The 54,112-nt window shown below is 63.2% G+C and carries 61 protein-coding genes, 1 tRNA gene and 1 pseudogene (2 of these 63 cut by a window edge); 30 read left to right on the top strand and 33 right to left on the bottom strand.

Going from position 1 to position 54,112, the window contains the following annotated elements; translation table 11 throughout:
* A protein-coding gene (locus tag JQ609_RS07950; protein ID WP_409411170.1) for a polysaccharide deacetylase family protein crosses the window boundary here: on the bottom strand, window positions 1-15 show its 5' end (the start). 1,038 nt of this gene lie to the left of the window's left edge; only the first 15 of its 1,053 coding nucleotides appear in the window; it begins with the start codon at window positions 13-15; its stop codon lies beyond the left edge, outside the window.
* Window positions 16-143: 128 nt separating this feature from the next.
* On the opposite strand from JQ609_RS07950, the gene JQ609_RS07945 reads away from it, so the two are divergent.
* Window positions 144-1,337, top strand: a complete 1,194-nt coding sequence (locus JQ609_RS07945) for a GNAT family N-acetyltransferase (protein WP_212272899.1) — start codon at window positions 144-146, stop codon at window positions 1,335-1,337.
* 855 nt (window positions 1,338-2,192) lie between these two features.
* On the opposite strand, the gene JQ609_RS07940 is transcribed toward JQ609_RS07945, so the two are convergent.
* Window positions 2,193-4,505, bottom strand: coding sequence for an exopolysaccharide transport family protein (locus JQ609_RS07940; protein ID WP_212272897.1), 2,313 nt, complete (start codon window positions 4,503-4,505; stop codon window positions 2,193-2,195).
* Between the two features lie 217 nt (window positions 4,506-4,722).
* On the opposite strand from JQ609_RS07940, the gene JQ609_RS07935 reads away from it, so the two are divergent.
* From JQ609_RS07935 to JQ609_RS07920, 4 genes are all read left to right on the top strand, one after another.
* Window positions 4,723-5,322, top strand: a complete 600-nt coding sequence (locus JQ609_RS07935; RefSeq protein ID WP_212272895.1) for a polysaccharide biosynthesis/export family protein — start codon at window positions 4,723-4,725, stop codon at window positions 5,320-5,322.
* Between the two features lie 2 nt (window positions 5,323-5,324).
* Entirely contained in the window at window positions 5,325-6,458 is a 1,134-nt protein-coding gene (locus JQ609_RS07930; RefSeq protein WP_212272893.1) for a glycosyltransferase family 4 protein, read from the top strand.
* 162 nt (window positions 6,459-6,620) lie between these two features.
* A complete protein-coding gene (locus JQ609_RS07925; protein ID WP_212272892.1) occupies window positions 6,621-8,150 on the top strand; it encodes an undecaprenyl-phosphate glucose phosphotransferase in 1,530 nt (509 codons plus the stop codon).
* A gap of 149 nt (window positions 8,151-8,299) precedes the next feature.
* A complete protein-coding gene (locus JQ609_RS07920; protein ID WP_212272891.1) occupies window positions 8,300-9,574 on the top strand; it encodes an O-antigen ligase in 1,275 nt (424 codons plus the stop codon).
* Here the strand turns inward: JQ609_RS07920 and JQ609_RS07915 are convergent.
* The 4 genes from JQ609_RS07915 to JQ609_RS07900 form a co-directional block, all read right to left on the bottom strand.
* On the bottom strand, window positions 9,546-9,791 hold the full coding sequence (locus JQ609_RS07915) for a hypothetical protein (protein ID WP_212272890.1): 246 nt from the start codon (window positions 9,789-9,791) through the stop codon (window positions 9,546-9,548). The two genes, JQ609_RS07920 and JQ609_RS07915, sit on opposite strands and share 29 nt — an antisense overlap.
* Before the next feature lie 138 nt (window positions 9,792-9,929).
* On the bottom strand, window positions 9,930-11,108 hold the full coding sequence (locus JQ609_RS07910; protein WP_212272889.1) for a trans-acting enoyl reductase family protein: 1,179 nt from the start codon (window positions 11,106-11,108) through the stop codon (window positions 9,930-9,932).
* A 58-nt stretch (window positions 11,109-11,166) separates the two neighbouring features.
* Window positions 11,167-11,952, bottom strand: coding sequence for a DUF169 domain-containing protein (locus JQ609_RS07905; protein ID WP_212272887.1), 786 nt, complete (start codon window positions 11,950-11,952; stop codon window positions 11,167-11,169).
* Between the two features lie 97 nt (window positions 11,953-12,049).
* Complete coding sequence (locus JQ609_RS07900) at window positions 12,050-12,856, bottom strand: YdcF family protein (protein ID WP_212272885.1); 807 nt, start codon at window positions 12,854-12,856, stop codon at window positions 12,050-12,052.
* Between the two features lie 162 nt (window positions 12,857-13,018).
* Here JQ609_RS07900 and JQ609_RS07895 point away from each other — a divergent pair, with 162 nt between their 5' ends.
* Window positions 13,019-13,960: an acetamidase/formamidase family protein gene (locus JQ609_RS07895; RefSeq protein ID WP_212272883.1), complete on the top strand. Its 942-nt coding sequence runs from the start codon at window positions 13,019-13,021 to the stop codon at window positions 13,958-13,960.
* An 18-nt stretch (window positions 13,961-13,978) separates the two neighbouring features.
* Here the strand turns inward: JQ609_RS07895 and JQ609_RS07890 are convergent, their stop codons facing one another.
* Window positions 13,979-14,326: a GrlR family regulatory protein gene (locus JQ609_RS07890; protein WP_249119698.1), complete on the bottom strand. Its 348-nt coding sequence runs from the start codon at window positions 14,324-14,326 to the stop codon at window positions 13,979-13,981.
* A gap of 292 nt (window positions 14,327-14,618) precedes the next feature.
* Here JQ609_RS07890 and JQ609_RS07885 point away from each other — a divergent pair, with 292 nt between their 5' ends.
* Window positions 14,619-14,819 carry a hypothetical protein gene (locus tag JQ609_RS07885; protein ID WP_212208154.1) on the top strand — a complete coding sequence of 67 codons (201 nt, stop codon included), beginning with the start codon at window positions 14,619-14,621 and terminating at the stop codon, window positions 14,817-14,819.
* Between the two features lie 82 nt (window positions 14,820-14,901).
* Window positions 14,902-15,372 carry a GcrA family cell cycle regulator gene (locus JQ609_RS07880; RefSeq protein WP_212272881.1) on the top strand — a complete coding sequence of 157 codons (471 nt, stop codon included), beginning with the start codon at window positions 14,902-14,904 and terminating at the stop codon, window positions 15,370-15,372.
* A 212-nt stretch (window positions 15,373-15,584) separates the two neighbouring features.
* Here the strand turns inward: JQ609_RS07880 and JQ609_RS07875 are convergent, their stop codons facing one another.
* The 3 genes from JQ609_RS07875 to JQ609_RS35495 all read right to left on the bottom strand — a co-directional run bounded on the left by JQ609_RS07875 (window position 15,585) and on the right by JQ609_RS35495 (window position 17,982).
* A complete protein-coding gene (locus JQ609_RS07875) occupies window positions 15,585-16,553 on the bottom strand; it encodes an SDR family oxidoreductase (RefSeq protein WP_212273163.1) in 969 nt (322 codons plus the stop codon).
* 156 nt (window positions 16,554-16,709) lie between these two features.
* Window positions 16,710-17,618, bottom strand: coding sequence for a dihydrodipicolinate synthase family protein (locus JQ609_RS07870; protein WP_212272879.1), 909 nt, complete (start codon window positions 17,616-17,618; stop codon window positions 16,710-16,712).
* Window positions 17,619-17,847: 229 nt separating this feature from the next.
* A complete protein-coding gene (locus JQ609_RS35495) occupies window positions 17,848-17,982 on the bottom strand; it encodes a hypothetical protein (protein ID WP_283813836.1) in 135 nt (44 codons plus the stop codon).
* Window positions 17,983-18,326: 344 nt separating this feature from the next.
* On the opposite strand from JQ609_RS35495, the gene JQ609_RS07865 reads away from it, so the two are divergent.
* On the top strand, window positions 18,327-18,533 hold the full coding sequence (locus JQ609_RS07865) for a hypothetical protein (RefSeq protein WP_212272877.1): 207 nt from the start codon (window positions 18,327-18,329) through the stop codon (window positions 18,531-18,533).
* A gap of 47 nt (window positions 18,534-18,580) precedes the next feature.
* On the opposite strand, the gene JQ609_RS07860 is transcribed toward JQ609_RS07865, so the two are convergent.
* Window positions 18,581-19,171: a cysteine hydrolase family protein gene (locus JQ609_RS07860; RefSeq protein WP_212273161.1), complete on the bottom strand. Its 591-nt coding sequence runs from the start codon at window positions 19,169-19,171 to the stop codon at window positions 18,581-18,583.
* Between the two features lie 265 nt (window positions 19,172-19,436).
* Here JQ609_RS07860 and JQ609_RS07855 point away from each other — a divergent pair, with 265 nt between their 5' ends.
* The 7 genes from JQ609_RS07855 (at window position 19,437) to JQ609_RS07825 (ending at window position 26,990) form a co-directional block, all read left to right on the top strand.
* Complete coding sequence (locus tag JQ609_RS07855; RefSeq protein WP_212272875.1) at window positions 19,437-19,688, top strand: hypothetical protein; 252 nt, start codon at window positions 19,437-19,439, stop codon at window positions 19,686-19,688.
* A gap of 279 nt (window positions 19,689-19,967) precedes the next feature.
* A complete protein-coding gene (locus JQ609_RS07850) occupies window positions 19,968-20,906 on the top strand; it encodes an ABC transporter permease (protein WP_212208160.1) in 939 nt (312 codons plus the stop codon).
* A complete protein-coding gene (locus JQ609_RS07845) occupies window positions 20,903-21,790 on the top strand; it encodes an ABC transporter permease (RefSeq protein ID WP_212272873.1) in 888 nt (295 codons plus the stop codon). Before JQ609_RS07850 ends, JQ609_RS07845 begins: the two co-directional genes overlap by 4 nt.
* Complete coding sequence (locus JQ609_RS07840) at window positions 21,787-23,349, top strand: ABC transporter substrate-binding protein (RefSeq protein WP_212272872.1); 1,563 nt, start codon at window positions 21,787-21,789, stop codon at window positions 23,347-23,349. Before JQ609_RS07845 ends, JQ609_RS07840 begins: the two co-directional genes overlap by 4 nt.
* A 19-nt stretch (window positions 23,350-23,368) precedes the next feature.
* Window positions 23,369-24,937, top strand: a complete 1,569-nt coding sequence (locus JQ609_RS07835) for an ABC transporter substrate-binding protein (protein ID WP_212272870.1) — start codon at window positions 23,369-23,371, stop codon at window positions 24,935-24,937.
* On the top strand, window positions 24,937-25,914 hold the full coding sequence (locus JQ609_RS07830) for an ABC transporter ATP-binding protein (RefSeq protein WP_212272868.1): 978 nt from the start codon (window positions 24,937-24,939) through the stop codon (window positions 25,912-25,914). The genes JQ609_RS07835 and JQ609_RS07830 overlap by 1 nt, the downstream gene beginning before the upstream one ends.
* Window positions 25,911-26,990 carry an ABC transporter ATP-binding protein gene (locus JQ609_RS07825; RefSeq protein ID WP_212208165.1) on the top strand — a complete coding sequence of 360 codons (1,080 nt, stop codon included), beginning with the start codon at window positions 25,911-25,913 and terminating at the stop codon, window positions 26,988-26,990. Before JQ609_RS07830 ends, JQ609_RS07825 begins: the two co-directional genes overlap by 4 nt.
* A gap of 29 nt (window positions 26,991-27,019) precedes the next feature.
* Here JQ609_RS07825 and JQ609_RS07820 read toward each other — a convergent pair whose 3' ends face one another.
* The gene (locus JQ609_RS07820) at window positions 27,020-27,184 is read right to left on the bottom strand and encodes a hypothetical protein (protein WP_212272867.1); all 165 of its coding nucleotides are present in this window, start codon (window positions 27,182-27,184) and stop codon (window positions 27,020-27,022) included.
* A gap of 150 nt (window positions 27,185-27,334) precedes the next feature.
* Here JQ609_RS07820 and JQ609_RS07815 point away from each other — a divergent pair, with 150 nt between their 5' ends.
* From JQ609_RS07815 to JQ609_RS07795, 5 genes are all read left to right on the top strand, one after another.
* The gene (locus tag JQ609_RS07815; RefSeq protein ID WP_212272865.1) at window positions 27,335-27,508 is read left to right on the top strand and encodes a hypothetical protein; all 174 of its coding nucleotides are present in this window, start codon (window positions 27,335-27,337) and stop codon (window positions 27,506-27,508) included.
* 219 nt (window positions 27,509-27,727) lie between these two features.
* Window positions 27,728-27,991, top strand: coding sequence for a GlsB/YeaQ/YmgE family stress response membrane protein (locus JQ609_RS07810; RefSeq protein ID WP_212272864.1), 264 nt, complete (start codon window positions 27,728-27,730; stop codon window positions 27,989-27,991).
* 315 nt (window positions 27,992-28,306) lie between these two features.
* Window positions 28,307-28,576, top strand: a complete 270-nt coding sequence (locus JQ609_RS07805) for a hypothetical protein (RefSeq protein WP_212208169.1) — start codon at window positions 28,307-28,309, stop codon at window positions 28,574-28,576.
* 173 nt (window positions 28,577-28,749) lie between these two features.
* Window positions 28,750-28,905, top strand: a complete 156-nt coding sequence (locus tag JQ609_RS07800) for a hypothetical protein (protein WP_212272862.1) — start codon at window positions 28,750-28,752, stop codon at window positions 28,903-28,905.
* A gap of 166 nt (window positions 28,906-29,071) precedes the next feature.
* Entirely contained in the window at window positions 29,072-29,224 is a 153-nt protein-coding gene (locus JQ609_RS07795) for a hypothetical protein (protein WP_212272861.1), read from the top strand.
* Between the two features lie 61 nt (window positions 29,225-29,285).
* Here JQ609_RS07795 and JQ609_RS07790 read toward each other — a convergent pair whose 3' ends face one another.
* Window positions 29,286-30,146 carry a type I restriction enzyme HsdR N-terminal domain-containing protein gene (locus JQ609_RS07790; RefSeq protein WP_212272859.1) on the bottom strand — a complete coding sequence of 287 codons (861 nt, stop codon included), beginning with the start codon at window positions 30,144-30,146 and terminating at the stop codon, window positions 29,286-29,288.
* A gap of 248 nt (window positions 30,147-30,394) precedes the next feature.
* On the opposite strand from JQ609_RS07790, the gene JQ609_RS07785 reads away from it, so the two are divergent.
* Window positions 30,395-30,472 (top strand) — tRNA-Pro (locus JQ609_RS07785).
* 185 nt (window positions 30,473-30,657) lie between these two features.
* On the opposite strand, the gene JQ609_RS07780 is transcribed toward JQ609_RS07785, so the two are convergent.
* The 6 genes from JQ609_RS07780 to JQ609_RS07755 form a co-directional block, all read right to left on the bottom strand.
* Window positions 30,658-31,227, bottom strand: a complete 570-nt coding sequence (locus JQ609_RS07780) for a MerR family transcriptional regulator (RefSeq protein WP_212208172.1) — start codon at window positions 31,225-31,227, stop codon at window positions 30,658-30,660.
* A 112-nt stretch (window positions 31,228-31,339) separates the two neighbouring features.
* Window positions 31,340-31,669 carry an integration host factor subunit alpha gene (locus JQ609_RS07775; RefSeq protein WP_192734233.1) on the bottom strand — a complete coding sequence of 110 codons (330 nt, stop codon included), beginning with the start codon at window positions 31,667-31,669 and terminating at the stop codon, window positions 31,340-31,342.
* A 130-nt stretch (window positions 31,670-31,799) separates the two neighbouring features.
* Window positions 31,800-32,777 carry a beta-ketoacyl-ACP synthase III gene (locus JQ609_RS07770; protein WP_212272857.1) on the bottom strand — a complete coding sequence of 326 codons (978 nt, stop codon included), beginning with the start codon at window positions 32,775-32,777 and terminating at the stop codon, window positions 31,800-31,802.
* Complete coding sequence (gene plsX, locus JQ609_RS07765; protein WP_212272856.1) at window positions 32,774-33,835, bottom strand: phosphate acyltransferase PlsX; 1,062 nt, start codon at window positions 33,833-33,835, stop codon at window positions 32,774-32,776. The genes JQ609_RS07770 and plsX overlap by 4 nt, the downstream gene beginning before the upstream one ends.
* Window positions 33,836-34,137: 302 nt before the next feature.
* The gene (locus tag JQ609_RS07760) at window positions 34,138-34,725 is read right to left on the bottom strand and encodes a DUF177 domain-containing protein (RefSeq protein WP_212272854.1); all 588 of its coding nucleotides are present in this window, start codon (window positions 34,723-34,725) and stop codon (window positions 34,138-34,140) included.
* Window positions 34,726-34,735: 10 nt separating this feature from the next.
* The gene (locus tag JQ609_RS07755; protein ID WP_212272853.1) at window positions 34,736-35,287 is read right to left on the bottom strand and encodes a ubiquinol-cytochrome C chaperone family protein; all 552 of its coding nucleotides are present in this window, start codon (window positions 35,285-35,287) and stop codon (window positions 34,736-34,738) included.
* A 152-nt stretch (window positions 35,288-35,439) separates the two neighbouring features.
* On the opposite strand from JQ609_RS07755, the gene JQ609_RS07750 reads away from it, so the two are divergent.
* Entirely contained in the window at window positions 35,440-35,925 is a 486-nt protein-coding gene (locus JQ609_RS07750; protein ID WP_212272852.1) for an outer membrane protein assembly factor BamE, read from the top strand.
* A gap of 179 nt (window positions 35,926-36,104) precedes the next feature.
* Window positions 36,105-37,109 (top strand): tripartite tricarboxylate transporter substrate binding protein, encoded by a 1,005-nt coding sequence (locus JQ609_RS07745; RefSeq protein ID WP_212272850.1) that lies wholly within the window; start codon window positions 36,105-36,107, stop codon window positions 37,107-37,109.
* Between the two features lie 227 nt (window positions 37,110-37,336).
* On the opposite strand, the gene JQ609_RS07740 is transcribed toward JQ609_RS07745, so the two are convergent.
* From JQ609_RS07740 to JQ609_RS07695, 10 genes are all read right to left on the bottom strand, one after another.
* On the bottom strand, window positions 37,337-39,457 hold the full coding sequence (locus JQ609_RS07740; protein ID WP_212272849.1) for a sodium-translocating pyrophosphatase: 2,121 nt from the start codon (window positions 39,455-39,457) through the stop codon (window positions 37,337-37,339).
* A gap of 454 nt (window positions 39,458-39,911) precedes the next feature.
* A complete protein-coding gene (locus JQ609_RS07735; protein ID WP_192733570.1) occupies window positions 39,912-40,121 on the bottom strand; it encodes a cold-shock protein in 210 nt (69 codons plus the stop codon).
* Between the two features lie 203 nt (window positions 40,122-40,324).
* Window positions 40,325-41,317, bottom strand: coding sequence for a thiamine-phosphate kinase (gene thiL / locus JQ609_RS07730; RefSeq protein ID WP_212272847.1), 993 nt, complete (start codon window positions 41,315-41,317; stop codon window positions 40,325-40,327).
* Window positions 41,310-41,807: a transcription antitermination factor NusB gene (gene nusB / locus JQ609_RS07725; RefSeq protein WP_212208180.1), complete on the bottom strand. Its 498-nt coding sequence runs from the start codon at window positions 41,805-41,807 to the stop codon at window positions 41,310-41,312. The genes thiL and nusB overlap by 8 nt, the downstream gene beginning before the upstream one ends.
* A 2-nt stretch (window positions 41,808-41,809) precedes the next feature.
* Window positions 41,810-42,301: a 6,7-dimethyl-8-ribityllumazine synthase gene (gene ribH, locus JQ609_RS07720; RefSeq protein WP_212272846.1), complete on the bottom strand. Its 492-nt coding sequence runs from the start codon at window positions 42,299-42,301 to the stop codon at window positions 41,810-41,812.
* Between the two features lie 142 nt (window positions 42,302-42,443).
* Complete coding sequence (locus JQ609_RS07715; protein ID WP_212208182.1) at window positions 42,444-43,052, bottom strand: riboflavin synthase; 609 nt, start codon at window positions 43,050-43,052, stop codon at window positions 42,444-42,446.
* Entirely contained in the window at window positions 43,053-44,204 is a 1,152-nt protein-coding gene (ribD, locus tag JQ609_RS07710; protein ID WP_212208183.1) for a bifunctional diaminohydroxyphosphoribosylaminopyrimidine deaminase/5-amino-6-(5-phosphoribosylamino)uracil reductase RibD, read from the bottom strand.
* A complete protein-coding gene (gene nrdR, locus JQ609_RS07705; protein WP_192733576.1) occupies window positions 44,201-44,683 on the bottom strand; it encodes a transcriptional regulator NrdR in 483 nt (160 codons plus the stop codon). The genes ribD and nrdR overlap by 4 nt, the downstream gene beginning before the upstream one ends.
* A 25-nt stretch (window positions 44,684-44,708) precedes the next feature.
* Entirely contained in the window at window positions 44,709-46,010 is a 1,302-nt protein-coding gene (gene glyA, locus JQ609_RS07700) for a serine hydroxymethyltransferase (protein ID WP_212208184.1), read from the bottom strand.
* Window positions 46,011-46,324: 314 nt separating this feature from the next.
* Window positions 46,325-46,951 carry a glutathione S-transferase family protein gene (locus JQ609_RS07695; protein WP_212272845.1) on the bottom strand — a complete coding sequence of 209 codons (627 nt, stop codon included), beginning with the start codon at window positions 46,949-46,951 and terminating at the stop codon, window positions 46,325-46,327.
* Between the two features lie 189 nt (window positions 46,952-47,140).
* On the opposite strand from JQ609_RS07695, the pseudogene JQ609_RS07690 reads away from it, so the two are divergent.
* Together JQ609_RS07690 and JQ609_RS07685 are read left to right on the top strand one after the other, a co-directional pair.
* Window positions 47,141-48,063: pseudogene (locus JQ609_RS07690) on the top strand (ketopantoate reductase family protein).
* A gap of 96 nt (window positions 48,064-48,159) precedes the next feature.
* Window positions 48,160-48,960: an HpcH/HpaI aldolase/citrate lyase family protein gene (locus JQ609_RS07685; protein WP_212272843.1), complete on the top strand. Its 801-nt coding sequence runs from the start codon at window positions 48,160-48,162 to the stop codon at window positions 48,958-48,960.
* A gap of 6 nt (window positions 48,961-48,966) precedes the next feature.
* Here JQ609_RS07685 and JQ609_RS07680 read toward each other — a convergent pair whose 3' ends face one another.
* Window positions 48,967-49,188, bottom strand: a complete 222-nt coding sequence (locus tag JQ609_RS07680) for a hypothetical protein (protein WP_192733582.1) — start codon at window positions 49,186-49,188, stop codon at window positions 48,967-48,969.
* Between the two features lie 17 nt (window positions 49,189-49,205).
* Window positions 49,206-49,433 carry a hypothetical protein gene (locus JQ609_RS07675; RefSeq protein ID WP_212000022.1) on the bottom strand — a complete coding sequence of 76 codons (228 nt, stop codon included), beginning with the start codon at window positions 49,431-49,433 and terminating at the stop codon, window positions 49,206-49,208.
* A gap of 177 nt (window positions 49,434-49,610) precedes the next feature.
* Between JQ609_RS07675 and JQ609_RS07670 the strand changes: the two genes are divergently transcribed.
* On the top strand, window positions 49,611-49,868 hold the full coding sequence (locus JQ609_RS07670; protein ID WP_212272841.1) for a hypothetical protein: 258 nt from the start codon (window positions 49,611-49,613) through the stop codon (window positions 49,866-49,868).
* 3 nt (window positions 49,869-49,871) lie between these two features.
* On the opposite strand, the gene ldtR is transcribed toward JQ609_RS07670, so the two are convergent.
* Together ldtR and JQ609_RS07660 are read right to left on the bottom strand one after the other, a co-directional pair.
* The gene (gene ldtR / locus JQ609_RS07665; RefSeq protein WP_192733585.1) at window positions 49,872-50,387 is read right to left on the bottom strand and encodes a transcriptional regulator LdtR; all 516 of its coding nucleotides are present in this window, start codon (window positions 50,385-50,387) and stop codon (window positions 49,872-49,874) included.
* 554 nt (window positions 50,388-50,941) lie between these two features.
* Window positions 50,942-51,424 carry a DUF6163 family protein gene (locus JQ609_RS07660; protein ID WP_192733586.1) on the bottom strand — a complete coding sequence of 161 codons (483 nt, stop codon included), beginning with the start codon at window positions 51,422-51,424 and terminating at the stop codon, window positions 50,942-50,944.
* Window positions 51,425-51,621: 197 nt separating this feature from the next.
* Between JQ609_RS07660 and hemB the strand changes: the two genes are divergently transcribed.
* The 3 genes from hemB to JQ609_RS07645 all read left to right on the top strand — a co-directional run.
* Entirely contained in the window at window positions 51,622-52,683 is a 1,062-nt protein-coding gene (gene hemB, locus JQ609_RS07655; protein ID WP_212272839.1) for a porphobilinogen synthase, read from the top strand.
* A gap of 239 nt (window positions 52,684-52,922) precedes the next feature.
* Window positions 52,923-53,474 carry an RDD family protein gene (locus tag JQ609_RS07650; protein WP_212208190.1) on the top strand — a complete coding sequence of 184 codons (552 nt, stop codon included), beginning with the start codon at window positions 52,923-52,925 and terminating at the stop codon, window positions 53,472-53,474.
* Between the two features lie 159 nt (window positions 53,475-53,633).
* Window positions 53,634-54,112, top strand: the 5' portion of a protein-coding gene (locus JQ609_RS07645; RefSeq protein WP_212208191.1) for an arginyltransferase. The gene runs 298 nt beyond the window's last position; 479 of the gene's 777 nt are visible here — the first part of the coding sequence; its start codon is at window positions 53,634-53,636; its stop codon lies off the right edge, out of view.

Below are 54,112 nucleotides of genomic sequence, written 5' to 3'. Positions count from 1 at the left end.
GACGTCCTGACCCAACGTCCCGTCCCCACATACGGCCGCGCGGTGCCCCGCCGCGCCTGCATTGTTATTACTCTTTGTTGACATTTCCCTGCGAAGGTGGCCAAAGCCGAAAATTGTAAACAATTTCCTATACAGGTTCTGCGATGACCATGGCTGCCGCGATTGAAAACGGAACGGCGGATACGCAAACCTGGTCGAAACCGGGGCGCATCGCCGGCATCGACATCATCCGCGATCTGGCCGGCGCCGAAGCGGTCTGGCGCGCTCTGGAAAACGCGCAGCAGCAATCCTCCACGCCCTTTCAGCGTTTCGACTTCGTCAGCGCCTGGCAGCGCAATGTCGGCGCGCGCGAAGGCCTCGTCCCCTTCATCGTGATCGCCTACGACGCGGAACGCCGGCCGCTGATGCTGCTGCCGCTCGCAGTCAGGCATGTCTACGGCGCGCGCTGCGCCAGCTTCATGGGCGGCAAGCACTCGACCTTCAACATGGCGCTGTGGGGCAAGGATTTTGCCGCGACCGCAACGAAGGCCGAAATCGAAGGCCTGATCGCGGCCATCGCGCAACGCGCCGAGGCCGACGTGCTGGCTCTGCACCAACAGCCCCTGCACTGGCGCGATCTGCCGAACCCGATCGCACTGCTGCCGCATCAACCCTCCGCCAACGACTGCCCGCTCCTGAAGATGGCGAGCGGTGCTGAGCCTACGACGCTGATCAGCAAGTCGTTCCGGCAGCGCCTGAAGGGCAAGGCGCGCAAGCTGCAGGCCCTGCCCGGCTATCGCTACTACGTCGCCAGCACCGACGCCGACATCACGCGGCTGCTCGACTGGTTCTTCCGCATCAAGCCGCTGCGGATGGCCGAGCAGAAACTGCCTGACGTGTTCGCCGAGCCCGGCATCGAGGATTTCATCCGCAGCGCCTGCGCGGCACAAGTGGCCGGCGGCAATCGCGTCATCGATATCCACGCGCTCGAATGCGACGAGGAAGTGATCGCGATCTTCACCGGCGTCGACGACGGCCATCGCTTCTCGATGATGTTCAACACCTACACGATGTCGGCCAATTCGAAATACAGCCCCGGCCTGATCCTGATGCGCGACATCATCGATCACTTCGCCGCTAAGGATTATCGCGCCTTCGATCTCGGCATCGGATCGGACGATTACAAGCGGCTGTTCTGCAAGGACGACGAGCCGATCTTCGACAGTTTCATCCCCCTGAGCCAGCGCGGCAAGCTCGCCGCGGGCGTCATGTCGGGCTTGAACCGCACCAAGCGCATAGTGAAGCATAATCCGGCCCTGCTCGATATGGCGCAGAAGCTGCGGAACGCGTTTAGCTGAGTCTGGGAACGCCACCAAACATCCAAATTGTCGTCCCGGCCTTGAGCCGGGACCCATACCGCGTGATCTCTCAATAGAAGCTCGGTAGCAGAGACCTTTCGCAAAACGTCTTCCTGTGGTTATGGGTCCCGGCTCAAGGCCGGGACGACGGTGGTGTTTGTTGCTGCACCATCATGCAAAACGCACCTTCGCATTCTCGCGACGCATTGCGCCCGAGTTGTTGATCAAACTTCCCACCCTCCAAACAGAGGGCGCAGGGAAGACCGGGTGCGCGCTGCACCCGCGGTCCCGTGTGCGGATTGTGCTAAGAAAGCTGCACACGAGCATACAGGGCAGCGGAGAACACCCGGCCTTCCCTGCGCAATGGCTTTACGGCTTATGACGCGCTCTCCCCGGTGAGACGGCCTCTATTGCCACCGTCGCCCCTCGGAAGCGTTAGCTCCCGCAGGACTTGACGCCGTTACGGGCGCCAGGACCACACGCTTTTCGCCGTACGCTTCAGCCGCGACCGTCAATCGCAACTGTTACGTCCATCGAAACCCGCCCCTCGTCGTGACGACGGCCGACGCCCCTCTGTGTGGGACGGGATAACGCAAACTCGTAGAGATGATTTGCCCGACGGCGAAAGCGAAATATTTTTTATTTCGGGGCTTGACATAATTTCTGACAATCGGAAGTGATTTGCCCGTCGTGTTACTTTGTCGCATGCTGGCCGCAAGATTACGCGTGCGCGCGAGGCGCCGCGGCCCGCCCGTAGGATGGGTAGAGCGAAGCGAAACCCATCAATTGCGATTGCGGAGAGATGATGGGTTTCGCTTCGCTCTACCCATCCTACATGCTTGAACTTTATCGCCCCTACGCCGCCACCACGCGCGGGGCTCGGTCGGCCACATCCGACGGCTGGCACGGCTTGCGCAGCATCGTGACGTCGGAGAAGCCGACGGCGCGGAGCTGGTCGCACATGATGCTGCGGGCGTCCGAATCCATCGACGCTTCGGGGACCACGACCGCGCGGGCATGCGCGGTCAACAGTTCCGCCGGCAGGTCGGAGGCGGCGCCGGCGTCGAGCAACACATGGTCGTAGACCCGCAGCAGCGCGTCGATCGCGAGCGTCAGCCGCGGCGACTGCAGCTGCGAGCGATCAAAGCCCGGGCGGCCGGCGCTGACGAGATGGACGCGCGACAGCCGGTCCCTGGTGATAATCTGCGCAAAGGTTGCTTCACCCTGCATCAGTTCGGCGAGCCCGGGGGCCGCCGGATCGACCGAGACCGCCGTCATCGCCAGCGAAGCCGCGGTCAGATCGACCACCACGATCTTGGCCTGCCGCGCCATCAGGCGCGCCAGCGTCAACGCGGTCAGCGTGATGCCTTCGCTCGACGCGGTGCCGAGAACCGTTACCTTGCGCGCCGCCTCACCCGCCTGGCCGAGCCGGTCGGCCAGTTGCTCGATTTCTTCGATTCCTGCCGCGAGCTCGGCACGAGGCTCGCTGAAGGCAGGCTTTGAGTCGTTCGTCACGGGATGTTCGGGTTCCGGTCCGAAATCATCATGAGGCTCGACATACGGTGCAGTCGGCGGCGCGGAGACGCGAGCCGGTTCTGCGGCTGAAGTCACAGCAGCGGGCACGGCTGCAGCGGCCGCGCGCGGCGCGGTCATGCGCAGCAGCTCGCCGGTCACGATCGCGCCTGAGGTCAGCAGCAAGGTTGCCAGCGTCGCGATCAGCACGATCGGGAGCTTCTTCGGATAGGCCGGCGTATTGGAAACGGTGGCGCGCGAGATGATCCGGCCATCCGCCGGCGCGGCGTCGATGTTTTCGCGGGCGGCGGCTTCGCGGTACTTTGCCAGATAGGATTCCAAGAGATCGCGCTGCGCCTTGGCTTCGCGCTCCAGCGCGCGCAGCTGCACGTCCTGGCCGTTGGACGCGGACGCCTGCTTCTTGACCAGCTCAAGTTCGTTTCTCAGGCTATCGACCCGGCCGCTGGCGAGGCGCGCGTCATTCTCCAGCGAGCGCGAGATCTTGCTCGCCTCCTCGCGCAGCTGCCGATCGAGATCGCCGAGCTGCGCCTTCAATTCCTTGATGCGGGGGTGACCGTCGAGCAGCGTTGACGACTGTTCGGCGAGCTGCGCGCGCAGCGTCACCCGCTGTTCGGACAGCCGGCGGATCAATTCGGAATTGAGGACCTCGGAAGCCTCGATCGGCTTGCCGCTCTGAAGCATGTCCTTGATCATGCGCGCCTTGGACTCGGCGTCCGATTTCAGCGCGCGGGCGTTGTTGAGCTGGGTGTTGATCTCGCCCATCTGCTGGTTGGACAGCGAGGTGTTGTTGGTGCCGATGAACAGGCTCGACTTCGAGCGGAAATCTTCCGCGCGCTGCTCGGCTTCCGCGACCTTCTTGCGCAGATCCTCTATACCGCCCGACAGCCAGCCGCTGGCGGATTTCGCCTGGTCCTGGCGCGCGCCCTGCTGCAACGCCAGATACCCTTCCGCGATCGAATTGGCGACGCGCGCGGCCAGCTCCGGATCGCGCGACTGGAATTCGATGACGATGACGCGCGACTTGTCCACCGCATACGCCGTGTAGCGCTCGAAATAGGCGTCCAGTACGCGCTCTTCCGGCGTCAGCGACAGCGGATCGCGTCCTATACCGAACAGCGCCAGCAGCGACTTCAGCGGAGAAAAGCCCTGCAGCACCGGATCGAATTCCGGGCGCTCGGCCAATTTGTTCTTCTTGATGATTTCGCGCGCCAGATCGCGCGACAACAGCAGCTGCACCTGGCTCGTCACCGCCTCGGCGTCGACCGTGTTGCGCTCTTCATTGCGCTCGCCGTTCGGCCGCAGGAACACGTTCTCGCGGCCATCGACCAGGATGCGGGCTTCGGATTTATAGCGCGGGGTGACCATGTTGACGGCGGCGATCGACAGCACCAGCGCCAGCACCGTCGGGACGATGATCCAGGCGCGCTTGCGGATCAGGGCCTGACCCAGCGCGTGGAGGTCGAGATCGCCGGATTCGGGCGCGGCAACCTGCTTCGCAACGGCAGGCTTGGTGACGACAGATTTGACGACGACGGGCTCTGTGGCGACGGCCTCAGTGACGGCCGGTGCGGGCTTTGGAAGCGCCCGCTCCAACACGGCCTTGATCCGGCCCGTACGCCAAAACGCAAAACGCATCGCACACTCCCGCGGACGCCACATAAAATCGTGACGCGTTTTCGCTCGAAAACGCCACGACCCTGTCTCAACCCCGGCGATTACACTCCATTAAGGTTGCCGCTGGGTTAATCCGCGCGATTTGCGGGCGGCAATGACCGCCCCGCAGGGCTGCGGTCATGTTTTGTTAACCATGAACGCCCTTAATCGGGCGGATACTTTTTCAGGATTCTCCCCCATGCGAGGCGCGCTCGCCCCGATCCCATGTCTGGTTGCTGCGCTGGCGCTTGCGGGCTGCATGGGTCGGACTACGCCGGTTGCCGTGGGCCCTGCCCCGATGGCGGTCGCCTATGCCGAACCGGCGCCGCCGCGCTTCGACGCGGCCTATCATCTGGATACTGGCGACAAGCTCCGCGTCGTGGTCTACGGCCAGGAAGGTCTCACCAACACCTATGCGATCGATGCCAGCGGCTCGATCACGATGCCGCTGATCGGTTCGGTCCCGGCGCGCGGCAGCACGCCCGCTGGCCTGGCCGCCGACATCGGCGCCAGGCTGCGCCGCGGTTTCATCCGCGAGCCCTCGGTCGCCGTCGAGGTCGAGGCCTATCGGCCGTTCTTCATCCTCGGCGAAGTGGCGGCGCCCGGACAATATCCTTATGTACCGAACATGACCGTGGAAAGCGCCGTTGCCATCGCCGGCGGCTTCTCGCCGCGCGCGCTGCGCGACCGGGTGACGGTCACGCACACCGACGGGTCTGGAACAGCGCGCTACGTGGTGCCGCCGGGAACGTCCATCAGCCCGGGCGATACGTTGCTCGTTGGCGAACGCTGGTTCTGATTATGCCTGTCGTCGACGGTCAGCCCCTTCGTATCCTGCACGCGACGCGCGCCCCGGTGGGCGGCATTTTTCGCCATATCCTGGATCTCGCCAACGGCCAGGCCGATAAAGGCCATCACGTCGGCATCATCGCCGACAGCCTCACCGGTGGCGAGCGCGCCGAGCAGGCGCTGGCGGAAATCGCCCCCCGCCTCAAGCTCGGCGTCCATCGCGTCGCTATCCACCGCGAACCGCGCCCAAGCGACACCCTGGCATGGGTGCGCTTCCTGCGCCTGGTCCGGCAGTTGAAGCCGGATGTATTGCACGGCCATGGCGCCAAGGCCGGTGTGTTCATACGCGCCGGGATCGCCGCCAGGGATACGATCCGGGTCTATACGCCGCATGGCGGGTCGCTGCATTACCCGCTGTCGACGCTCAAGGGCAATTTCTATGCCCGCCTCGAGCGCGCGCTGATGGACTCGACGGACCTGTTCCTGTTCGAAAGCGCGTTTGCGCGCAACACCTATCAGCGCACCATCGGCACCCCGAAGGGGCTGGTGCGCTGCGTGTTCAACGGCGTCACCGCCAATGAATTCGACCCGGTCGTCAAGGCCGCGGACGCCACCGATGTGCTCTATGTCGGCGAGTTCCGGCACATCAAGGGCGCCGACCTCCTGATCGACGCGGTGGCCCGGCTGCGCGCCGACGGCCGGCCGGTGACGCTGACGCTCGCCGGCGACGGCGAGGAAAGCGCTGCCTTGAAGGCCCAGGTGCAGCGGCTCGGCCTCGGCGAGGCCATCCGCTTCATCGGCCACGTCAAGGCGCGCTACGGCTTCTCCAAGGGCTCGCTGCTGGTGGTTCCCTCGCGCGGCGATTCCATGCCCTATGTCGTGATCGAGGCCGCGGCCGCGGGAATTCCGATGGTGGCCGCCAATGTCGGCGGCATTCCGGAGATTTTCGGCGCCCATACCGAGGCGTTGTTCGCCCCCAGCAATGCAGCGGCGATGGCGGACGCGATCGAGACTGCGCTGCAGAATCCGGCCGTGACGCTGGAGCGGGCCAAATCCCTGCGCGAGCGGATTTTCCAGCACTTCTCGCAGAAGGCGATGGTCGAGGGCGTATTGACCGGCTATCGCGACGCGTTTGCCAATCGTTAACCGTTCTTTACCAACGTAACTGTTTCTTCCGATTTGTCCCTTAAGCCGGATGGCAGGGAATTCCGCATCGGCAGGCGCATCCCTATGTGCCGGCTTAAGAACGGAATCAGAATCGGACTTGGAATCGGACTTGGACCAGTGGAACCGCTTAACGCTCGCTCGATGTTAGACGCCGCCGCAGCAACGGCCGCGGCGACCGCTACCGGTGAACGCCCGCCGATCGAACGGCGCCGCCGGCTCTCGCCGGCAGCCCTTGCCGTCACCAACCAGAAAGTCAGCCGCGCCTATTCGCCGATCGTGATCGCGGGTGCGGTGCGCCTGGTCGATTTCGTCATGCTCAGCCTGATCGGCCTTGCGCTCTATTTCGCCTATGTCGTGCGCCTCAAGGGTTTCCATTGGGAATATGTCGCGGCGATCATCGGCATGACGGCGACCGCCGTGATCTGCTTCCAAGCCGCCGACATCTACGAAGTCCAGGTGTTCCGCGGCCAGCTGCGGCAGATGACGAGGATGATTTCGTCCTGGGCCTTCGTGTTCCTGCTGTTCATCGGCGCCTCCTTCCTGGTCAAGCTCGGCAGCGAGATTTCGCGGATCTGGCTCGCATCGTTCTTCTTCGTCGGCCTTGTGGCCCTGCTGATAGAACGCGCCTTCCTCCGCACGCTGGTGCGCAGCTGGGCGCGGCAGGGCCGGCTCGACCGCCGCACCATCGTGGTGGGCTCGGACCAGAACGGCGAACAGCTGGTCGAGGCGCTCAAGACCCAGCACGATTCGGATATTGACGTGCTCGGCGTGTTCGACGACCGCAACGACAGCCGCGCGCTGGAAACCTGCGCCGGCAGCCCGAAGCTCGGCAAGGTCGACGACATCGTCGAATTCGCCCGCCGCACCCGCGTCGACCTCGTGCTGTTCGCGCTGCCGATCTCGGCCGAGACGCGCATCCTGGAAATGCTGAAGAAGCTGTGGGTGCTGCCGGTCGACATCCGTCTTTCGGCGCACACCAACAAGCTGCGCTTCCGTCCCCGCTCCTATTCCTATCTCGGCGAGGTGCCGACGCTCGACGTGTTCGAGGCGCCGATCACCGACTGGGATCTCGTGATGAAGTGGCTGTTCGACCACGTCGTCGGCTTCCTGATTCTGATGCTGGCGCTGCCCGTGATGGGACTGGTCGCGCTCGCGATCAAGCTGGACAGCCCGGGGCCGGTGATCTTCCGCCAGAAGCGCTTCGGCTTCAACAATGAGCGCATCGACGTCTTCAAGTTCCGCTCGATGTACCACCATCTTGCCGATCCCACCGCCTCCAAGGTCGTGACCAAGAACGATGCCCGCGTCACCCGCGTCGGGCGCTTCATCCGCAAGACCAGCCTCGATGAACTGCCGCAACTGTTCAACGTCGTGTTCAAGAGCAATTTGTCGCTGGTCGGCCCGCGCCCGCACGCCGTGCAGGGCAAATTGCAGAGCCGGCTGTTCGACGAGGCCGTCGACGGCTATTTCGCGCGCCACCGCGTCAAGCCCGGGATCACCGGCTGGGCGCAGATCAACGGCTGGCGCGGCGAAGTCGACACCGACGAGAAGATCCAGAAGCGCGTCGAGTTCGACCTCTATTACATCGAGAACTGGTCGGTGCTGTTCGACCTGTTCATTCTGCTCAGGACGCCGCTGGCGCTGATGACGAAGAACGAGAACGCGTATTGAGTTGGCGGGATTTATCAGCCGTCATTGCGAGCGCAGCGAAGCAATCCATAGCGCGGCATGGGGTTAGATGGATTGCTTCGCTTCGCTCGCAATGACGGAAGTCGCGGTTGTTGCCGTAATGTAGCGTTTAGTGTGTGCGTGAGTATCGAATGGCGTATGCGGCGACAGCCGAGGGCTCTCTTCCATCGTTGACGGCCGCGCCGGGCGTGCTCGCGGTGCAGCGCGCGATGGTGTGGCTGGTCGGCGCGTCCGGGGCCATCGTCTTCATCGAGCCCAGCCCCTATGAGATCGCAACGCTGCTAGCCTCGCTGATCTTCTTCGCCACCGGCGGCTTGCGGATGCGGCTGGTGTTCATCCCGCTGCTGCTGGCGCTTTTCCTGCTCAACACCGGCTACACGATCAGCGCCACCGCCGTGATCGACCGGCCCAATGTCAGCATGTGGATCGCGACGTCCTGGTACATGGCGATTACCGTGATGCTGTTCGCGATGGTGGTGGCGGAAGATACCGCAGCCCGGCTCGACATGCTCAGGCGCGGCCTCGTCGTCGGCGCGATGATCGCGGCGAGCCTCGGCATTGCCGGTTATTTCAACCTCGTGCCGGGCGGACGCGACCTCTTGACGCTGTACGATCGCGCCCGCGGCACCTTCAAGGACCCGAACGTGCTCGGCGCGTTCCTGATCCTGCCGGCGCTGTTTTGCCTGCAAAGCGTGGTGTCGGACAAGCTCGGAAAGTCGCTGCGCAACACTGTCGCCTTCGGCATCATGTCGCTGGCGATCCTGCTGGCGTTTTCACGCGCGGCCTGGGGCGGGCTGATCCTGACCTCGATGTTCATGCTGGCGCTGATGGTGCTGACCAGCCGGTCGCAGGCGCAGCGTTCACGCATCATCATGATCGCGCTTGTCGCTGCGATCCTCGCGGCGGCGCTGGTGGCGGTGCTGCTGTCGTTCGACTCGATCGCGCAGATGTTCAAGCAGCGCGCCAGTTTCGATCAAAGCTATGACTCGGGCCGCTTCGGCCGGTTCGGCCGCTACATCCTCGGCGCCAACATGGCGCTCGACCTGCCGTTCGGAATCGGTCCGCTGCAGTTCACCCGCTACTTTCCCGAGGACACCCACAATTCCTATTTGAACGCGTTCATGTCGGGCGGCTGGCTCTCCGGCGTCTGCTATCCCGCGCTGGTGTTCGTCACGGCGCTGAACGGATTCCGCTACATCTTCGTCCGCGCGCCCTGGCAGCGCGCCTATCTGGCCGTCTTCGCCGCCTATCTCGGCACCGTCGGCGAGAGTTTTATCATCGACACCGATCATTGGCGGCATTTCTGGATGATGCTGGGGCTGATGTGGGGCATGTTCGTCGCCGCCGAGCACTACAAGGCCCGCGCCGGTCAAGCCTTCAACGCCGCGCCCGCGCCGGCTTCTTGAGCGCCTTCTGTTTCGGCGCGTCGATCAGCCCCTTCAGCGCCTCCGTCGCTCCCAGCACCGATGTATAGGCCTGGTTCGCGAAGCGCAGCAGCTGCTGCAGTAGGAATTTCGAGGCCGAGCGCCGTCCGCGCGCCGAAAAGATCGTGGCGCTGGCCCGCCGCAACGGCGACAGCAAACGCGAATTCAGCCCGACCGGCGCCTGGATCCGCGACCGCATGCTGAAACTGCTGCTGCCGGTCACGTCCAAGGGCATGGACTGGATGTACAGATACGATCCCCGCGCGGCGTAGCCGTCGCGGCACGCGCTACGCTTCGCCGGGCGACCTCTCCCCGCAAGCGGGGCGAGGTAAAGAACCTACTTCTCCACGGCGAACGTCAGGCCGGCGTGGTCCTCGAGCCGCTTGATCAGCTTGTGCTGCATCGCCGCCCCTGGCGTCCAGATGCCGGCGGGCACCTCAGGTGTATCTCGCAGCAGACAGATTGCACATTCCGAAATCATCTTCGACGTCGAGCCATAGCCGGGATCGCGGTCGCCCTTGACCGACGCGCGGGCCTGCCGGCCGTCGGGCGCGACGGCGACAAACAGCAGATCGTAAGAGCCGCTTTCACGTTCCTCTTTCGACGGCCCCTCGCCCGGCTTCGGGACAGCGGATAGCGCTATCTTGTTGTTGGCCGCCTGGATGCTTTTGGCCAACGCCTCGCCCTCCGCGCCGGGGCCGGCGACCTGCATCTCGTCGTAAACAAAATCCCGGCCATAGGGGAAGCCCAGCAGCATGTTCGAACGATGCACGTTGCGGGTGTTGATGTTCGCCATGAAGAACGGCGTTACCCAGGCCTGCAAATCCTCATCCAGCATTGGCCTGTTGCCGGGCGGCTGCTTCGGTCCCTGAAAGCCCGGCGTCAGCGCGAACGGATCGCGCATCAATGCCAGGATGCCTTGATCTTTTGCCGCAGCCTCAAACAGCGATTTGCTGCTGGCCGCCGTCCCGCCCGAGAAGGTCCCCTTCATCGTGCGGATGCGACCCTTGACCCGGGAGACCGGCGCCCCGAACGCTTTCTTCGCGGCTTCCTGCGCGCAGAACACGCCGAGTTCAAATGGCAGGGAATCATAGCCGCAGGAAAACATGATCCGCGCCCCGCTGCGCTCTGCGTCGGCCTGATGCGCATCGATGATGCGCCGCATCCATGGCGTCTCGCCGCACAGATCGAAGTAGTCCGTACCCGAGGCCGCGCATGCCGCTACCAATTCGTTGCCGTACAGCAGATACGGTCCAACCGTCGTGATGACCGATTTCGTCTGATTCACCATCGCCTTCAGCGATGCGGCATCAGACGCGTCAGCCACGATCAACGGCGTATCCGAGGGCGCGCCGATCGCATCGCGCACCGTGGCGAGCTTGTCCTTGCTGCGCCCGGCCATCGCCCATTTCAGGCTGCCGTCGCCCTTATAATGCGCAGCGAGATATTCGGCGACGAGCTGGCCGGTGAAGCCGGTGGCGCCGTAGACAACGATGTCGAATTTCGACGAAGACATATTTGAATCCCTGAGGTGCATTGCTGCCCGAAGCAGCCTGTTCGGGCCGCTTCTAGCGCTATTTTTTCGCGTAGGAAACGCCCATGCCGGCGCGGACGTCGGCCTGGATGCCATAGGGTGCGATCGGATAGCGCAGGCCGTTTTTCGCCAGTTGCTTCATGCCGACAATGGCCTTGGCGAGATGCGCCGGCTGCAGCGCCATCAGCATCTCTTCGTCAGGCACGCCGCCATAGCGCCGTTCGGCAAAGCACGGCAGCGACAGGCTCGGCTCGCCGGTCTTGAGCGCCCGCCCCCAGGAATCCGCGCAGGCGGTCTCGCCGACCACGCCCCATTCGAACTTCTTGTAGCCGGTATATTGCAGCCCGTTGATCAGGATGATCATCTGGCCCGGGGTCGCATACACCAGACAGATGTCCGGCGGATTGAGCCGGCCACTGGTGAGCGGGCTCACCGCCATCGCCTGGTACTGGCCATACGGCACGACGTCGAGCGCTTCCTGGCGCTTGCGCGCGTCCTCCTCGGTGCCGTGCCAGACTCCGACATAGTTTTTTCCTTCAAGGAATTTTTCGTCCCTTTGTGCGAGGCCAATCACGGCGCGGCATTGCGCGCCGACGAGGTCTTCGCCGGTGATGCCGACGGTCCAGCCGAGCCTTGAAGCCATGCTGACGATCTGGTCGGTGGTGTGGACCGCGGACGGGCGCCGAATTTTCGGGATCGCCGCCATCTCCTCGACGGTCGCGAACATCTTGATGCCGATCACGGTGGTCCTGAGCCGCAACAGGCTGATGAGATCGGCAGCCATGCCGTTCAAATCGAACGCTTCCGGCGGCGTTTGCTGTTGCATGGCGTAAACTCCCAAATTGTCGGTGCGCCCCTTGGCGTCACCCGTTGCGCATGTTGTTGGCGTCAATTCTAGCCCGGCCGGTCCGCTGTTGCGACCTCTACTTCGGCGCAGGTCCCGGCAGCAAATCGTCGATCTTGCCGGTGGCCCGGTACGCAACCAGTCCCATCCATTCGCGCACCGCGGTTTCGGTGCGTCCGAGGCCATCAAGAATGGCGATCGAGAACTTCATGAGATCGCCGCGGCCACCGACCCGCCAATCGACCGGATAGGCCTCGACCGCAAATCCGACCTTTCGGAACAGACCGACCGATCGCGGCATGTGAAAGGCCGAGGTCACCAGCAACCAGCGCTCGCCGTCCTTTGGCGCCACCAGCGCTTTCGAGAACTGGGCGTTCTCCACCGTGTTGCGCGACGCCCGTTCCATGATCAGACGTGATTTGGCGATGCCAAGGCTTTCAAAAACGGCGCCGGCGAAATCGGCTTCGCGCGCGTCATTCGAAATCAGATTGGCACTGCCGCCGGTGAAGACGATGCGCGCATTCGGATAGCGATGCGCCAACGCCGCCGCCGCGATGATACGGTCAGGCGCGCCGCGCACCACCGGCGTACCACGCGCAGCCGATAGATCAGCGTCGATCGATGCGCCGAGGACGACGATGCCGTCCGGCGGCGCACCCGCTCCGGCCTCCCATCGCGGAAAGCGCTGCTCCAGCGGATAGAGCAACAGGTTTCCGAGCGGCGACAATCCGCAGATCACCAGCAGCAGCACCGCCGCCATCACGAGCTTGCGGCCGAGCGATGCAAAACGCGTCAGCAGCAGGATGGCGCCAACGAAACCGACGCCGATCAGGAAATTCGTCGGCATCAGCATGTAGCCGAGCGTCTTGGAGAGAACAAAAAACAAGGGGAAGCCTCTTGGAATTTCTAGTCCGTCATACGCGGGCTTGACCCGCGTATCCATCTTCTTCGCAAAAAGCGTTATGCGAAAATGATGGATTGCCGGGTCAAGCCCGGCAATGACAAATAGGAGCCAACAGGACAAGACAACACCGACAAGAAGGTCCCCATGACCCATCATCACCTGCATTCCAGCCCCAAAACCTGCCACTGGGGCTTTTTCGAAGCGAAATTGAAGCCGGTCCTGACCATCGCCAGTGGCGATGAGGTCACGGTCGATACCATCACCGGCGGCCCCGACGTGGTCCCGGACCGCAGCAAATTTCATGTGCCGCCGGAGCTTGCCGACGTGCACGCCCAGAACGAGCGGATGGTGCCGGGCCATATCCTGACCGGCCCGATCGCGGTTGAAGGCGCCGCGCCCGGTGACGTGCTGGAGGTCGACATTCTCGACGTCCAGCTCCGGCAGGACTGGGGCTACAACCTGATCAAGCCGCTGTCAGGCACCCTGCCCGACGATTTCCACGAGACGCGCCTGCTCAACATTCCGCTTGACCGCGAGCGGATGGTTGGCCGCATGCCGTGGGGGCTCGACCTGGCGCTCAAGCCGTTCTTCGGCGTGATGGGCGTGGCGCCGCCGCCGGCCTGGGGCCGCATCACCTCGCTGATCCCGCGCGCGATGGGCGGCAATCTGGACAATAAGGAGTTAGGCGCCGGCGCCAAACTCTATCTGCCGGTGTTCGTGCCCGGCGCGCTGTTTTCCTGCGGCGATGGCCACGGCGTGCAAGGCGACGGCGAAGTCTGCGTCACCGCGATCGAAACCGCGCTGCAGGGCCGCTTCCGCCTGACGCTGCGCAAGGATTTGCGGCTGGAATATCCGCGCGCGGAAACGCCTGATCATTACATGACGATGGCGATGGACCCCGACCTCGACCAATGCGTGGTGCGCGCGCTGCGCGACATGATCGTGCTGCTCGGCGAGAAGCGCAATCTGTCGCGCGAGGACGCTTACACGCTCTGCAGCCTCGCCGCCGACCTGCGCGTGACGCAGACGGTCAACGGCTCCAAGGGCATCCATTGCATGATCGCAAAGAGCGTCGTGCACGGCTGATTTCAGCGCGGTGCGCCGTCACAGTGGCGAAAGCAGCTCCAACGTGGAACGAATCCTGACGCTGGTCTTTCCAACCAGCGCCGCGCCCTGCACTTCCGCGCGATCGGCGGCATAGCTGCCGCTGAAGCCGGTGGTCACCTCGCGCCCGCCAAACAGCGGCAGCACGCCGGCCGATTTGGTGTGCTGGTTCGTGGTCAGTTCGCCGCGCCATTTGCCGCGATCGGCGGTGTAGGAGCCCGTATAATAGAAATGCGAGTCGCCGCCGGCGATCCTGCCGTCCAGCAGCACGATGACGCCGCTGGCATGGCCATGCCCGCCCTCCATCATCTCGGTCAGGATCGAGTAGAGACCGTTGGTCATCGTCATCGCAGGATTGTCCCTCTGCGAAGCAGCATCGACCGTGCAGACCACCTGAGCAATCGGGAAATGGGTTGAGGAACTGGATCGTTTCGCCGCGGCTGCGTTGGCGCCGTCAGCTCTGCCCGATGGTCGCGCAGCGCTGTCCAACGTCAGAGCCTGTGTGGCAGCAGTCGACTTTTTCGACGCCGTTACAATGAGATAGAGTGCGACGCAGGCGGCAATTGACTTATCCCCATGAAACTTAATAGAGTCTAAATAGATACTTTTCAGTACAGCGTTTAAAAGTTAGCGTTCTTGCATGGCTACAGAAAAAGCCGAAACCGACCGCATTCCCGTGACGTTGGCGATCTCGACCATCAGCTATCTCGAAAAACTGGTGAGACAGGGCACCCACGGCACTAGCGTTCCCGGCGTTGCGAAGACCCTGATCGAGGAAGGCATCCGGCTCGCCATCAAGGACGGGCTGCTGTCGATCCGTGACAATGGCAGGCCCTCCTGACGGCAGGATTTGCCTGACTGGAAGACGCACGACGGAAAGCTCAGGGAGCGCGGCGGTTCCTCAAAGAATTTGGGACCGCAGCATGTTCGCCAACATACCGACCTGGACCACCGAGCGCGTCGAACTCCTCAAGCAACATTTCGAATCCGGCCTCTCCTGCCGCGAGATCGCCGCTCACATCGGCGTCAGCCGCAACGCCGTGATCGGCAAATTGACACGGCTCGGTTTGACCCGCGGCCCGACCAATATCGAACAGCATTTGCAGGGGGCCACCAGGGAACGCAGCCCGAAATCCGTTCCCCGCGCGCAGTACCGGATGCTGCAAGTGGTCTACCAGAACGGGCAACCGGCCCCCGACGCGCCGATCGCCAGCGAGCGGCCCTGCTCACTGCTCGAACTCAGCCATGAGCGCTGCCGCTGGCCGATCAGCACGCCCGGCGCGGAAGATTTCTGCTTTTGCGGCAACACGCCGCTCAAGGGTATGCCCTACTGCGCCGGCCACACCCGCCTCGCCTACAAGCCCGGCTCGCGCCAGCGAGTGGCGCGGGCGTGATTTGCCTCTGCCTGGCTAAAGCGAATTGCATCCGCGACGTAGCTGCGCTCCCTCTCCCGCACTTGCGGGGGAGGGCTGGGGTGAGGGTCTATCCGCGATACGACTCGTTGAGAGAGCCCCCACCCGCCGCGCTTCGCGCGTCGACCTCCCCCGCAAGCGTGAGAGGTGCAGCGAGTCTGCCGCCAGACCTGAGCATTTAACTTCATCAAGTGCTACGCCAGCTTCCAGCCAACCTCATCCCGATAGCTCTGGTAGAAATCGAGGGTATAGGCCTCCTCCGGCGTCTTGCGCACGCGCTCGTCGAGCTTGTGGGCATCGTCGCCGACCAGGATGCGCCAGGAACCGGCCTTGACGCCGTCGAGGATGATTTTCGCGGCGGCCGCCGCCGTGGTCGGCGCATCATCATGAAACGATCGCGCGCGGTCGAGTGCGAGTTGCTGGATGTCCTCATCCGACATGGCAGAGGTGTCGGTGCCCATGCCCTTCAACCGCTCCCGGGTCACGCCGATTTCCACATCGGTCAGGCGCTCGGACTCGCTGCCGCTCTGGATCTTGCGCGAGTTGGCCACGATCGAGGTGCCGATGTGGCCGGGCATCACGACCGAGCACTTGATATGCGGCGCGTTGAGCCGCAGGTCCGTCATCAGCGCCTCGGAAAATCCCTTCACCGCGAACTTGGCCGATGCATAGGCCGTGTGCGAGACGCCGGGGCCGACCGACGCCCAGAAGCCGTTGACGCTTGACGTATTGATGATGTGGCCCTCGTCGGCTTTCATCAAGAGCGGCAGGAAAGTGCGGACCCCGAGATAGACGCCGCCCCAGCAGATGTTGAAGGTGCGTTCCCACTGCTCGCGCGAATTGGTGAACAGGCTGCCGCCGCCCCCAATGCCGGCATTGTTGAACAGCAGATGGATCTTGTCGGTGGCCTGCTGCTCGATCAGTTCGTCACGAAAACGCTGGAGATGCGCCTCGATCGCAACGTCGGCGATATGGGTGGTGATACGCAGGCCCTGCGGCAGTCCCGCCGCTTCGCACAACTGCCTGGTCTCGGCCATCGCCTCGGCCGACACGTCGCACATCGCGACATTGCAGCCTTCGGCAACGAGCTGGCGCGCCAGCTCGCGGCCCATGCCCGTGCCGCCTCCGGTGACGACGGCGATCTTTCCGGCGAATTCCTTCATGGAGATGTTGATCCCTTTTTCTTTTTCATTACCGACGAAAATATAGATGGTCATGGCCGGGCTTGTCCCGGCCATCCACGTCTTGCTTGCTGTTAGACCGTATAGACGTGGATGCCCGGGACAAGCCCGGGCATGACGATCCGTTGAGTATCTGCCCTACTCCGCCGCCTCGACGCGCTGGCCGGCAGATGCCCCCAACCCCTCCAGCGCTTTCTTGATCGCGGCCTGTTGCGTCGCTGACGCTTCCGGCATCGGCGCGCGCGAAAACGTCTTCGGCAGTCCCTGCAGCGACTGCGCGTAGCGCGTGCAGGCCGGCAGATTGTCCGAGACAACCGCGTTCCACAGCGTCAGCAGTTTCTTGTGCAGATCGAGCGCGCGGACGTGATCGCCGGCCTTGACCGCATCCCAGAGCTCCACGGAGGCATGCGGCGCGGCCGAGAGGATCGCGGCGATCGAGCCATGCGCGCCAAGCGCGTAGGACGGATACATCAGCGCGTCGACTGCGCTGTAGATCAATTTATCCGGCGCCATCATCATGAGATCGGCGAACAGTTTCAGATCGCCGGCGCTCTGCTTGACGCCGACCACCAGCGGCACCTCGTTCATGATCCGCGTCAGCAGTGCGGGCGACAGATACGACCACGGCACCACATTGTAGATGATGATCGGCATGCCGGTCTCGTCGGCCATCCGGCGGAAATGATCGACCATCGCCTGATCGTCCGGCTTGAACAGATAATGCACCGGCGTCACCTGCAGCGCCGCGACATCCATGTCGCGCACCAGTTTGCCGCGCCGGATCGCGTCGCGCGTGGAGTCGACGATGATGCCCGCGATCACGGGCGCGCGGCCCCTGGCGGCCTCCACCGTTGCCGCCACCAGGTCGCGATACTCTTCATGATCGAGCGTATGCCCCTCGCCGGTCGAACCGCCCGCCGCCATGCCATGGCTGCCGGCGCCGATCAGCCAGTCGACTTGCGGGGCGACCTGCTTGAAATCAATCTCGCCGTCTTTGCGAAACGGCGTTGTCATCGGCGGTATCACGCCCGTCGGGCGTATTTTCATGATCGACCCCTTGCGTTTCCGTTTCCCAAATCCGACCCCGCTCCTTGGCTGAGCTTATCGATCGGCGGCTGAAGCCTAACCGCTGCCATAGGGGCAATCCAGTTGAGACATCGGTGGGCTGGGTCGTAGCGGCGTCATAACGGAAGGCGCGGCTCCAAGTTCGAGCGGAGCAAGCATCTGAATCTTTGCACGAAAACCCCGGCAAGTCATGCCGGGGCTATTTGCTCGCTTAGCGGGGCGGCTTCGGCGGACCGAAGGGGTTGCGGGGCGGAAGGTGCGTGGGGCCGGTGCCCAGCCTGCCGCCGGTCACGATATCCAGCTGCTGCGTCGTCAGTTCGACCGGCTTGTCAGTCCTGCGTTCCATGGTGCTTCTCCTGTTGCTGTCCCGGTGCAACATTGCATCGGCATGACCGGGACAATGACGGATCGGCGCCGGCCGCGCTGTTCCCCAGGTGACAGCCAGACCACAACAATCAGCGCGTGATTTGCAGCGGGCCACCAGGAACTTTCGCAACTTCCGAGAGTCGAATCGCTGCTTCCGGTCCCAGCCCCAAGGCCCTCCGGAAGAAAACCTCCGGTTGGCGGCCCCGCGCTCCTCCCGCGCCGGGGCCGTTTACCGGCCGGGTACACCGGACGCAGCTTGCCAGCGGTCGCTCTCATCAGGAACCGGATTGGAAGCCCAACATTGTCTTTGCAAAGGAGGCTTCCATGGGATTAGCGAACTACGAAATCATCGGCACAGCCGGCGAATGGCGGGTGCGGCATGACGGACATGCCGAGAATGTCTACCAGACCAAGGAATCGGCATTCGAGGCCGCCGTGGCCGCCGCATCGCTGGCACTTCGACAGGGCCACGAGGTCCGCGTGTCGGCGCCAGGCACCGAAACGGCGACCGGCGCGGAGAACGCAGGCTAGCTTGCGGCGTGAAGCTGGCTCGGACACGGCCAGGCGCAACGCGTGAACTAGTGATCGCTCCAAATAGCCGCAAGCTCGCTCGAGTTGATGAGCTCGATCTGCTCCTGCATGCGGGTGCGGTACATCGTCATCTGCGCCTCGTGGCCGGTGTCGGAAGAACTGCAGAGCGCATCCTCGACAATCACGACTCGAAAGCCGCGGTCGACGGCGGCGAGCACCGTGGAAAGAACGCACACGTCGGTCTCGGCTCCGGTGACGACCACGCACCGCACGCCCTTCTCTTGCAGAAAGACGTCCAGCCCTGAAAGGTAAAACGCCGAATAAGCCCGCTTGTCGATGACGTGCGCCGGCGGCACGAAGCGTGCGAGTTCGGGGACAAGTTCAAGCTGATCGGGCTGCAGATGCTCCCGGGTCGCGGCCTTCCAGCGCTGATAATATCGTTGCCATTGTCCCGGCCGCTGCTCCCAGCTTTGCGGCGTGATGAAGCGGGTAAAAATGGTGCGCTCGCTGTACCGCGCCGCGATTTCGGTCACAACCGGCAACACCCGCTCCATCCACGGCGTCTCCCAGACGCCGCCCTTGCTGAAAATACGTTGCATATCGACGCAAAGATGCACCGTCTCCTTCAACGGGATCATCGCAAAACGGCCTCCTCCTTGTCTCTCGCTGAGGCGGCAACCGAAACTCTGTTGAAAAGTTCCTGCGGATCGGCGATGGACCCCATCCGTGCCTCCGTAAAGCTGTTGGCGGAAGCACAAGACCTCAATTGACCTGCGCCGCCCCGTGAAGAGCAGCATGAATGCCGTCATCAGATCGATGACACGTTCGTGCCATGCGACAACGACGCCCTGGCGCGCTTAACCATACGAAAACTCGGGGCGACGGCGCCGGCGCGTCCGTAGTATGTTTGCGCCCATTGGATTTATTAATTTTTGGTGCGTTATGAACGACGCGTATTTCAAGGAGCAGTCCCGGCGCGTCCGCGCGATTGCGGACAAGGCCGATCCCTTCACGAAAAAACGACTGCTGGCGCTCGCAGAAAGCTACGATGCGCGGATTGGACGGCCTTCAAGGACAACGCGACAGCTGCCCTTCGTCGCGATCAATCATGAAAAACCCGCCGATCAGCGCGACGACGGCGAGACCACGCGCTGATTGCGGCGACATCCGCATAGCGATCGCCGCTCGCATATTCCGCGACAAGGCATTACGCCCGTACGCGACAAGGGAGCGCAGGCGGAAACGGTTCGGCAAAATGGGCGTGACGGCGCGCGCGGTGCATGCCAGTATCGTCGAATAATCAAAGCGCGCGCACGTCGGACGAAGCGCCGCTGCCAGGGAGGGGACTGCAAAGCGTTCGCGTAAGCGGACGCGCTGCAAGCGTCTGCGCAAGCGGGCGCGCCGTCCGTTGGCCTAACGGTCCGTTGGCGCCGCATGGGACAACAGATTGTCCATCGTCTGCTGATTTCGTTCCCCGCATTGCTCGGGGTTCTCTTCCTCTGTTTTTGTCTGTTGCAGGTGGTGCCGGCTGATCCGGCGATGATCATCGCCGGTCCCGACGCCAAGGCCGAGACCATCGCGGCGATCAGGCTCGAGCTTGGCCTCGACCGCTCGATCCCGGTGCAGTTCTTCGAATACATCATGCGGGTTCTGCGCGGCGATCTCGGCCGCTCGATCATCTCGAACCGGATGGTGAGCGAGGAACTCGCGATGACGATCGGTCCGACGGTCGAACTGATGCTCGGCGCGATGCTGATCGCGGTGCCGAGCGGGCTTGCGTTCGGAACCCTGGCCGCCGTCAATCGTGGCCGGCTCGCCGACCGCATCATCATGGCCTGCTCGGTGGCCGGCGTTTCGATGCCGGTGTTCTTCATCGGCCTGATCCTGATCCAGTATGTCGGCTTTAAATGGGCGCTGTTGCCGTTCACCGGCCGCACCGGGCCGATCTGGGACGGCGGATTGCCGAGCCTGATCCTGCCCGCCACCACGCTCGGCCTCGTGCTGATCGGACCGATCGCGCGGCTGACGCGCACCGCCGTACTTGAAGTGCTGGGCGCCGATTTCGTGCGCACGGCGCGCGCCAAGGGGCTGCGCGAGACCGTGGTGATCGTCCATCACGCGCTGCGCAACGCCATGATCCCGGTCGTCACCCTGATCGGGCTGCAGGCGGCCTTCCTGCTCGGCGGCGCTGTCGTCACCGAGACGATGTTTTCCTGGCCCGGCGTCGGCCGGCTTGCGGTCGGCGCCATCGTCTCCAGCGATTTTCCAACCGCGCAGGGCGCGATCATGATCCTCGCCATCGCCTTCCTGTCGATCAACCTCATCGTCGACGTGCTCTACGTCTATCTCGATCCCAGGGTGGCGCGCCGATGAGCGTTCAGGCCCTCGAACCCGTCTTTGTCGCCGAGCCCGAAACCGGCGCATTCGCCCGTGCCGGCCTGCTACGGCGCCTCGCGCGCGACCGGGTCGCGGCCGGTGCGGCGTTGACGCTGACCACCATCGTCACCGCGGCGGTTTTCGCGCCCTGGATCGCGCCCTACGACCCCTACTTCACCGACCTTACCAAGGTGATGCAGCCGCCGGGCACCGAGCACTGGTTCGGCACCGACAACACCGGCCGCGACGTATTGAGCCGCGTCATCTTCGGCACCCGCGCCACGTTGATGCTCGGGCTGGTCGGCGTCATCATCGGCGGCCTGTTCGGCGGCGTGCTCGGCATTCTCGCCGCCTACTACAAGCGGCTCGACGGCTGGATCATGCGGCTGGTCGACGTCATGCTGGCGTTCCCCGCCATCCTGATCGGGCTCGCGGTCGCCGCGATCTTCGGCGCCGGCCTCACCGCCGTAGTGATCGCGCTGGTCGTCGCCACCGTGCCCGACGTGGCGCGGGTGGCGCGCGGGGCCGCGGTCGGCGTCATGGGACAGGAATTCATGGAAGCCGGCCGCGCGGTCGGCGTCACCGACGGCGCACTGATCTGGCGCTATCTGACGCTCAACTGCATCTCGACGATCTTCGTGTTCCTCACCTTGCGCTTCGGCCAGATCATCCTGATCGGCTCGGCGCTCGGCTTCCTCGGCATGGGCGCGCAACCGCCAACCGCCGAACTCGGCATGATGGCGGCCCAGGGCCGCGACTTCCTGTTCATGGCGCCGCACATCGCGACGATCCCAAGCTGCGCGATCTTCGTGATCGTGCTGGCGGCCAACCTTCTGGGCGACGCGTTCCGCGACGTCCTCGATCCGAGGCTGCAGACATGATCAGAACCGTTCTGGGTGTAGCATTGGCAATTGCGCTCGCCGGCTCCGCATCGGGGCAGACGCTGACATTGATGAAGGGCATCGACGCGCCGCATTACGACGCGCAGCGCACCACCTGGGGTCCGACCTCAGACATCGTCAACATGTTCCAGGACACGCTGGTGGCGCTCGACTGGGACGGCCGCACGCCGATCCCCTATCTCGCCAAGTCCTGGACCATCAGCGAGGACGGCCTGACCTATACGTTCAAGCTGCGCGACGACGTCTCGTTCTGCAGCGGCAAGAAATTCACCGCCGAGGACGTGATCTACAGCTTCAAGCGGCTGAAGGATCCCGCGATCAAGGGCCCGTACGCCTGGCGCGCCGGCAGCATCAAGGAACTGCGCGCGCCTGATCCCTACACCGTCGAATACGAACTCGAGGAGCCCTACTCCGAGCTGCTGTTGCAGCTCACCATGTTCACCAACGTGATCCACAACAAGGAAAGCGTCGAGGCGCTGGGCAAGGACTACGGCATCAAGGGCGCCGACGGCACCGGGCCGTGGTGTTTCGATTCATGGCAACCGCGCACCGAGATCGTGCTGAAGCGCCACGCCGCCTACAAATGGGGCCCGTCGATGTACCAGAACAAGGGCCCGGTGAAATTCGAGAAGCTGGTGGTCAAGATCGTGCCCGAAGAATCCAGCCGGGTTGCGGCGATGATGGCCGGCCAGTTCGACATCACCCACCAGTTTCCGCACCAGTTCATCACCCAGGCCCGGGCCGCTCCGATGCTCAACGTGAGCGAGGCGAAGCCCAATTTCCAGCTGCTCTATTTCGGCTTCAAGACCACCCGCCCCATGGTTGCCGACAAGCGCGTGCGCGAGGCCATGAGCATCGCCATCAACCGCGCCGAGATCGCCAAGGGCATCCTGCTCGGTAACGCCACGGCGGCCTTCACCATCGTCGACAAGGATGCGCTCGACCACGATCCGAAGACGGCCGGAATCGTCAAGGAAGACCTCGAACGCGCCAAGAAGCTGCTCGACGACGCGGGGTGGAAAGTCGGCGCCGACGGCGTGCGCGAAAAGGACGGCACCAAGCTGGCGCCAAAGGTCTATTACACCGCGAACGCCAACTCGGCCAAGGTCGCCGACGCGATCCAGGGCTATTTGCGCAAGATCGGCGTCGACTGGCGGCTCAACCCGCAGGACTCGACCATCGCGGCGGCCAAGATGGCCGAGCAGGATTACGAAATCTGGTCGGTGACGGTGCCGTATCTGTCGGCCGGCGACCTCATGAACATCTACTTCGATTCACGCAACATCCCGACGCCCAACCGGATGAACTGGAAGGACGCCGAGACCGACGAGTGGCTGAAACTCGGCCGCTCCGCGCTGACCGAGCCCGATCGCGCCAAATACTACGCGATGGTGCAGCAGAAGGTCATGCAGGAGCATTTGTGGATTCCGGTCCTCAACATCAACATGGACCAGGTCGCCAACAAGAAGATCAAGGGCGCGCGGCCGCACATGATCTACCAGAACACGTTCTACAAGGGGTTGGACGCGTCGCTATAACAAACAGGAGCAAACGACGATGCGCGGATTGTTCATGACGGTTGCGGTGCTGCTCGGAGTGGCGGGAGCCTCCCCGCTGGAGGCGCAGACCCTGAAGATGATGAAGTCGCTCGACGCGCCGCATTATGACGGCCAGCGCACCACCTGGTCGCCCTCCTCCGACATCGTCAACATGATTCAGGATACGCTGGTTGCGATGGACTGGGATGGCAAGACGCCGATCCCCTATCTCGCCAAGTCGTGGACGATCAGCGAGGACGGCAAGACCTACGTCTTCAAGCTGCGCGATGACGTGCAATTCTGCAGCGGCAAGAAGTTCACCGCCGCCGACGTGATCTATTCCTTCAAGCGCCTGACCAGCGCTGAGCTGAAGGCGCCGCTGGCCTGGCGGGCCGGCAATATTAGGGAATTGCGCGCGCCCGATCCCTACACGGTCGAATACGAACTGAACGAGCCGTTCGCCGACTTGCTGCTCCAGCTCACGATGTTCACCACCGCGATCCACAACCAGGAGAGCGTCGAGGCGCTCGGCAAGGATTACGGCATCAAGGCGATCGACGGCACCGGTCCCTGGTGCTTCGAGAGCTGGCAGCCGCGCACCGAGATCGTGCTCAAGCGCCACGACGCCTACAAATGGGGCCCGTCGATGTACCAGAACAAGGGCCCGGTCAAGTTCGAAAAACTCAGCATCAAGATCGTGCCCGAGGATTCCAGCCGTGTCGCCGCGATGCTGGGCGGGCAGTTCGACGTCAGCCATCAGATCCCCCTACAGTTCATCCAGCAGGTCAAGGCCGCGCCCACCCTCAACGTGCAGGAGGCGCAGCCGAACTTCCAGCTGATGTATTACGGCTACAAGACCACGCGGCCGATGGTATCAGACAAGCGGGTGCGCGAGGCGATGAACATCGCGATCAACCGCGCCGATATTGTCAAAGGCATCATGCTCGGCAATGCCGAGCCGGCCTACACCTTCATCGACGACAAGGCGCTCGACTTCGCCGCGTCCACCAAGGGCATCATCAAGGAAGACGTCGAGCGTGCCAAAAAGCTGCTGGACGAAGCCGGCTGGAAGGTCGGCGCCGACGGCATCCGCGAGAAGGACGGCGTCAAGCTCGCGCCGAAGGTGCTGTTCACGCAGGTCGCCTATTTCGGTCGCGTCTCCGAGGCGATCCAGGGCTACATGCGCAAGATCGGCATCGACTGGAAGATCGTCGGCTTCGACTCCACGATCGCGCCGGCCGAGATGGCCAAGCAGGACTATGAACTATGGACGGTGACGTTCCCCTACATATCGGCGGGCGACCTCCTGAACTTCTACTTCGATTCGAAGAACATGCCGGCGCCGAACCGGATGAACTGGAACGACCCCAAGACCGACGAGTATCTGAAGATGGGCCGCGCGTCGCTGACCGAGGCCGATCGCTCCAAATATTACGCGCTGGCCCAGCAGCGGGTCACCGAGGAGCATCTGTGGATGCCGGTGATGAACATCGCGATGTACACGACGAGCCAGAAGAAACTGAAGGGCGTGCGGCCGCACATGCTCTACCAGAACACGTTCTACAAAGGCCTGGATTACTCGTTCTGATGGAAAACCTGCTCGAGGTCCGCGGCCTGAAGACCCATTTTGCCACCGACCGCGGCCTGTTTCGCGCGGTCGACGGCATCAGCTTCAGCGTGCCGCGCGGCCGCACCGTTGGCCTCGTCGGCGAATCCGGCTGCGGCAAGAGCGTGACGTCGCTCTCGGTGATGGGCCTGGTAGCGAGCCCGGGCAAGGTCGAGGCCGACGCCGTTATGTTCGGCGACCGCGACGTCTTGAGGTTGTCGGCCGACGAGCGCCGCCGGCTCCGCGGCGGCAAAATGTCGATGATCTTCCAGGAGCCGATGACCTCGCTGAACCCGGTGCACACCATCGGCCAGCAGATCGTCGAAGCCATACTCGCCCATACCCAGCTGTCGCCGCAGGCCGCGAAAGCGCGTGCCATCGAGATGCTGGAACTGGTGCGGATTCCATCGGCGAAGCAGCGCATCGACGACTTTCCGCATAATCTGTCGGGCGGCATGCGCCAGCGCGTCATGATCGCGATGGCGCTGTCCTGCGAACCGGCGCTTCTGATCGCCGACGAGCCGACCACCGCGCTCGACGTCACCATCCAGGCCCAGATCCTCGATCTGCTCGGCGAATTGCAGCGCCGGCTCGGCATGGCGATCCTGATCATCACCCACGATCTCGGCGTGATCGCCGAGGTCGCCGACCAGGTGCTGGTGATGTACGCCGGACAGATCGTCGAAAGCGCTGACGTCGCCGATCTGTTTGCCGATCCGCAGCACCCCTACACGATCGGTCTCTTGGGCTCGATCCCGCGCCTTGACGTTGATCGCGCGCGGCTCGCCACCATCGAAGGCACGGTGCCGAGCCCCAACAACCAGCCGAAGGGCTGCCGCTTCGCGCCGCGCTGCCCGTTCGCCGACCGGCGCTGCCGCGAGGCGCCGCCGCCGCTGCGCGAACTCGCGCCCGGCCATTTGGTCGCCTGCTGGAAGGCCCCGGTCGAGGTGGCGTCATGAGCGCGGTCCCGGTGCTGCAGGTCGATGGCCTGGTGAAGCATTTTCAGCTCAGCCGCGGCATCATCCTGCGCAGGCAAGTGGGCCTGGTGCGCGCCGTCGAGGACGTCAGCTTCGAGATCGGCCGCGGCGAGACGCTGGCGCTGGTCGGCGAGTCCGGCTGCGGCAAGTCGACGACCGGACGCCTGGTGCTGCGTCTGATGGACCCGACGGCGGGCTCGGTCCGCTTCAAGGGCGAGGAAATCGCTGACCTCGGCAAGGATGAACTGCGGCGGCTGCGCCGGCACATGCAGATCATCTTCCAGGACCCCTACGCCTCGCTCAATCCGCGCATGACCGTGGGGGAGATTTTGGCCGAACCGCTGCGGGTGCATGACATCGGCGATCCCGCCTCGCGCGAGACGCGGGTGAGCGAGCTTCTCGATATCGTCGGCCTGCTGCCCGAACATGCGCGGCGCTATCCGCATCAATTCTCCGGCGGGCAACGCCAGCGCATCGGGATTGCGCGGGCACTGGCCGTCAATCCCGACCTGATCATCTGCGACGAGCCGGTGTCGGCGCTCGACGTCTCGATCCAGGCGCAGATCGTCAACCTGCTGCAGAATTTGCAGCAGCGTTTTGGTCTGTCCTATCTATTCATCGCGCATGATCTGGCGGTCGTAAAACACATCAGCGATCGCGTCGCGGTGATGTATCTCGGCAAGCTGGTCGAGATCGCGGACAAGAAGACGATCTACGCAAAACCGTTGCACCCCTATACGCACGCGCTGCTGTCGGCGATCCCGAAACCGGACCCGAGCCTGCGCACCAAGCGCGTCATGCTGCAGGGCGACGTGCCGAGCCCGTTCAACCCGCCGTCCGGCTGCCGCTTCCACACGCGCTGCCTGCACGCCCAGCCACGCTGCTCGGCCGAGGAGCCCAAGCTGCGCGAGGCCGCGCCCGGCCATCGCGTCGCCTGTCATTTCTTCGAGACGATCCAGGCCCCTGTCATCGTCGCGCGCGCCGGCGCTGCGAACGGCAAGTTTGCCGAACGGCTGGCCGCCTTTGAGGCGGCCAAGCACGCGCGAACGCCGGCCTGACGGCAATCCGTGGCAGGCAGGATCGGAATTCAGGCCAGGACGGGGCTTGCCTTGTCGTAATGCTTGATAAACACAAACGGGCTGGGCGTGGTTTTTCCCTTACCGCCGCTGACATTGGCGAGTTCGCAATCGGACAGCGCGTCGGTCTGACGGTCCCGCTCGCATGATTCAGCGCGATTGATGACGGTGCTCATGGTGACGGCTCCCTTTCGATCAAGGTCGGATGATTGCTGATGAAGGGGATTTAGCCGCCCGGCCGTCGCCGTCGCTGTGACATCAATCACAGTCACGAGCCTCTCACCGGGGTCAGGATGGTTGGCATCATCCAGTCACCGGAGCGCATCATGACCGCATTTCAGAAACAGCCGAGCGTCGACCAACGGGCCGCCATGAGCAGCGAACTTTGCGCGACCGAACTGGATGCGGTGATTGGCGGCACGTCCTGGTTTGAAGTCCTTAGCAATATTTTCAAAGCGCAGAACGAGACGCTCAAATCCATCGCCGGGAATATTCGGTAAGAAGTTGTTGCGGTGCGATTGACCGAACCGGAGCCAGCTACTGGTTGACAAGCCAACGAGAGCGGATCGTAATACTACCTAAGATCGAACAACGGGCGAACGGCAGCTGGCGCAACGTCAAGCGGCCCGGCCCCTAAGCGTCTTGAATTCCTAAGCGTCTTGCTTCCTGAACGTGTTGGCTTCGAGGGCAGCGACCGCGGGAAACCGCGGCGCTCAGCAATGGGGAGGACGGTCGTGATTGAATCTCTCATCGTCTGGCTGATCATCGGCGCGATCGCAGGCTGGCTGGCCGGGCAAATCGTCAAGGGCTATGGCCTCGGCCTGGTCGGCAATATCGTGGTCGGCATCGTCGGCGCCGTGATCGCCGGCTGGCTGTTGCCGATGATCGGGTTTGTCCTGGTCGGAGGCTATCTGGCCGCAATCGTCAACGCCGTCATTGGCGCGGTGATCCTCCTGATCATTGTCGGCTTCTTCAAGAAGTAGCCCGATCAAGAACCAGGTTCGGCCGTTCGCGCGCGATCTTTGCGCCGCGGCAACGCTGCTGAAAGAGGCGGCCCCAGCGCGGGGGGAGAGCTGAGGCCGCCTTTGGCCGGACGCGACGGGGCTGGTTCGTGTCCGGACGTGCCCGACTAAGCTCCCCGGCAGTTATTTGTTCCCAACAGACGGCGGCGGCAATAATTTCGAGGCATCGGCCGGGAACCCACGGCGACGTCGCGGATTATGAGTTTCGTGGTGGGATGCCCATCATCATCTTGCGGCTGGGGGCCGTTTTCCTGTGACCGAGGAGCTCGACGACGAATGGATGGTGCCGAAGTACCAGTGAGTTTTGATGTTCCTGCCATCATCCGGAAATGGCCGTCGCTCCACAACGCCCGCCGCCTCGACAGCTCCGGCCCCTATATGGTGTTCGAGGGCACTCTCGATGAGTGCATGAGGGAATTCATGGCCAAGCCTGAATCGACCCGGCACCTGTACGAGATTGTGACAGCGCCGCAGCCGCCAATGATCCCCGAGGTCCTGTCCGCCGAGCACGTCGCCGAGTTGGTGAGGCTGCGCGAATTTCTTTAGCAGCAGCGGGCTTACCAGAGTTGCTGACGCGCCTTAGCGGCCAGAAAATTCATTAACCAGCGAGCGCTATGGTTTGGGCAATCGCGGACGGCTGAGACCCCCGCGAGACGTAAATGCGTAGGGAAACCCACCGCCTCAACCCGGTGGGTTTTTCCGTCGGAAGGGCGTCGCCAATGTCACTATCATCAGCCAAGAATTATGCGCTGCGCGCCGAACGCTGCCAGGACGCCAAGGAAGCCGCCGACCTTCTGGCAAAGGCGATCCTGGAATTGGCGGCATCGATCGAAGCCACCGATGCAAAAGTGAAGAAGATCAACAAGTCGGGCTGAGATTCGGCCGCTGAATCGGCAGCCCCGCTTCCACAACCTCTAAATCGGCTATCCGCTTCGTGAATTCGAGCCCGCAATCGGGCGCGCCGGTTCCCCGTTTACGTTAAAATCACATCATCGACCACGCCGAGCGGCCCAGTGCTAATGATTCCTTAACGAGGGAAACATGATCAACGGACGCAAAAACGCAGTCATCGGATTGACCACAGTTTTCACTTTCGTGGTGGTCGAACTGGCCGTGGTCGTTTGCGCGGCCGCCTTGGTGCTCGAACTGGTGTTCGACGTGGACGTTCCGCTTCTTGCTTTCAACGACGGGTGAGGCGGGGGACGGCGGGCCTCATATCCTACTCCCCGGATAAGGAATCTCAGAACCCTTTGGGCTAGGGCGATACCACCGCTCTAGGGAGCGACGAGGAAGCGTCTTCGACTGGCGCAAGTATGGGAGATTCATTGGTAGCTTTGCTTGGTGATTTTTTCCGGGTGGCCGCCCGCTGAAGTCGTCTGATGTTCTGGCTGGCCGCCTTGGCCTCGTCGCCCTCCACCAAGTCACGCTTAAGCACCTCATCCCGCAAAAGGGACCGGAGATAATCGACTTCAACCTTTACTCCAGAACTCATCCGCCGAATTTCTCTGCGTAGAACCTCCAAGATAAAGTCGGTTTGAAGTACGGCAGCGACCGTGAATTTGTTCGTCACCTGCTTATGGAGCAGGAACTCCGCCATGGTGCCTTTCGAGAATGCTTCGCGGCTCAGATTACCGAAGCATTCCAAGGCCTCCGGGCTTCGCGCGCTCGTCCCTATTGCATCGAGTTCACAGACCAGGATTTTCTCGATCGGCTGGCCGAAGTGGACTTTGTAAATCCGCCAATTCGCACCGTTTGTAAGGACAACCCACTCAATTCCCTCGTTTGCCGCATAGTCGATAGCCTGCTTCACATGAGCGTCTTTAAGCTCAATACCGATAGCCTTCACCTCGATCAGAAACCGAATTTCCTCATCGACTTTTACAGCCAGATCAACGTACGTCCCCCGGATCGCGTACTGGCTGGTGACGTGAAGATACTTGTCATAGCCGCAGATGTCCGACAGCATGTCATTGATGACAGTGACCGTGTCCGCCTCGCTGACATCGCGCTTTTGCAGATTTGAAAGAACGCTCTGATATTTCTTTAGCTGCGTTGTGATGCGTGTCGAAACCTTCGCCGAGATAGCCATCGCATTTCCCCCATTTTTGGTCAGCATCTCGCAACTGCAAGGTGAGCGCAACGCTTAGTTCAGCTTGAGCCTAGTAGATTGGCGCCGCCCCGGATCAAGATCGTCCAGTGCTGGTCAAACCTCGCGCGGAGATACGCGACAGAATTCAAAGATGGAGATTGAAAGCACGTTGATCTGTGCACCCACGGGCGGTGGTTTCGGGCCGATTCCGCATCGTTTGCGGGTCGGATCGCGCGCCTTGCGCAGGGCGCCGATCACAGCTAATGGAACGGCATCGGAGCGTGGCGCAGCCCGGTTAGCGCACTAGTCTGGGAGACTAGGGGTCGGAGGTTCAAATCCTCTCGCTCCGACCAAAATATCAATAAAATCAACAACTTTATAATATGGCCTCGGAACCTTAGAGGGCTGTATTGGTAGCCCCATCCAGCAATCTGATTTGCAGCGTGGATTTTTCATAACGTATTGCAACGAGTTCGCGCTGGGCGTGAACGTCAGACCCCTGAGAATAGTGGGCGAATTGCCGGTTCCGGCCCTGCCCTCAGCCATCCTTCAGCGCGTTATCCAGCAATTGCCGGCAGGCCACCAGGTCCTGCAGCACGCGTTCGAGGCGTTCGCGGTCGGGGCCGCCTACCGGGCCCGGCGCGGCAGCCGCCTTGCCCTTGCCGAAGGGGGCGAGGAAACCGTCCTCATCGGTATCGACGAAGCGGTAGTCGATTTCCGTGGCTTCGCCCTCGTAATCATCGTCATCGGATCCGGCGAGCGCACCTGCGCCCTCTTCCGGCTCCTGCAGGCTGAGGCCGATCGCCTCCTCGACCGCGCCGAACGAGACGGCAGAGTTCTGGTCGCTCAGACCCTGCACTGATTTGACGCCGTGTTCTTTCAGGATCCGCTGCACACCGCGGATGGTGTAGCCCTCGCCGTACAGCAGGCGGCGGATGCCCTTGAGCAGATCGACGTCGTCGGGGCGGTAATAGCGCCGCCCGCCGCTTCGCTTCATCGGCTTGATCTGAGTGAATCGCGTTTCCCAAAATCGCAGCACATGCTGGGGAATATCGAGATCGTCCGCGACCTCGCTGATGGTACGGAACGCATCCGGCGCCTTGTCCAAATGCCAGCTCCTCTCAGCTCTAGAGAATGAAGAGAAACTCTAAACGCCTAACATGACTATCTTCACGCGCATTCTTGACGCGAACTGAACTTCGCCTCGCGCTGAAAACGCCTCAATCGTCCTTGGCATCACCGTTGGTCACCGCGTGACCATTGATGCGCTGCTTCAAAATAGCCGACGGCTTGAACACCATCACGCGTCGCGGAGAGATTGGTACTTCGGTGCCGGTCTTCGGGTTACGTCCGATCCGTTGACCCTTCTTGCGCACCATGAACGAGCCGAACGACGACAGCTTCACCGTCTCGCCCTTCTCAAGACAATCGGTGATCTCTTTCAAAACGAGTTCGACGAACGCAGACGACTCCGTTCGCGACAAGCCCACCTTCTGGTAGACCGCCTCGCACAAATCAACGCGTGTGACTGTTTTTCCTGTCCCGGTCATCGCCTGCCCCGCACTCTCGGCGAACAATTTATTCTCTGAAATTATGAGGTTAGCACGCAATGGTCAACAGCCACCATCATGCACACGCATGAAACAGCACAACCACTTTGTAGGGTATTTTACTTAAGGCTCACCAGCGGACGAGCGCGGAACCCCAGGTGAAGCCGCCACCCATCGCTTCCAGCAGCACCAGATCGCCCTTCTTGACGCGTCCGTCCTTGACCGCGACGTTGAGCGCCAGCGGGATCGACGCCGCCGACGTATTGCCGTGCAGATCGACGGTCAGAACCACCTTCTGCGGCGCAATATGCAGCTTATGCGCCGAAGCATCGATGATTCGCTTGTTGGCCTGATGCGGGACGAACCAGTCGATCTCCTCGGCGGAAGCCCCGGTGGCGTTGAACGCATCGACGATCACATCGGTGATCATGCCGACCGCGTGCTTGAAGACTTCGCGGCCCTCCATGCGGAGGTGGCCGACGGTCTGGGTCGAAGACGGCCCGCCATCGACAAACAGCTTTGACTTATGCCGTCCGTCGGAACGCAGATGCGTGGTCAGGATACCACGGTCGGTGGGCTTGCCGGGCTGGTCCTGGGCCTCGAGCACGACGGCGCCGGCGCCGTCGCCGAACAGCACGCAGGTACCGCGGTCGCTCCAGTCGAGAATGCGCGAGAACGTTTCCGCACCGATCACCAGCGCCCGCTTGTGCGAGCCGGAGCGCAGGAAATTGTCGGCGGTCGCCAGCGCGAACACGAAGCCGGAGCAGACCGCCTGCAGGTCGAAGGCGACGCCGTGACTGATGCCCAGCGCGTGCTGGACCGCAACCGCGGTCGCCGGAAAGGTGTTGTCCGGCGTCGAGGTCGCCAGCACAATCAGATCGATTTGCTGCGCGTCGATGCCGGCATCGTCGAGCGCGGCGCGCGCGGCGTTGATCGCCAAATGCGAGGTGAACTCGCCGTCCGCGGCGATATGGCGCTGCCGGATACCGGTGCGCTGCACGATCCACTCGTCCGACGTATCGATCCGATCAGCCAGTTCGGCATTGGTCAGGACCTTCCGCGGCAGATAGGAGCCGCAGCCTAGCACGACCGAACGTTTAGCAGTCACGAGACAGCCTCCTGCGCGGTTTGCGCTTGAGCCAGCGCACTGCCGTCGCGATTAAGCATCTGATTGATCTTGGTGAGGAGATCGCAGCGGACCATCTCATAGCCAACATCGACCGCGTAAGCAAAGCCTTCGGCGTTGGTTCCACCATGGCTTTTGACCACCACGCCCTTGAGGCCGAGCAGCACGCCGCCGTTGGATTTATTGGGGTCGAGCTTGTGCCGCAAGGCCGTGAAGGCGTTGCGGGCGAACAAATAGCCGATACGGGACCGCCAGCTCGACGCCATGGCGCTGCGGAGGAACTCCGACATTTGGCGCGCGGTTCCCTCGGCGGCCTTCAGCGCGATATTGCCGGAAAAGCCTTCGGTCACGATCACGTCGGCGGCGCCCTTGCCGATCCCGTCGCCCTCGACGAAGCCGACATAGTCGAGCTCCGGCAGGTTCATCGCGCGCAGCTGTTCGGAGGCGGCGCGGATTTCCTCGCCGCCCTTCACTTCCTCGGTCCCGATATTGAGCAGGCCGACGGTCGGGCGCGGCTTGCCGAACAGCACGCTCGCCATCGCGCCGCCCATCACCGCCAGCGCCACCAGATGATGATGGTCGCCGCCGATGCTGGCGCCGAGGTCAAGCACGACGGAATCGCCGCGCATCGTCGGCCACACGCCGGCAATGGCCGGCCGATCGATCCCCGGCATGGTGTGCAAATGAAAGCGCGCCATCGCCATCAGCGCGCCGGTATTGCCGGCAGATACCGCGACGTCGGCCTTGCCCTCTTTCACCGCGTCGATCGCAAACCACATCGACGACTTCTTGCGGCCGCGGCGCAGCGCCTGGCTCGGCTTGTCGTGCATGCTGACAGTGACGTCGGTATGGGTCACCCGTGACGCCTTCTTCATGGCCGGATGCTTGGCGAGCTCCGCCTCGATCAGCGCGCTGTCGCCGTACAGCAGAAACTCGATGTCGGGATGCCGGGCCAATGCCCTTGCAGCGCCGGGAATGACGACCGATGCGCCGACATCGCCACCCATGGCGTCAAGCGCGATTCGAACCTTTTGAGGCATGAACGTCCCGGAAACCTGATCTCTTGCAGCCCTGTTAGAGCCCGGCCGCGCGCTGGAAGCATCCGCCGATAGCGGTGCTCGGCGGAGCGCATCGCTATCGCCCCCGCCGGGCCGCGACAATAGCGTGTCCCCGTTCTGACACAACCTCTTGACCACGGTCTTTGGGGAATGGGACCCAGCACCGCCCGCAATCGGGAATACAATGTAATATTAGCAAATTCAGTATGTTATGCAAGATTCCTGATGAGGCATCAGAGCCACATCAAGTGAAATCCTGCTTCACCGGCCACTTTAAGTGTCGGTTACTTGTCTTTGGGCTTCTTTGAGCCCGACTTTTTCGGCGTAACCTTTAGCGCCTTGAGCGCCGCAAATGGGTGATCCTCGGGGTCAGGGGCTTCGACCAAGGGTTCAAAAACCGCGTCCGGTTTGCGCGGATAGGGATCGACCGCGAGATACAGCGCGTCGGTCGCAAGCCGGCCGAGATCGATGATGCCGTTGTCGATCGGCTCCGGCGGATCGGGCGTGTCCTCGTCGCTCTCTTCAGCCTCGTCGACCAGCGCGGCCATCTGCGGAATCTGGTCCGGCGGCGCGAAGATCAGATCGATCGGCTCGTCGATATCGCTCTCCATCTCCTCCAGCGTCACCACGCAGGTCTGTCCGATCCGGGCCCGCACGCGCCCCTCGACCTGAAAGCGGCCGCCGCTTTTGGGCATCACGTCGAACGAGGCCTGCAGCATCAGCACCTCGCGCAGACTTCCCATATCCGCCACCGCAACACGCGTGGCCTGATCGGCCTCGAGGTCGCGATGCAGACCCGTGTCCGGGATTTTCTCCACCGCGACGGGAACGCGCCACGGGTCCGGCTTCTCGATCATGGCACTCTTGGTCATCGCCGTTTGCTCATGCTTGTGCGCCGGCCTGCTCCGGCGAAGGAAACTTGAAAGTGCCGCCGGCCAGCGCCGCCTCGTCCTGCCGGTCGAGCGCCGCCATGGCGGCCTCGGCATAGGCTGCGAGCTGGCGGGCCTTTTCGATGTTCTCACCGTTGAGGACGTTCTTGCACAGCGCCTGCGCCAGGGCCTCGCGGCCCTCGGTCAGCGCCAGATCATAGGCAGCGGTGCGGCCATAGAAGGCCTCGCCGAAGGCCTGCATCTTTTTCGGCACTTTGAGGTCGCTGACGCCCAGTTCGCGCAGATTATCGTCCATATCGTTGCAAAAATGGTCGAACAGCGCCTGCGACAGGCCCTTGCCCTCCGGGACCGATTTGAGCCGCCGCAACACCAGCCACAGATGCATCAGAAGCAGGTCAAAACGGCCGTTAACCGTGTCCGGGACGCCCAAGTCCCGATAAAACAACGGTTCTCGCGCCTGCGTCACGATCATGCCATAGATGGCTTCAATGGTGCCGCGCGGGGCGGACCGGGGTTTCCTGAAGTGATTGAACGGCCAAAGCATTGTGGGTTCCGCATGCGAGCCCCAAAGGTTTCCGCCATGAAGGTTTCGGCCTTCAGGGTTTCAGCTTCGGGCGCCCGCGCATGTTGCAATCCTGCGTGCTGCCCGGTACGTCAACGCCTCGCGCGATGCAAGGGGACGGGATCGATTCCGGAATGACCGAGACGGGCCAACCAAGCTCATGCGCGCCCTCGCCGCGCCGCCAGACCGCGCGCTGGCGCGGTTTTCGCGGCTTTGCGGCCATCGCACTGCTCTGCGCCGCGCTCGGCGGCTGCACCGGCGAGCAATTTCAGAAGGGCTATATCCTGCCCCCCGGCGCGCTGGAACAGATCCCGATCGGCGCCAGCCAGGACCAGGTGCTGATCGTGATGGGCACGCCCTCCACGGTCGCGACCCTGAACGGCGAGGTGTTCTACTACATTTCACAGCGCTCCGAGCGCAAGGTCGCCTTCATGAACCAGCAGGTCGTCGACCAGCGGGTGATCGCGATCTATTTCGACAAGAATCGCCAGGTGCAGCGGCTCGCCAATTACGGGCTGCAGGACGGCAAGATCTTCGACTTCATCAGCCGCACCACGCCGACGTCAGGCCAGGAGCTCAGCTACCTGACGCCGCTGTTCAAGCTGCTCAGCTTTAACTAAGCCCTCCCGTGTCCCGGACGCGGTGCAGCACCCTTGTGCTGCTCCGCAGAGCCGGGACCCATCTGCCGCTTCGTGGACCCCGGATCAGCGCAGCGCCCTGCGCCAAGTCGTCCGCTTGCCCTGCGCGTGCGCGCTGCCTACGGTCGCCTGCAAAATAAAACCCCGCAGGGAGTGACCTAGTGACCAGCCGATTTTTTTCCCGCCGCCATATTCTGACCGGAGCCGCCGCGCTCTCCACGGCGGCCATTCTGCCGCGCAGCAGCCTGGGCGCCGACTGGCGGCCCACCGAAACCGTCCGCCTGATCGTGCCGGCCGCGCCGGGAGGCACCACGGACGTGATGGGACGCTTGCTGGCGGCTCATTTGCAGAAGGCCTGGGGCCAGTCCGCGGTAGTGGAAAACCGCTCCGGCGGCGGCGGCACCATCGGCACCGCCGAAGCCGTACGCAGCAAAGGCGACGGGCACACGATTCTGGTCGGCAATCCCGGCCCTAACGCCATCGCCTACACCATCTTCCGGAATATGACCTACAAGGCCGACCAGCTGCAGCCGGTCTCCAACCTGATCCGGATTCCCAACATCATCTCGGCGCACCCCTCGGTGCCGGTCAAGTCGATCGGCGACCTGATTGCCTACATCAAGGCCAATCCGGATAAGCTGACCTACGGCTCCTCCGGCATCGGGCAGAGCCCTCACCTCACCGGCGCCTGGTTCCTGCAATTGACGAAATTGAAGATGGTGCATGTGCCGTTCCGCGGCGCCGGGCCGGCACTGCAGGCCGCGCTCGCCGGCGACATCCAGGTGCTGTTCGACAATCTCTATCCGACGCTGCCGCAGGTGCAGGATGGCAAGCTCACCGGGCTGGCGGTGACCACGACCGAGCGCAGCGCGCTGGCTCCCAACATTCCGACCATGCGCGAGAGCGCACCGGAGCTCGCCAAGTTCGACGTTTCGTCCTGGTTCGGCATTTTCCTGCCGAAGGCCGCCCCCGCCCCCGTCCTCGATGCCCTTAACAAGGAAATCAAGGTGTTCCTGGAGCGCGAGGACATCAAGGAAAACATGGCCAAGATCGGCGCGCGCACCGACTACGGCACACCGCAGCAGTTTTCCGACTTCATCCAGGCGGAGACGGACAAGTTCGGCGCCATCATCAAGCAGGAAGGCCTGCAGATGGACGCCGGCTGAGAGGCGTAACTCCCGCGGCGCTCGATCCGCGCACGCAGCCGTCATCCCCGCGCAACGGCAAAGCCGTTGTCGCTGGAGGAGCCGCGCTTGCGGCGTCTCGAAGGATGGCCACACACACCTGCCAAGTCATCCTTCGAGGCTCGCAAGAGCTCGCATGACGCCGGGCAAAAATGAAAAACCCCGCGGCTCGCACCGCGGGGTTTTTATTTTGATCGGCTCAGCGCCGCTCAGTGCGCCAGGATCGCCAGCAGCAACAGCGCCACGATGTTGGTGATCTTGATCATCGGGTTGACGGCGGGGCCGGCCGTATCCTTGTAGGGATCGCCGACGGTGTCGCCGGTCACCGCCGCCTTGTGCGCGTCGGAGCCCTTGCCGCCGTAATGGCCGTCCTCGATGTACTTCTTGGCGTTGTCCCAGGCGCCGCCGCCCGAGGTCATCGAGATCGCGACGAACAGGCCGGTCACGATCACGCCGAGCAGCATGGCGCCGACGGCCGAGAACGCCGCCGACTTGCCGGCCGCGCCGCCGCCCGCGATTGCGAAGATCACGAAGTAGACGAAGATCGGCGACAGCACCGGCAGCAGCGACGGGATGATCATTTCCTTGATCGCCGCCTTGGTCAAAAGGTCGACCGCGCGGCCGTAATCCGGCTTGTCGGTGCCCTGCATGATGCCAGGCTTTTCGCGGAACTGACGCCGCACTTCCTCGACGATCGCGCCGGCCGCACGGCCGACGGCCGTCATGCCCATCGCGCCGAACAGATACGGCAGCAGGCCGCCGAACAAGAGGCCGACCACGACGTAGGGGTTGTTCAGCGAGAAGTCGGGCAGCACGCCCTGGAAGTACGGATACTTCGCGGCATTGGCGATGAAGAATTTGAGGTCTTCATTGTAAGCCGCGAACAGCACCAGCGCGCCGAGACCGGCCGAGCCGATCGCGTAACCCTTGGTGACCGCCTTGGTGGTGTTGCCGACCGCGTCGAGCGCGTCGGTCGACTTGCGGACTTCCTTCGGCAGGCCGGCCATTTCGGCGATGCCGCCGGCGTTGTCGGTGACGGGGCCGAAGGCGTCGAGCGCCACGATCATGCCGGCCAGCGCCAGCATGGTGGTGGTCGCGATCGCGATGCCGAACAGGCCGGCAAGGCTGTAGGTGACGAGGATGCCGGCGATGATGACGATCGCGGGCATCGCGGTCGATTCCATCGAGATCGCCAGACCCTGGATCACGTTGGTGCCGTGACCGGTGACCGAGGACTTCGCGATCGACTTCACCGGACGGTAGTCGGTGCCGGTGTAGTACTCGGTAATCCAGATGATCAGGCCGGTGACGACGAGGCCGACGACGCCGCACTGGAACAGCGCCATGCCGGTGTACTTCACGCCCGCCAGCGGACCGAAGCCGATCAGCCAATGGATGACAGCAGCAACGCCAAACAGCGACAGGATGCCGGTCGCGATCAGGCCCTTGTAGAGCGCACCCATGATCGACTGGCTGGCGCCGAGCTTGACGAAGAAGGTACCGATGATCGAGGTGATGATGCAGACGCCGCCAATGGCGAGCGGCAGCGTCATCATGTTGACCAGCAGCGGCGAGGTCGCGAAGAAGATCGCAGCCAGCACCATGGTGGCGACCGCGGTCACCGCATAGGTCTCGAACAGGTCGGCGGCCATGCCGGCGCAGTCACCGACGTTGTCGCCGACGTTGTCGGCGATGGTGGCGGGATTGCGCGGATCATCCTCGGGGATGCCGGCCTCAACCTTGCCGACGAGATCGCCGCCGACATCAGCACCCTTGGTGAAGATGCCGCCGCCGAGACGGGCGAAGATCGAGATCAGCGAGGCGCCGAAGCCGAGTGCGACCAGCGCGTCGACCACGACGCGGTCGTTGGCCTTCAGGCCCAGCATCTGGGTCAGATAGGCAAAGTAGATGGTGACGCCGAGCAGTGCGAGGCCCGCCACCAGCATGCCGGTGATCGCACCGGCCTTGAAGGCGAGTTCAAGTCCGCCGGCCAGCGAGGTGGTCGCGGCCTGCGCGGTACGCACGTTGGCGCGAACCGACACGTTCATGCCGATGAAGCCGGCGGCGCCCGACAGCACCGCGCCGATCAGGAAGCCCACGCCGACCTTCATGCCGAGGAACCAGACCAGCAGCGCGAAGATCACGACGCCGACCATGCCGATCGTCATGTACTGCCGCTTCAGATAGGCCTGTGCGCCCTCGGCGACCGCGGCTGCGATCTCCTGCATGCGCGGATTGCCGGCGTCCGCCTTCAACACCGAAGCCGTCGCCCAGATCGCGTAAACAATCGAAAGCGCTCCGCAGAGCACAATCACCCATAATGCTGTCATTGAATTTGCCTCAGACCTTGATGTTCCCCCGCCACACCGCGAGCGCGGCAAGCGCATAAAAAGGAGGCCTTCCCCGCCCAAAAGGGTGGCCCCTCAAATCGCCGGGACCTTGCCAAAATCGTTTCCCCGGCGCAACGCCGCGGAGGCCAGAAACCGTCTATTTTTGAAAGGAATCCCCGGGAACGACTGAAGGTGCCGAGGCCTGGCTGGCGGCTGGACCGTCCGGCGGAAAATCCGAGGCCTGCCAGGCGCCCACGGGGCGGACCATTGAATCGTCTGCCGACGGCTATCCTGCGGGTGCCGCAACCCAAATAGCGACCAACAAATATATGGAAAATACACAGGCCGAAAACACACACTGGCCTGAAAACACATGGGCCCACCCAATCCTCTATGGGATTGAGCGGGCCCGCGATCCATTTCAGTACATCCGTGAAACGACCGTTTCGAGGCCTCAGGCCAGCGACAGGTTCTCTGCGCTTACCTTGCCCCGCATCTTGTCGGTCTTGAGTTCGAACTCGACCTTTTGGCCTTCGGCCAGACCGGTCAGACCGGCGCGCTCAACGGCGCTGATGTGAACGAACACATCCTTGCTGCCGTCGGTCGGCTGAATGAATCCAAAACCCTTTTGACCGTTGAACCACTTCACAGTTCCCGTAGCCATTTTCTATTCTCCAAAGCACGTAGGCTTTCATTCCGCACGGCGATCGCACGGATTCAAATCCAATCGACGATGTCTCTGGAAAATGCCCTAACAGGCGCGTTCAGCAAGGCACGGCGGCAATCGAATGCGCGCACAACTATAGATTTTCCGGGAAATTGCAATGGCCGGTTGCAAATAAAGGCCCGCAGTCAGCGCTGCGACGCTCAAAAATGGCTGTAAGAGCGCCGTTTCAGGCCAATTTCGCCGCCCTGCCCGTCAAGGAATTTTGGCGCTCCACTTCCGGCGAGCACGGTTCCGATGGAACTTACCGCCACGCCAGCGCCCTGCGCGGCTTGCACGAACGCATCGACGCGGTCTTCCGCCACCGTGCACAGGATTTCGTAATCGTCGCCACCGGCGATCAACGTTTCGATTCCGACGATGCCACGCGACAGCAGATCGCGCGCGGTATCCGACAGCGGAACCTTCTCCAGATCGATCGCAGCGGAAACACCCGACACGCCGCACAGTTTGGTGAGATCGCCGGCGAGCCCATCGGACACGTCCATCGCCGCTCCGGCATGGTCGCGAACGATTTCCGCGAGCACCATGCGCGGCTGCGGTACCCGATAGCGCCCGACCAGCAGATCGCGCGCTGCTGCATCGCTCACCGCGGCATGGACCTTGCCGCCGCCGAGCACGGCAAGCCCGAGCGCGGCATCGCCGATCGTGCCGGTCACCAGCACCCGGTCGCCAGGCTTGGCGCCGCTGCGATGGACCATTTTGCCTGACGGCACGCGCCCGAACGCGGTGACCGAGACCATCAGCGGACCTGATGTCGACACCGTATCGCCGCCCAGCAGCGGACAGCCGAATTGCGCCGCGTCCTCGCCGAGCGCGGCCGCGAACGGCTTGAGCCAGGCTTCGTCGGTATCGCGGAGCGCCAGCGTCAGCACGAAACCGGCCGGCACCGCGCCCTTGGCGGCGAGATCCGAGAGGTTCACCCGCAACGCCTTGCGCGCAACGGTATCAGGCGGATCGTCGGGGAGGAAATGCACGCCTTCGACGATGGCGTCCGTCGTCACCACGATGTCGTCGCCATCAGGCTTCAGGGCCGCCGCGTCGTCATCGAGATTGAAGGCGCCAGGGTCGGTCGCGATCGGCCTGAAATAGCGCGCGATCAGCGAGTCTTCTCCGGACGCGGGCGCGCTACCCACGCGCGAACTCGTCGGCGCGGAACTGGCGCGCGATCTGGTCCAGCACCGCGTTCACCATGCCGGTCTCGTCCTTTTCGACAAAGGCGTGCGCGACATCGACATATTCGGACACGACGACGCGGCCGGGCACGTCCTTGCGATGCTCCAGTTCATAGGACCCAGCCCGCAGCACCGCGCGCAAAATCGCGTCGATCCGCTTCAAGGGCCAGCCCTTCGACAGCGCGTCGTCGATCAGCGGATCGAGTTTGGCCTGATCCCGCACCACGCCCGAGACGACGTCGCGGAAAAACGCGGCTTCGGCCGGCAGGTATTTGTCGCCCTCGACCTCGTTGCCGAGCCAGTGGCTCTCGAACTCGGCGAAGATATCGTTGATCCCGGCGCCGCCAATGTCCATCTGGTACAGCGCCTGCACGGCGGCGAGTCGCGCGGCACCGCGCCGGTTGGCTTTCTTGTCCGGATTTTTGAGTGCGGGCTTCTTGGTGTCTGCCATCGTCAGGCCTTTGCCAGCCGGCGTTTGATCCGCAGCATTGCGAGCGCCGCGCGGGCGGCGTCGCCGCCCTTGTTGAGTTCACTGGCGCGCGCCCTCGCCCAGGCCTGCGCCTCGGTGTTGACGGTAATGATGCCGTTGCCGAGCGGGAACTTTCTGGCCACCGCAAGGTCCATCAGCGCGCGTGAGGATTCCATCGAGACGATCTCGAAATGAATGGTGTCGCCCCGCACCACGCAGCCGAGCGCGATCGCGGCGTCATAGGGCCTTCCGTTGTTCTCGGCGGCGTCGATCGCGATCGCGATCGCGGCGGGGATTTCTAAAGCGCCGGGCACGGTGATGACGTCATGCGTGACACCGGCCGCCTTCAATTCGGTGACGGCGCCTTCCAGCAGCGCATCCTGGATGTCGTCGTAGAAGCGTGCTTCGACGATCAGCGCGCGCGCGCCTTTGATGTCGGTCTGGTCCTTCAGGAGTGCGCGTCGTGCGTCTGCCATTATCTACCTTCTGTCATTGCCGGGCTAGAGCGCGGAGCGCGTCTGCCGATGGGGCCCCGGCAATCCATCCTATCAGGAATCCATCCTGTTAAGAGGATGGATACGCGGGTCAAGCCCGCGTATGACACAATTGTTGCTGTTGCTATTTCATTTCCGACAGCCGCGCCGCATAGCGGGCCATCAGATCGACCTCGATATTGACCTCGCTGCCCGCGTTCCAGTCCGCCAGCGTCGTGACGCTGAGCGTATGGGGAATGATCAGCACCGAAAACACCACGTCTTCGACCGTATTCACCGTCAGCGACACGCCATCCAGGGTGATCGAGCCCTTGACGGCGATGAAGCGCGCCAGTTCCCGCGTCGTGCGCAGTTCGAACCTGGCCATATCGGGCAGATCGTCGCGCTTGACGATGCTGGCGATGCCGTCGGCATGGCCGGCCACGATGTGGCCGCCGAGTTCGTCGCCGATCTTCAGCGCGCGCTCGAGATTGAGGTTTGTGCCTTTGCCCCAGTGCTTCGCCGTGGTCATGCCGAGCGTCTCGGCCGCGGCATCGACGTCGAACCAGGTCTTGCCATCATCGACGCCGGAGGCGACCACGGTGAGACAGACGCCGTTGCAGGCGATCGAGGCGCCATCGGCGATGGTGGCGCGATCGTAGCGGCAGGCGATGCGCAAGCGGTGCAACTGCCCCTGCGCCGTCGGCGTCAGGCTGACGATTTCGCCGATATCGGTGACTATTCCGGTGAACATTTAGGGGCGCTCGTAGATCGTGAGAGTATCTAGACCAAGGCTTTCGCTAGCACGGACTTTTAGGGCGGGCGACCCGGTGAGAGCCGACAGCGGCAATGCGTCCAGCGCGGGAATGCCGCCCACGCCGACCGCCTCGGGTCCGCGCAGCAGCCATGCCTCATCGACCAGCCCCGCCGATACAAAGGACGACGCGACGCGCGCCCCGCCCTCGACCATCAGCCGCGAAACGCCCTTGTCGGACAGTGCACGCAGCACCGCCGTCACATCCAGCCCCGGCGGCGCGCTTGACGCGGCGACGCGGATCACCTGCGCTCCGGCGGCGCCGAGCTTCATGGCGGCCGGCGCTTCGGCGAGATCCGACGTCATGACCCAGAGCGGCGTCTCGCGCGCGGTCTGCACCAGACGGCTGGTGCCGGGAGTCCGCAAGCTCCGATCCAGCACCACACGTACCGGCGATAAATGCTCCATCCCCGGCAGCCGGCAGGTCAGCACCGGATCATCGGCCAGCACGGTGCCGATCCCGACCAGGATCGCATCGCACTGCGCGCGCAGCAGATGCACGCGTGTCCTTGCTGCCTCACCCGTAATCGCGACCGGCTTGTTGCCGGCGGCGCCGATCTTGTCGTCGGCGGAGACCGCCAGCTTGAGGATCACATGCGGGCGCTTGTCGCGGATGCGTCGGAAATGCCCGGCATGGTCGCATGCTGCTTCCGCGGAATTCAGGCCGACATCGACGATAATCCCGGCGGCGCGCAATTTGGCGTGGCCCTGTCCGGCCACTTCCGGATTGGGATCCTCGATCGCCGACACCACGCGGGCAATGCCCGACGCGATCACGGCATCGACGCAAGGCGGCGATTTGCCGAAATGCGAGCACGGCTCCAGCGTCACATAGAGCGTGGCGCCGCGCGCGGCGTCACCGGCGCGCTTGAGCGCATCCGGCTCGGCATGCGGCCGACCGCCGGGCTGGGTCCAGCCGCGCCCAACGATGACGCCGTCCTTGACGACGACGGCACCGACGGCGGGGTTCGGCCAGGTGCGCCCCTGCCCGCGCCGGCCGAGCGCAAGCGCGAGTTGCATGAAGCGCGCGTCCGCGGCTTTGGATTCCCTGGATTTCTGCGCGTACTGGTCTTCCAGGATACGGAAGATCATTTGCGCAACGCGGTGACCCGTGCGTCTTCCTCGCCGGACAGCTCACCGAGCACGGCTTCAAAGTCCTTGGCCTCGCGAAAGTTGCGATAGACCGAGGCAAAACGCACATAGGCGACGTCATCGAGCTGGCGCAGATGCTCCATCACGATCTCGCCGATCGCTTCCGAGGAAACCTCCGCCTCGCCGCCGCTTTCGAGCTCGCGCACGATGGCGGAGACCATCTTTTCGACGCGCTCCGGATCGACCGGGCGCTTGCGCAGGGAGATCTGCAACGAGCGCACCAGCTTGTCGCGGTCGAACGGCACGCGGCGGCCGTTGCGCTTGATCACGGTCAGTTCGCGGAGCTGCACCCGCTCGAAGGTGGTGAAGCGGAAATTGCAGGCGATGCAGACCCGCCGCCGCCGGATCACGGCGGAATCCTCGGTGGGGCGCGAATCCTTCACCTGCGTATCGAGACTGTTGCAGCTGGGGCAGCGCATCCCAAGTATCCCTTACTAGTGACCCTTACTGATAAATCGGGAAGCGGTCGGTGAGTGCCTTGACGCGTTCCTTGATCGCGGCTTCCACCAGCGGCGCCTTGCCGTCGGGCGATTGCGCCAGCGCGTTCAGCACTTCGGCGATCATGGAGGCGACCTGCTGGAATTCGGCGACGCCAAAACCGCGCGTGGTCGCCGCCGGCGTGCCCAGACGCAGGCCCGAGGTGACGAACGGCGTTTCGGGATCGAACGGAATGCCGTTCTTGTTGCAGGTGATCGCAGCGCGAACCAGCGCCTTCTCCGAGACGTTGCCCTTCAGGCCTTTGGGGCGAAGATCGACCAGCATCAGATGGTTGTCGGTACCGCCTGAGACGATGTCGAGGCCCTGCGCACGCAGCGCTTCCGCCAGCGCCTTGGCGTTCTCGACGACGTTCTTGGCGTAGATCTTGAAGTCCGGACGCAGCGCCTCGGAAAATGCCACCGCCTTGGCGGCGATGATGTGCATCAACGGACCGCCCTGCAGGCCCGGGAAGATCGCCGAGTTGAGTTTCTTGGTCAGCGTCTCGTCATTCCACAGCATCAACCCGCCGCGCGGGCCGCGCAGCGATTTGTGCGTGGTCGTGGTCGTGACATGGGCATGCGGCACCGGCGAGGCATGGACGCCACCGGCGACGAGGCCGGCGAAATGCGCCATGTCCACCATCAGATAGGCCCCAACGCTGTCGGCGATCTCGCGGAAGCGCTTGAAGTCCCAGGCGCGTGAATAGGCGGAGCCGCCGGCGATGATCAGCTTCGGCTTCACTTCCTCGGCGCGGCGCGCCACCTCGTCCATGTCGATGATCTGGTCGTCGCGGCGCACGGTGTAGTGCTGCGCCTTGAACCATTTGCCGGACATGTTGACGGGCGCGCCGTGGGTGAGATGGCCGCCGGCGGCAAGATCAAGGCCCATGAAGGTATCGCCGGGCTGCAGCAGCGCCAGGAACACCGCCTGGTTCATCTGGCTGCCCGAATTCGGCTGAACGTTGGCAAACTGGGCGCCGAACAGTTTCTTGGCGCGATCGATCGCCAATGTCTCGGCGACGTCGACCCATTCGCAACCGCCATAATAGCGCGCGCCCGGATACCCTTCCGCGTATTTGTTGGTCATCACCGAGCCCTGCGCTTCCAGCACCGCGCGGCTGACGATGTTTTCCGAGGCGATCAGCTCGATCTCGTGGCGCTGCCGGCCGAGTTCACCCTTGATGGCGGCGGCGATTTCCGGATCGGCCTCGGCGAGAGTGGCCGTGAAGAACGAGTCGGGCGCGGAGGCGGTTTTGCTGCTGGAGGTCATGGGCCGAAATATCTCCACCGCCGCAAGGCCTTAAGCGGCACAGCGGTCGGTTACGTGTGGCGGTCGAAAGAAGCGCTTGCGAGATACCACATCGGCCCGGGCCGGCCAAGCACTTGCGGTATCCGTCTGATATTTATGCAAGATATGGTGGGGATGGCGGGGATGCCAGTCCGGCGCCACTCCCCCCGCTGTCGCCCCGGCCTTGAGCCGGGGCCCATACGCTGCAGCCGCCATTGTTAAAAGAAGGTCTCAGACACCTTTGTCCTACCGATGGGCCGCGGCGTATGGGTTCCGGCGTTCGCCGGAACGACGGCCTATTTCGCAAACCGGTACGCCCCGCCCTTTTCGATCGAGCGCTGGAACGCCGGGCGCGCGTGCATGCGCGTCAGCCAGGCCGCCAGGTTCGGATACGGCCCAAGCTTTTCGAACACCTTTGCCATCTCGCCGACAAAGCTCATCTGGATATCGGCACCCGACAATGACGGGCCGATGAAGAACTCGCGCCCCTTCAGCGCGCGGTCGACATAGCCGAGATGATTGGCCAACTCGCTGTCGATGCGCGGATGCAGCGGCGCGCCCGCCTCCTTCAGCCTGCCGACATAGAGGTTCAGCATCAGCGGCAGCATCGCGGACCCTTCCGAATAATGCAGCCACTCATTGTACGCCTCATAGTCGGCGCTGCCGGACGCCGGCATCATCGCGCCTTTTCCGTATTTGCGGATGATGTAGTCGACGATCGCACCGGACTCCGCGATCGTGGTGCCGCCATCGGTGATGACGGGCGACTTGCCGAGCGGATGGATCGCCGTCAGTTCCGGCGGCGCCAGCCGCGTCGTGGCATCACGCTGATAGCGCTTCATCTCATAGGGCGTGCCAAGCTCTTCGAGCAGCCACAGGATCCGCTGCGAGCGGGAGTCGTTGAGATGATGAACCGTGAGCATGGCAGTTTCCTCAATAGGTTTCTTGTTGGTGTTGTTGTTTACCAGAGATTTCTAACGCCGTCATTGCGACCAACGGGTCGCGCGAATGCGCGCCCGATGACAGGCTCCGCGAAGCAATGACGAGGCGCAAACACACCTTTGCCTGGTATCGGCCTGCGGTGCTAGGTTTTTGCCAACGAGGAGAGAACGATGCGTATCGCAATTGTCGGCACCGGCGGCGTAGGCGCCGGTTATGGGGCGGCGCTGGCGAAAGCCGGCGCGGATGTCACCTTCATCGCGCGCGGCGCGCACCTGGCGGCCATGAAGCGCGACGGATTGAAGGTTCAAAGCCCGCGCGGCGACATCCATCCGTGCCGACACAGGCGACCGACAATCCCGCCGAGATCGGCAAGGTCGATTTCGTGCTGTTCTGCGTCAAGCTGTGGGACGTCGAAAGCGCCGGGATCAGCATCAAGCCGCTGATCGGCCCCGATACGGCTGTCATCCCGCTGCAGAACGGCGTCGATGCCGCAGAAAGGCTGATCCCGATACTCGGCGAAAACGCCGTGATGGGCGGCGTCGCGCAAATCAGCGCCAACATCATAGCATCAGGCGTGATCCAGCAGGTCGGCACCTTCATGCGCATCGTGTTCGGCGAACTCGACGGCAGGGCTAGCCCGCGCGGCGAAGCATTTCTTGCGCTCTGCCAGAAGGCCGGCTTCGAGGCGAAGCTGAGCGACGCGATCCTCACCGAACTTTGGATGAAGTTCATCCTGCTCGCCGCCAACGCCAGCGCGGTGGCGCTGGCGCGCCAGCCGATCGGTGCGCTGCGCGACGATCCCGATATTCGCCCCTTGCTGATGTCGGCCTACCGCGAAGTGATGGATGTCGGCCGCGCTTACGGCGTGGCGCTGCCGGACAACGCAGTGGAGACGACATCAGGATATTCCGACAGCCTGCCCGCGCACCAAAAGCCGTCGATGGCGCTCGACCTCGAACGCGGCAACCGGCTGGAGCTGCCCTGGCTCGGCGGCAAGGTGGTCGAACTCGGCAAGAAGCTCGGCGTCCCGACGCCGACGCACAGCCTGATGTATGCGATGCTGAAGCCGTACATCATGGGCAATCCGGGCTGAGGCGCGAGGCGCCATGTCCTTTACATCGCCGGACATCTCGGCACTGTAGCCACCACTTTGCGACGCGCCTCGATGCGTGACATCACGGAGAAGCAAATGCCGCTTGTCGAGAACGCCACGATCAGGAAATTGCGGGCGGGCGGGCTCGCCCTCGGATTCGGCCTGCACCATTTGCGCACCGCGGCAGCGGGCATGATCGCCGCGGCGACCGGGCATGACTGGATCTTCATCGACGTCGAGCACGGTGCATTTTCGCAGGATGACGTCGCGCAGATCTGCATCGCCGCGTTGCCGACCGGCATCACGCCGATCGTCCGGATTTGCGCAGGCGCGATTGATGAAGGCACGCGGGCGCTCGACAACGGCGCCGCCGGCGTCATCGTACCGCATGTCGATACGGTCGATCAGGCCCGGCGCATTGCTAGCGCCTTTCGTTATCCGCCGTTGGGGTCGCGGAGCTGGGGCGGACCATCCGCGCTGTTCGGTTACAAGCCGCCCGGCGCCGCCGAGGCCCAGGCCGCCATCAACCAGGAAATCCTGGTCGTCGCGATGGTCGAGAGCCCTGAAGGCGTGGCCAATGCCGCCGGGATTGCCGCCGTTGACGGGATCGACGGCTTGCTGATCGGAACCTCCGACCTGACCGCGGAGATGGGTATTTCCGGTCAAATCCTGCATCCGCGCGTCGAGGAAGCCTATCGCAGCGTCGGCGCGGCGTGCCGCAAGGCAGGCAAATTCCTCGGCATGGGCGGCGTCTACGAACCGGACGCCATGAAGCATTATGCCGATCTCGGCGCGCAGTTCATCCTGACGGGATCGGATCACGCTTACATGCTGGCCGGCGCCAGTCTCAAGTCGGCCTCGTTGCGGAAGCTCGAAGCGGATCGCAAGGCGGGCTGAGCCAACTCACATCCCGGTATAGCCTGCCTTCACCGGATCGGTGGAGCCGTCGAGCTGGCGCAGATAGGTCAGGCCGCACACGGTCAGGCGGTGGGTGTCCTTTTCGCCGGCCTCGAATAGCGTCTTCACATAGTCGGTCACCTTCTCGCGCGCTTCATCGTTCGCGGCGGCGCTGCGGTTCACCAGCAGGTCATAGGTGTGCATGATGCGGTCGATGGCGGCTTCCATGAAGTTCTCCGGTGGGATCAGGCGATGTAGGTTTCGGCTTCGAATTTGGCGATCGCCTTGTTGGCGAGGCGGATCTTGTTGAGTTCGCCGCGCTGAAACATCTGCACGATGATTTCGAGCAGCCGCTCGTCGGTGGCGAAAGTATCCGGGAGGGCGCCGGTCCTGCGGAGATAATTTGAAGCGATGGCGTAAGCGTCGCCCACCACCTCGACATTCATCACCCGCAATCCGCGCTCGACGAGCATGTTCTTCGGTCCCCGTGTCAGCGATATAATGCGCGAGCCCGGCACAAGTTCCATTGCGGGAAACCTTGTTTGCTGGGCGCGCGCCTATGCCCCAAGTGACCTTAGAATCGAGGTGCAGCTTGTTGTTTTGATGCGCTTTATCAGGTGAAACTGTGTCCGCCATCACTCGAAGCGGCTATGCACGAAGCGGTTCTTGCGCGCGCCGCGAAGGATGAAGCCGCGGCACTCGACACTCAGGTCCAAAAAGCAAAACGCACCGGATCCGGTAACCCGGAGCCGATGCGCCTTGGGCAGGGCTTACTGCCTTGCCAGTTCATGATCCGCTGTTGGCCGCCGGTCTTCTGCGTGGCCGGCTTGGCCGCGGATTCGAATTCTTATTTGACGCGTTTTCTTCACGCGAACCGGAAGTCCACTTCGCTCGAAAACGCTATGTAAATCTCAGAGCCGATACAGGATCTGGTCAGTCCAGAACCGCTCGAGCCGATGCAGCGACTTGTTCAGCGTCGCGAACTCCTCGTTCGAGATGCCGCCGACCTGCTCCACGGTCTTGACGTGCTTCTGATACAGCGCGTCGACGATCTTGCGGATCTCCTGGCCCTGCGAGGTCAGACGGATGCGGACCGAGCGGCGATCAACGCGCGAACGCTGATGATCGAGGAAGCCGAGCTCGACGAGCTTCTTCAGATTGTAGGAGACGTTGGAGCCGAGGTAATAGCCGCGCGTGCGCAGCTCGCCTGCGGTCAATTCCTTGTCGCCGATGTTATAGAGCAGCAGCGCCTGCACCGAGTTGATATCGGCGCGGCCGCGGCGATCGAATTCATCCTTGATCACGTCAAGCAGCCGGCGATGCAGCCGCTCCACCAAAGTCAATGCTTCAAGATAGAGCGGCTGCACCGGAGCTTGACCGGCAGAGCGTTCAGCGGTTTCCACCGCCGTTGCAACGGCTTTCATCATGACATTCCCCTGTTGTCGTTTTTATCGACTTATTCGACGAAACTTTTGTCCCGCCTGATAGCTTCAACTTAAGGGGGCCGTTTGAAGATCCGCTTAAATAAGACAATAAAGAGATCATGAATTTAAGACAGTGAATCGCGGATTAAGCCCATGGATAAAGGGCTTTTCGCAAGATTTCATTGACGGTGGCGGGCCTCTGTTCACGCTTCGTCTGGAAGGGTTGTCGCATTCCAAAACAGGTTCGTTTGAATTCGAAACGCCTGGGTAACCGACGCGAGGGAACCCTTTACGGTGACTGAAAAGTTACCGCGAAAATCGTCGAAAATCTTACGGGATGGCGCGGCCCATTCTGGGACGCAGGTGCGCTGGCGCAATTAACAGTTCGGGCTTCATCCTTCGAGACGCCACTGCGTGACTCCTCAAGGTGAGGTCGAGCAGTTCAGGATGCGCTCTTAGGACCCTCATGGTGAGGAGCGCGGCAACGCCGCCCGTCTCGAACCATGTGGCCGGCTATTAGCAAGATTCCAGCAAAACGGAGGACGTGCGCACTACTGCTATGGCGGCCGTTCGCGCGCGGCCATCCAGGCGAGTGCGAGATAGGCTGCCAGCATCACGGCTTCGACGCCGACCACCGTCAGGCTGCCGCCGTAGATGCCCGGAAACATCAATTCGATCACCGCCATCGACACGACTGTGGTGAGCCACACCACCGCGCCCCAGGGCGTCGCAAGCCACAGGCCTACGGCGGCGACGAGTTCAATCACGGCGAAATAGATCGTCGCGGTCTGCCAGGCCATCGACTGATTTTCGAACGCCTCTTCCTCGCCGCCGATGAAACCGGTCACCTGCGCCCAATGGTAAAGGCCCTTGGCGATCGAGATGACCGCCATGATGCGCAGGAACAGCACCAGCCGCCGGGTCCAAGCGTTGTCATCAGGCTCGATCCGCTCGGACGAGATCGCCGCCACCGACATCGCATTGTCCCGGGCATTGTCCCTGTTATCCCGCGACGGGTCGCGCGCGGAGGTGTCAGACATGAGAATCGGTGCTCACAGGCGAAAACGGGTCCTTATAGGCGGAGTCTTGGTATAGGCAGAGTCTTGGCCCGCCGGGTCGGCAAAATCAATTGCCGCTGGCGCAAATCAAGCTGCGGTGACGCGGCCGTTCCGGAATGCTAGAATTAGACCAAGTCCAAATCAGGCCAAATCAGCCTTCCGCCGGGGAGTACCATCATATGGCGATCAAATTCGGGCGTCCGATCGAAATGCGCGACGCTCCGCGGCACCAGACCGCCCTCACCTCGGCCCCGCTCGACCTCGCGATCCGCCCCCGGCGCAACCGCAAGGCCGAATGGGCGCGGCGGATGGTGCGGGAAAACGTGCTCACGACCGACGATCTGATCTGGCCGTTGTTCATCGTCGGCGGCCACAATACCCGCACCGCGGTCGCCTCGATGCCCGGCATCGACCGCATCACCGTCGATCAGGCGGTCCGTGATGCCGAGCGCGCGGCGAAGCTCAACATCCCCTGCATCGCGCTGTTCCCCTATACCGACCCTTCGCTGCGCGACGAACAGGGTTCCGAGGCGCTGAACCCCGACAACCTCGTCTGCCAGTCGGTGCGCGCGATCAAGAAGGAATTCCCGGGCCTAGGCGTGCTCTGCGACGTGGCGCTGGATCCTTTCACCAGTCACGGCCATGACGGCCTGATCGAGGACGGCCGGATCCTGAACGACGAAACCGTCGCCGTGCTGGTCCGCCAGGCGCTGGTGCAGGCCGAAGCCGGCTGCGATGTGATCGCGCCTTCCGACATGATGGACGGCCGCGTCGGCGCGATCCGCGAGGCGCTGGACGATGAAGGCTTTACCGACGTGCAGATCATGTCGTACGCGGCGAAATACGCCTCCGCCTTCTACGGCCCGTTCCGCGACGCCATCGGTTCGGCAAAGACGCTGACCGGCGACAAGCGCACCTATCAGATGGACAGCGCCAATTCCGACGAAGCGCTGCGCGAGGTCGAACTCGACATCGCCGAGGGCGCGGACATGGTGATGGTCAAGCCCGGCATGCCCTATCTCGACATCGTGCGGCGGGTAAAGGACACCTTTGCGATGCCGACCTTCGTGTACCAGGTGTCGGGCGAGTACGCGATGATCGCGGCAGCCGCCGGCAATGGCTGGATCGACGGCGAACGCGCGATGATGGAAAGCCTGCTCGCCTTCAAGCGCGCCGGCGCTGACGGTATTCTGACCTACTTCGCGCCGAAGGCGGCGGAGAAGATCAAGGCGGAGAGCTGAAGCCTTCGTAGGGTGGGCAAAGCGCAGCGTGCCCACCAACTTTAGCGGAGGAGACAATGGTGGGCCACGGCGCAAGAGCGCCTTTGCCCACCCTACGCGTTCCTCAAGTCCCCAGCCCCCGAATCGCCTGAATATTGCCGTTTGGTAACCGTCGCGGCCCTTGCGCGCGCAGGCGCGGTTCCCATGTCTCCGCTTGATGTCTCGGCATGCGGGAATATGCACGTTCTGGAGGACTGATCATGTCGTATAGCGGTTCGGGTAATACCGGTGGCGGCGGCTGGCGTAACGATGGCGGCGTGCAGCCGCATGCGTTCGACCCCGACTTGCAGCCGGAACTGTTTCGCGGCCTGCTGACGCGGCGGGTGTTCGCGTTCCTGATCGACCTCGTCGTGCTGTCGGTCCCGGTGATCCTGGGCTACATCTTCATCGCGGTGTTCGGCCTGATCACACTCGGGCTCGGCTGGGCGCTGTTCTGGCTGGCCTGGCCGGCCACGATCGTCTGGGCCATCGTCTATTACGGCTCTTCCCTCGGCGGGCCGCATTCGGCGACGGTGGGCATGCGCGTGATGGATCTGGAACTGCGCACCTGGTACGGCGCGCCGGGCTATTTCGTGCTCGGCGCCACCCACGCTGTGCTGTTCTGGGTATCGATCTCGTTCCTGACGCCGCTGGTGCTCCTGATCGGCTTGTTCAACGGCCGCCGCCGGCTGCTGCATGACATCGTGCTGGGAACCGTCGTCATCAACAGCTCGGTTCGCACACAGGTTGTACCTCCGGCGCGCGCCTATTGAAGGGATGTCACACTCCAAATTGATTGACCGTCAGCCCGCGCGGCGCGATGCTCAGGTTTGTTCGGCCCGGATCAGGATCGGGGCCGAACCGCCCTCACCGGTACCAATTGTTCACCGGAAAGCGTTATTGTTCGTGTTTCGGAGGCCTGACGACCCGACGTGACCCAGCATTCGCGTGATACCCCGCAGTTCTACCTGACGGCGCCCTCGCCCTGCCCCTATCTGCCGGGACGGCACGAGCGCAAGGTGTTCACGCATCTGGTCGGCGACAAGGCCGGCGACCTCAACGACCTCCTCACCCATGGCGGCTTCCGGCGCAGCCAGTCGATCGCCTACCGTCCGGCCTGCGACCAGTGCCGCGCCTGCGTTTCCGTGCGCGTCGTCGCCAACGAGTTCCGGCCCTCGCGCAATTTCCGCAAAATTCTCGCGCGCAATGCCGACATCATCGGAGAGCAGCGCAGCGCGGTGCCGACCTCGGAACAATATTCGGTGTTCCGCGCCTATCTCGACCGGCGTCACCGCCATGGCGGCATGGCCGACATGACCGTGCTCGACTACGCCATGATGGTGGAAGACAGCCACGTCGAAACCCGCATCATCGAATACCGCAAGCGCAACGTCGATTCCGGCATCACCGG

It is taken from the genome of Bradyrhizobium sp. AUGA SZCCT0169 (assembly GCF_018130085.1).
In the GTDB taxonomy this organism is placed as follows: domain Bacteria; phylum Pseudomonadota; class Alphaproteobacteria; order Rhizobiales; family Xanthobacteraceae; genus Bradyrhizobium.
The sequence above is the reverse complement of the archived record's forward strand: the minus strand, read 5'-3'. Positions and strand labels throughout refer to the sequence as shown.

Excerpts from the sequence above, each read along its gene's own strand:
- JQ609_RS07945 (WP_212272899.1), top strand. The coding sequence starts at position 144 with ATGACCATGGCTGCCGCGATTGAAAACGGAACGGCGGATACGCAAACC.
- JQ609_RS07940 (WP_212272897.1), bottom strand. The coding sequence starts at position 4,505 with ATGCGTTTTGCGTTTTGGCGTACGGGCCGGATCAAGGCCGTGTTGGAG.
- JQ609_RS07935 (WP_212272895.1), top strand. The coding sequence starts at position 4,723 with ATGCGAGGCGCGCTCGCCCCGATCCCATGTCTGGTTGCTGCGCTGGCG.
- JQ609_RS07930 (WP_212272893.1), top strand. The coding sequence starts at position 5,325 with ATGCCTGTCGTCGACGGTCAGCCCCTTCGTATCCTGCACGCGACGCGC.
- JQ609_RS07925 (WP_212272892.1), top strand. The coding sequence starts at position 6,621 with ATGTTAGACGCCGCCGCAGCAACGGCCGCGGCGACCGCTACCGGTGAA.
- JQ609_RS07920 (WP_212272891.1), top strand. The coding sequence starts at position 8,300 with ATGGCGTATGCGGCGACAGCCGAGGGCTCTCTTCCATCGTTGACGGCC.
- JQ609_RS07915 (WP_212272890.1), bottom strand. The coding sequence starts at position 9,791 with ATGCGGTCGCGGATCCAGGCGCCGGTCGGGCTGAATTCGCGTTTGCTG.
- JQ609_RS07910 (WP_212272889.1), bottom strand. The coding sequence starts at position 11,108 with ATGTCTTCGTCGAAATTCGACATCGTTGTCTACGGCGCCACCGGCTTC.
- JQ609_RS07905 (WP_212272887.1), bottom strand. The coding sequence starts at position 11,952 with ATGCAACAGCAAACGCCGCCGGAAGCGTTCGATTTGAACGGCATGGCT.
- JQ609_RS07895 (WP_212272883.1), top strand. The coding sequence starts at position 13,019 with ATGACCCATCATCACCTGCATTCCAGCCCCAAAACCTGCCACTGGGGC.
- JQ609_RS07890 (WP_249119698.1), bottom strand. The coding sequence starts at position 14,326 with ATGACGATGACCAACGGTCTCTACTCGATCCTGACCGAGATGATGGAG.
- JQ609_RS07885 (WP_212208154.1), top strand. The coding sequence starts at position 14,619 with ATGGCTACAGAAAAAGCCGAAACCGACCGCATTCCCGTGACGTTGGCG.
- JQ609_RS07880 (WP_212272881.1), top strand. The coding sequence starts at position 14,902 with ATGTTCGCCAACATACCGACCTGGACCACCGAGCGCGTCGAACTCCTC.
- JQ609_RS07875 (WP_212273163.1), bottom strand. The coding sequence starts at position 16,553 with ATGAAGGAATTCGCCGGAAAGATCGCCGTCGTCACCGGAGGCGGCACG.
- JQ609_RS07870 (WP_212272879.1), bottom strand. The coding sequence starts at position 17,618 with ATGAAAATACGCCCGACGGGCGTGATACCGCCGATGACAACGCCGTTT.
- JQ609_RS35495 (WP_283813836.1), bottom strand. The coding sequence starts at position 17,982 with ATGGAACGCAGGACTGACAAGCCGGTCGAACTGACGACGCAGCAGCTG.
- JQ609_RS07865 (WP_212272877.1), top strand. The coding sequence starts at position 18,327 with ATGGGATTAGCGAACTACGAAATCATCGGCACAGCCGGCGAATGGCGG.
- JQ609_RS07860 (WP_212273161.1), bottom strand. The coding sequence starts at position 19,171 with ATGATCCCGTTGAAGGAGACGGTGCATCTTTGCGTCGATATGCAACGT.
- JQ609_RS07855 (WP_212272875.1), top strand. The coding sequence starts at position 19,437 with ATGTTTGCGCCCATTGGATTTATTAATTTTTGGTGCGTTATGAACGAC.
- JQ609_RS07850 (WP_212208160.1), top strand. The coding sequence starts at position 19,968 with ATGGGACAACAGATTGTCCATCGTCTGCTGATTTCGTTCCCCGCATTG.
- JQ609_RS07845 (WP_212272873.1), top strand. The coding sequence starts at position 20,903 with ATGAGCGTTCAGGCCCTCGAACCCGTCTTTGTCGCCGAGCCCGAAACC.
- JQ609_RS07840 (WP_212272872.1), top strand. The coding sequence starts at position 21,787 with ATGATCAGAACCGTTCTGGGTGTAGCATTGGCAATTGCGCTCGCCGGC.
- JQ609_RS07835 (WP_212272870.1), top strand. The coding sequence starts at position 23,369 with ATGCGCGGATTGTTCATGACGGTTGCGGTGCTGCTCGGAGTGGCGGGA.
- JQ609_RS07830 (WP_212272868.1), top strand. The coding sequence starts at position 24,937 with ATGGAAAACCTGCTCGAGGTCCGCGGCCTGAAGACCCATTTTGCCACC.
- JQ609_RS07825 (WP_212208165.1), top strand. The coding sequence starts at position 25,911 with ATGAGCGCGGTCCCGGTGCTGCAGGTCGATGGCCTGGTGAAGCATTTT.
- JQ609_RS07820 (WP_212272867.1), bottom strand. The coding sequence starts at position 27,184 with ATGAGCACCGTCATCAATCGCGCTGAATCATGCGAGCGGGACCGTCAG.
- JQ609_RS07815 (WP_212272865.1), top strand. The coding sequence starts at position 27,335 with ATGACCGCATTTCAGAAACAGCCGAGCGTCGACCAACGGGCCGCCATG.
- JQ609_RS07810 (WP_212272864.1), top strand. The coding sequence starts at position 27,728 with ATGGGGAGGACGGTCGTGATTGAATCTCTCATCGTCTGGCTGATCATC.
- JQ609_RS07805 (WP_212208169.1), top strand. The coding sequence starts at position 28,307 with ATGGATGGTGCCGAAGTACCAGTGAGTTTTGATGTTCCTGCCATCATC.
- JQ609_RS07800 (WP_212272862.1), top strand. The coding sequence starts at position 28,750 with ATGTCACTATCATCAGCCAAGAATTATGCGCTGCGCGCCGAACGCTGC.
- JQ609_RS07795 (WP_212272861.1), top strand. The coding sequence starts at position 29,072 with ATGATCAACGGACGCAAAAACGCAGTCATCGGATTGACCACAGTTTTC.
- JQ609_RS07790 (WP_212272859.1), bottom strand. The coding sequence starts at position 30,146 with ATGCTGACCAAAAATGGGGGAAATGCGATGGCTATCTCGGCGAAGGTT.
- JQ609_RS07775 (WP_192734233.1), bottom strand. The coding sequence starts at position 31,669 with ATGACCGGGACAGGAAAAACAGTCACACGCGTTGATTTGTGCGAGGCG.
- plsX (WP_212272856.1), bottom strand. The coding sequence starts at position 33,835 with ATGCCTCAAAAGGTTCGAATCGCGCTTGACGCCATGGGTGGCGATGTC.
- JQ609_RS07760 (WP_212272854.1), bottom strand. The coding sequence starts at position 34,725 with ATGACCAAGAGTGCCATGATCGAGAAGCCGGACCCGTGGCGCGTTCCC.
- JQ609_RS07755 (WP_212272853.1), bottom strand. The coding sequence starts at position 35,287 with ATGCTTTGGCCGTTCAATCACTTCAGGAAACCCCGGTCCGCCCCGCGC.
- JQ609_RS07750 (WP_212272852.1), top strand. The coding sequence starts at position 35,440 with ATGACCGAGACGGGCCAACCAAGCTCATGCGCGCCCTCGCCGCGCCGC.
- JQ609_RS07740 (WP_212272849.1), bottom strand. The coding sequence starts at position 39,457 with ATGACAGCATTATGGGTGATTGTGCTCTGCGGAGCGCTTTCGATTGTT.
- JQ609_RS07735 (WP_192733570.1), bottom strand. The coding sequence starts at position 40,121 with ATGGCTACGGGAACTGTGAAGTGGTTCAACGGTCAAAAGGGTTTTGGA.
- nusB (WP_212208180.1), bottom strand. The coding sequence starts at position 41,807 with ATGGCAGACACCAAGAAGCCCGCACTCAAAAATCCGGACAAGAAAGCC.
- ribH (WP_212272846.1), bottom strand. The coding sequence starts at position 42,301 with ATGGCAGACGCACGACGCGCACTCCTGAAGGACCAGACCGACATCAAA.
- JQ609_RS07715 (WP_212208182.1), bottom strand. The coding sequence starts at position 43,052 with ATGTTCACCGGAATAGTCACCGATATCGGCGAAATCGTCAGCCTGACG.
- ribD (WP_212208183.1), bottom strand. The coding sequence starts at position 44,204 with ATGATCTTCCGTATCCTGGAAGACCAGTACGCGCAGAAATCCAGGGAA.
- nrdR (WP_192733576.1), bottom strand. The coding sequence starts at position 44,683 with ATGCGCTGCCCCAGCTGCAACAGTCTCGATACGCAGGTGAAGGATTCG.
- glyA (WP_212208184.1), bottom strand. The coding sequence starts at position 46,010 with ATGACCTCCAGCAGCAAAACCGCCTCCGCGCCCGACTCGTTCTTCACG.
- JQ609_RS07695 (WP_212272845.1), bottom strand. The coding sequence starts at position 46,951 with ATGCTCACGGTTCATCATCTCAACGACTCCCGCTCGCAGCGGATCCTG.
- JQ609_RS07685 (WP_212272843.1), top strand. The coding sequence starts at position 48,160 with ATGCCGCTTGTCGAGAACGCCACGATCAGGAAATTGCGGGCGGGCGGG.
- JQ609_RS07680 (WP_192733582.1), bottom strand. The coding sequence starts at position 49,188 with ATGGAAGCCGCCATCGACCGCATCATGCACACCTATGACCTGCTGGTG.
- JQ609_RS07675 (WP_212000022.1), bottom strand. The coding sequence starts at position 49,433 with ATGCTCGTCGAGCGCGGATTGCGGGTGATGAATGTCGAGGTGGTGGGC.
- JQ609_RS07670 (WP_212272841.1), top strand. The coding sequence starts at position 49,611 with ATGCACGAAGCGGTTCTTGCGCGCGCCGCGAAGGATGAAGCCGCGGCA.
- ldtR (WP_192733585.1), bottom strand. The coding sequence starts at position 50,387 with ATGATGAAAGCCGTTGCAACGGCGGTGGAAACCGCTGAACGCTCTGCC.
- JQ609_RS07660 (WP_192733586.1), bottom strand. The coding sequence starts at position 51,424 with ATGTCTGACACCTCCGCGCGCGACCCGTCGCGGGATAACAGGGACAAT.
- hemB (WP_212272839.1), top strand. The coding sequence starts at position 51,622 with ATGGCGATCAAATTCGGGCGTCCGATCGAAATGCGCGACGCTCCGCGG.
- JQ609_RS07650 (WP_212208190.1), top strand. The coding sequence starts at position 52,923 with ATGTCGTATAGCGGTTCGGGTAATACCGGTGGCGGCGGCTGGCGTAAC.